General features: G+C 65.6%; 38 protein-coding genes and 1 pseudogene (1 of these 39 only partly in view). 20 read left to right on the forward strand and 19 right to left on the reverse strand.

What is annotated here, in order from left to right:
• The 7 genes from hrcA to dnaJ form a co-directional block, all read left to right on the forward strand.
• Positions 1 to 657, forward strand: the 3' portion of a protein-coding gene (gene hrcA, locus AC6LKG_RS02120; protein ID WP_049071722.1) for a heat-inducible transcriptional repressor HrcA. It extends 348 nt beyond the left edge of the window; 657 of the gene's 1,005 nt are visible here — the last part of the coding sequence; the start codon falls outside the window, past its left edge; it ends in the stop codon at positions 655 to 657.
• 45 nt (positions 658 to 702) lie between these two features.
• Positions 703 to 1,794: a ferrochelatase gene (gene hemH, locus AC6LKG_RS02125; RefSeq protein WP_498162372.1), complete on the forward strand. Its 1,092-nt coding sequence runs from the start codon at positions 703 to 705 to the stop codon at positions 1,792 to 1,794.
• A 12-nt stretch (positions 1,795 to 1,806) separates the two neighbouring features.
• A complete protein-coding gene (locus AC6LKG_RS02130) occupies positions 1,807 to 2,040 on the forward strand; it encodes a hypothetical protein (protein ID WP_498162374.1) in 234 nt (77 codons plus the stop codon).
• Positions 2,041 to 2,257: 217 nt separating this feature from the next.
• Positions 2,258 to 2,815, forward strand: coding sequence for a nucleotide exchange factor GrpE (grpE, locus tag AC6LKG_RS02135; RefSeq protein ID WP_498162376.1), 558 nt, complete (start codon positions 2,258 to 2,260; stop codon positions 2,813 to 2,815).
• A 14-nt stretch (positions 2,816 to 2,829) separates the two neighbouring features.
• Positions 2,830 to 3,234 carry a thioredoxin family protein gene (locus AC6LKG_RS02140; RefSeq protein WP_498162377.1) on the forward strand — a complete coding sequence of 135 codons (405 nt, stop codon included), beginning with the start codon at positions 2,830 to 2,832 and terminating at the stop codon, positions 3,232 to 3,234.
• A gap of 81 nt (positions 3,235 to 3,315) precedes the next feature.
• Positions 3,316 to 5,241 carry a molecular chaperone DnaK gene (dnaK, locus tag AC6LKG_RS02145; protein ID WP_498162379.1) on the forward strand — a complete coding sequence of 642 codons (1,926 nt, stop codon included), beginning with the start codon at positions 3,316 to 3,318 and terminating at the stop codon, positions 5,239 to 5,241.
• A gap of 109 nt (positions 5,242 to 5,350) precedes the next feature.
• On the forward strand, positions 5,351 to 6,481 hold the full coding sequence (gene dnaJ, locus AC6LKG_RS02150; protein WP_006389047.1) for a molecular chaperone DnaJ: 1,131 nt from the start codon (positions 5,351 to 5,353) through the stop codon (positions 6,479 to 6,481).
• A gap of 302 nt (positions 6,482 to 6,783) precedes the next feature.
• Here the strand turns inward: dnaJ and AC6LKG_RS02155 are convergent, their stop codons facing one another.
• Positions 6,784 to 7,173, reverse strand: coding sequence for a DUF4148 domain-containing protein (locus AC6LKG_RS02155; protein ID WP_498162380.1), 390 nt, complete (start codon positions 7,171 to 7,173; stop codon positions 6,784 to 6,786).
• A gap of 284 nt (positions 7,174 to 7,457) precedes the next feature.
• Positions 7,458 to 10,211: a M16 family metallopeptidase gene (locus tag AC6LKG_RS02160; protein WP_498162382.1), complete on the reverse strand. Its 2,754-nt coding sequence runs from the start codon at positions 10,209 to 10,211 to the stop codon at positions 7,458 to 7,460.
• A 111-nt stretch (positions 10,212 to 10,322) separates the two neighbouring features.
• Here AC6LKG_RS02160 and AC6LKG_RS02165 point away from each other — a divergent pair, with 111 nt between their 5' ends.
• The 3 genes from AC6LKG_RS02165 (at position 10,323) to AC6LKG_RS02175 (ending at position 12,246) form a co-directional block, all read left to right on the forward strand.
• Positions 10,323 to 10,922, forward strand: a complete 600-nt coding sequence (locus tag AC6LKG_RS02165) for a GNAT family N-acetyltransferase (RefSeq protein WP_498162383.1) — start codon at positions 10,323 to 10,325, stop codon at positions 10,920 to 10,922.
• A 293-nt stretch (positions 10,923 to 11,215) separates the two neighbouring features.
• A complete protein-coding gene (locus AC6LKG_RS02170) occupies positions 11,216 to 11,596 on the forward strand; it encodes a hypothetical protein (protein WP_498162385.1) in 381 nt (126 codons plus the stop codon).
• A gap of 92 nt (positions 11,597 to 11,688) precedes the next feature.
• Positions 11,689 to 12,246 (forward strand): GNAT family N-acetyltransferase, encoded by a 558-nt coding sequence (locus AC6LKG_RS02175; protein WP_498162387.1) that lies wholly within the window; start codon positions 11,689 to 11,691, stop codon positions 12,244 to 12,246.
• Positions 12,247 to 12,265: 19 nt separating this feature from the next.
• On the opposite strand, the gene AC6LKG_RS02180 is transcribed toward AC6LKG_RS02175, so the two are convergent.
• Together AC6LKG_RS02180 and AC6LKG_RS02185 are read right to left on the reverse strand one after the other, a co-directional pair.
• A complete protein-coding gene (locus AC6LKG_RS02180; protein WP_006393227.1) occupies positions 12,266 to 13,438 on the reverse strand; it encodes a vWA domain-containing protein in 1,173 nt (390 codons plus the stop codon).
• A 19-nt stretch (positions 13,439 to 13,457) separates the two neighbouring features.
• Positions 13,458 to 14,339, reverse strand: a complete 882-nt coding sequence (locus AC6LKG_RS02185) for an AAA family ATPase (protein ID WP_498162389.1) — start codon at positions 14,337 to 14,339, stop codon at positions 13,458 to 13,460.
• Positions 14,340 to 14,517: 178 nt separating this feature from the next.
• On the opposite strand from AC6LKG_RS02185, the gene AC6LKG_RS02190 reads away from it, so the two are divergent.
• Positions 14,518 to 14,868, forward strand: a complete 351-nt coding sequence (locus tag AC6LKG_RS02190) for a c-type cytochrome (RefSeq protein WP_498162391.1) — start codon at positions 14,518 to 14,520, stop codon at positions 14,866 to 14,868.
• A 14-nt stretch (positions 14,869 to 14,882) separates the two neighbouring features.
• Positions 14,883 to 15,245 carry a c-type cytochrome gene (locus AC6LKG_RS02195; protein WP_498162393.1) on the forward strand — a complete coding sequence of 121 codons (363 nt, stop codon included), beginning with the start codon at positions 14,883 to 14,885 and terminating at the stop codon, positions 15,243 to 15,245.
• A 71-nt stretch (positions 15,246 to 15,316) separates the two neighbouring features.
• Here AC6LKG_RS02195 and AC6LKG_RS02200 read toward each other — a convergent pair whose 3' ends face one another.
• Positions 15,317 to 15,742, reverse strand: a complete 426-nt coding sequence (locus AC6LKG_RS02200) for a DUF1841 family protein (protein WP_498162395.1) — start codon at positions 15,740 to 15,742, stop codon at positions 15,317 to 15,319.
• A 205-nt stretch (positions 15,743 to 15,947) separates the two neighbouring features.
• On the opposite strand from AC6LKG_RS02200, the gene icd reads away from it, so the two are divergent.
• The 4 genes from icd to AC6LKG_RS02220 all read left to right on the forward strand — a co-directional run bounded on the left by icd (position 15,948) and on the right by AC6LKG_RS02220 (position 21,583).
• Entirely contained in the window at positions 15,948 to 17,204 is a 1,257-nt protein-coding gene (gene icd, locus AC6LKG_RS02205) for an NADP-dependent isocitrate dehydrogenase (protein ID WP_049071757.1), read from the forward strand.
• A gap of 209 nt (positions 17,205 to 17,413) precedes the next feature.
• The gene (locus tag AC6LKG_RS02210) at positions 17,414 to 18,391 is read left to right on the forward strand and encodes a glycosyltransferase family 9 protein (RefSeq protein WP_498162396.1); all 978 of its coding nucleotides are present in this window, start codon (positions 17,414 to 17,416) and stop codon (positions 18,389 to 18,391) included.
• Positions 18,392 to 18,523: 132 nt separating this feature from the next.
• A complete protein-coding gene (locus AC6LKG_RS02215) occupies positions 18,524 to 19,795 on the forward strand; it encodes an O-antigen ligase family protein (protein ID WP_498162398.1) in 1,272 nt (423 codons plus the stop codon).
• Positions 19,796 to 20,038: 243 nt separating this feature from the next.
• Positions 20,039 to 21,583, forward strand: coding sequence for a methyl-accepting chemotaxis protein (locus AC6LKG_RS02220; protein WP_498162400.1), 1,545 nt, complete (start codon positions 20,039 to 20,041; stop codon positions 21,581 to 21,583).
• On the opposite strand, the gene AC6LKG_RS02225 is transcribed toward AC6LKG_RS02220, so the two are convergent.
• From AC6LKG_RS02225 to kdpF, 9 genes and pseudogenes are all read right to left on the reverse strand, one after another.
• On the reverse strand, positions 21,561 to 22,460 hold the full coding sequence (locus tag AC6LKG_RS02225; protein WP_498162401.1) for a 4-hydroxy-tetrahydrodipicolinate synthase family protein: 900 nt from the start codon (positions 22,458 to 22,460) through the stop codon (positions 21,561 to 21,563). The genes AC6LKG_RS02220 and AC6LKG_RS02225 overlap by 23 nt on opposite strands.
• 3 nt (positions 22,461 to 22,463) lie before the next feature.
• A complete protein-coding gene (locus AC6LKG_RS02230; RefSeq protein WP_498162402.1) occupies positions 22,464 to 22,709 on the reverse strand; it encodes a hypothetical protein in 246 nt (81 codons plus the stop codon).
• A 222-nt stretch (positions 22,710 to 22,931) separates the two neighbouring features.
• A pseudogene (locus tag AC6LKG_RS02235) lies at positions 22,932 to 23,213 on the reverse strand (TorF family putative porin); the annotation flags it as partial.
• Positions 23,214 to 23,288: 75 nt separating this feature from the next.
• Positions 23,289 to 23,981 carry a two-component system response regulator KdpE gene (gene kdpE, locus AC6LKG_RS02240; RefSeq protein WP_498162404.1) on the reverse strand — a complete coding sequence of 231 codons (693 nt, stop codon included), beginning with the start codon at positions 23,979 to 23,981 and terminating at the stop codon, positions 23,289 to 23,291.
• 3 nt (positions 23,982 to 23,984) lie between these two features.
• Positions 23,985 to 26,771 (reverse strand): DUF4118 domain-containing protein, encoded by a 2,787-nt coding sequence (locus AC6LKG_RS02245; RefSeq protein ID WP_498162406.1) that lies wholly within the window; start codon positions 26,769 to 26,771, stop codon positions 23,985 to 23,987.
• A 51-nt stretch (positions 26,772 to 26,822) separates the two neighbouring features.
• Complete coding sequence (gene kdpC / locus AC6LKG_RS02250; protein WP_049071772.1) at positions 26,823 to 27,431, reverse strand: potassium-transporting ATPase subunit KdpC; 609 nt, start codon at positions 27,429 to 27,431, stop codon at positions 26,823 to 26,825.
• Positions 27,432 to 27,461: 30 nt separating this feature from the next.
• Positions 27,462 to 29,621, reverse strand: coding sequence for a potassium-transporting ATPase subunit KdpB (kdpB, locus tag AC6LKG_RS02255; protein ID WP_498162408.1), 2,160 nt, complete (start codon positions 29,619 to 29,621; stop codon positions 27,462 to 27,464).
• Between the two features lie 22 nt (positions 29,622 to 29,643).
• Positions 29,644 to 31,440, reverse strand: coding sequence for a potassium-transporting ATPase subunit KdpA (gene kdpA / locus AC6LKG_RS02260; RefSeq protein WP_498162409.1), 1,797 nt, complete (start codon positions 31,438 to 31,440; stop codon positions 29,644 to 29,646).
• Positions 31,440 to 31,529 carry a K(+)-transporting ATPase subunit F gene (gene kdpF / locus AC6LKG_RS02265; protein ID WP_498162411.1) on the reverse strand — a complete coding sequence of 30 codons (90 nt, stop codon included), beginning with the start codon at positions 31,527 to 31,529 and terminating at the stop codon, positions 31,440 to 31,442. Before kdpF ends, kdpA begins: the two co-directional genes overlap by 1 nt.
• A 774-nt stretch (positions 31,530 to 32,303) precedes the next feature.
• On the opposite strand from kdpF, the gene AC6LKG_RS02270 reads away from it, so the two are divergent.
• Together AC6LKG_RS02270 and AC6LKG_RS02275 are read left to right on the forward strand one after the other, a co-directional pair.
• Positions 32,304 to 32,582 (forward strand): DUF4212 domain-containing protein, encoded by a 279-nt coding sequence (locus AC6LKG_RS02270; protein WP_498162412.1) that lies wholly within the window; start codon positions 32,304 to 32,306, stop codon positions 32,580 to 32,582.
• Positions 32,582 to 34,669 (forward strand): sodium:solute symporter family protein, encoded by a 2,088-nt coding sequence (locus AC6LKG_RS02275; RefSeq protein ID WP_498162414.1) that lies wholly within the window; start codon positions 32,582 to 32,584, stop codon positions 34,667 to 34,669. Before AC6LKG_RS02270 ends, AC6LKG_RS02275 begins: the two co-directional genes overlap by 1 nt.
• Here AC6LKG_RS02275 and AC6LKG_RS02280 read toward each other — a convergent pair.
• From AC6LKG_RS02280 to trxB, 5 genes are read right to left on the reverse strand one after another with little or no spacing between them, the layout of a single operon-like run.
• A complete protein-coding gene (locus AC6LKG_RS02280) occupies positions 34,666 to 35,748 on the reverse strand; it encodes a hypothetical protein (protein ID WP_498162416.1) in 1,083 nt (360 codons plus the stop codon). The genes AC6LKG_RS02275 and AC6LKG_RS02280 overlap by 4 nt on opposite strands.
• A gap of 40 nt (positions 35,749 to 35,788) precedes the next feature.
• Entirely contained in the window at positions 35,789 to 36,418 is a 630-nt protein-coding gene (locus tag AC6LKG_RS02285) for a hypothetical protein (protein WP_498162418.1), read from the reverse strand.
• 11 nt (positions 36,419 to 36,429) lie between these two features.
• A complete protein-coding gene (locus AC6LKG_RS02290) occupies positions 36,430 to 36,759 on the reverse strand; it encodes a DMT family transporter (protein WP_498162420.1) in 330 nt (109 codons plus the stop codon).
• Positions 36,756 to 37,442: a Smr/MutS family protein gene (locus tag AC6LKG_RS02295; RefSeq protein WP_498162421.1), complete on the reverse strand. Its 687-nt coding sequence runs from the start codon at positions 37,440 to 37,442 to the stop codon at positions 36,756 to 36,758. The genes AC6LKG_RS02290 and AC6LKG_RS02295 overlap by 4 nt, the downstream gene beginning before the upstream one ends.
• Positions 37,429 to 38,388 carry a thioredoxin-disulfide reductase gene (trxB, locus tag AC6LKG_RS02300; protein WP_054501713.1) on the reverse strand — a complete coding sequence of 320 codons (960 nt, stop codon included), beginning with the start codon at positions 38,386 to 38,388 and terminating at the stop codon, positions 37,429 to 37,431. The genes AC6LKG_RS02295 and trxB overlap by 14 nt, the downstream gene beginning before the upstream one ends.
• 42 nt (positions 38,389 to 38,430) lie before the next feature.
• On the opposite strand from trxB, the gene AC6LKG_RS02305 reads away from it, so the two are divergent.
• Positions 38,431 to 40,809 carry a DNA translocase FtsK gene (locus AC6LKG_RS02305; protein WP_498162423.1) on the forward strand — a complete coding sequence of 793 codons (2,379 nt, stop codon included), beginning with the start codon at positions 38,431 to 38,433 and terminating at the stop codon, positions 40,807 to 40,809.
• A complete protein-coding gene (lolA, locus tag AC6LKG_RS02310) occupies positions 40,809 to 41,444 on the forward strand; it encodes an outer membrane lipoprotein chaperone LolA (RefSeq protein ID WP_498162432.1) in 636 nt (211 codons plus the stop codon). Before AC6LKG_RS02305 ends, lolA begins: the two co-directional genes overlap by 1 nt.
• Positions 41,445 to 41,670 lie beyond the last annotated feature (226 nt).

Raw genomic sequence — 41,670 nt, forward strand, 5'->3', positions numbered from 1 at the left:
GTGGTGCTGACTCCCAAGCGCGCCCAGGTGTTCCGCCAGATCGAATTCATCCGCCTGTCGGACAAGCGGGTGCTGCTGATCATCGTCACCCCCGACGGCGACGTGCAGAACCGCATCCTGTTCGTGCAGCGCGACTACGCCGAGGCCGAACTGCTGGAGGCCGGCAACTTCTTCAACGTCCACTTCGCCGGCAAGTCGTTCGACGCGGTGCGGCGTACGCTGTCCACGGAACTGGCGCAGTTGCGCGAAGATATCTCGCGCCTGATGCAGGCGGCGGTCGAGGCCAGTGCCGAGGCGGCCGAGGACGGCGATGCCGTGGTCATTTCGGGCGAACGCAAGCTGCTCGACGTCACCGACATCGCGTCCGACATGGACCGGCTGCGCAAGATGTTCTCGTTGTTCGAGAAGAAGACCGACCTGCTGCAACTGCTCGATGTTTCCAGCCGCGCGCAGGGCGTGCAGATCTACATCGGCGGCGATTCGCAACTTGTGCCGATGGAAGAGGTCTCGGTCATCACCGCGCCCTACGGCGTCGATGGCAAGGTGGTCGGTACGCTCGGCGTAATCGGTCCGACCCGCATGGCCTACGAGCGCGTCATCCCCATCGTGGACATCACGGCGCGCCTGCTGTCGAACGCCCTCAGCCACAACCAGTAGTCCCAACCGAACCGACATCCTCCTGGTGGAGGAAGGGGAGTTTTTGTGTTTCTTCGCCTGTTCAAGTATCTCTGGCCTGAACGCTACCTGCCTGAAGCCGAGCAGGACGACCCCTTCAATGAAGACCCGCCGCCGCGCGCGCCGGGCAAGGTCGGCGTGCTGCTGGTGAACTTGGGCACGCCCGACACGCCGGGCCGCAAGGACATCCGCAAGTACCTGGGCGAATTCCTGTCGGACCCGCGCGTGATCGAGATCCCGCGCTATCTGTGGAAGCCGATCCTGCATGGCCTGGTGCTGACGCTGCGTCCCAAGAAGCTGGAGCCGCGCTACGCCGGCATCTGGCTCAAGGACGGTTCGCCGCTGATGGTCTACAGCCGCCGTCAGGCCGAGGGCGTGCAGGCTGCATTGACCGCGGCCGGGGGCGAGGCGGTGGTGGAGCTGGGCATGCGCTACGGCAACCCGTCGATTCCCGACGCCATCTCGCGGCTGCGGGCGCAGGGCTGCGAACGCATCCTGACCGTGCCGCTGTATCCGCAATACGCCGCCAGTACCACCGCCACGGTGGTCGATGCCGTCACGCGCCATGCGGGCCGGCTGCGCGACCAGCCTGAGATGCGTTTCATCAAGCGGTTCCACGAGGACCCCATCTATCTCGACCCGCTGGCCGCCAGCATCGAGGCGTATTGGCGCGAGCATGGCAAGCCGCAGAAGCTGGTCATGAGCTTTCACGGCCTGCCGCGCTATTCCATCGAGCTGGGCGACCCCTATTATCGCGACTGCATGGAAACCGCGCGGCTGCTGGCGCAGCGCCTGTCGCTGCCGCGCGAGCAGATCGAGGTGACCTTCCAGAGCCGCTTCGGCACCGCCCGCTGGCTCGAGCCCTACACCGAGCCGACCCTCAAGGCGCTGGCTGCCTCGGGCGTCACCGAGGTGGATGTGGTGTGTCCGGGATTTGTGGCAGACTGTCTGGAAACCCTGGAAGAGATCAGCCTGGAGTGCCGCGACGCCTTTCTCGGCGCGGGCGGCAAGCAGTTCCGTTACATCCCGGCGCTGAATGACGATCCTGCCTGGATCGCGGGGTTGGCCAGCCTGGTGGAACGGCACTTGCAGGGGTGGCCCACACATCCACGGACTTGAAGGAGAGGGCGCATGCACCATGATCCCAAGACGGACAAGATTGTGAAAAAGGGGAACGTCAGTACCCCGGTGGACGAGGACCAGGTCGAGCACGAACTGGACGAGGCGTTGGCCGAGACCTTTCCCGCCAGCGATCCCATCGCCATCAACCCCGAGCCCGACGATGATCCCGAAGTCGATCGGGCCTTGAAAGAGAGCTTTCCCGCCAGCGACGCCGCCGCCCCGGCGCAGCCGCACAAGAAATGACCCGTCCCTGGCATCGTCGGGAGTGCCGAAAATGCCAGTTTTCGGATTTTTCGCGGTTGAAGCCGGTTTTTAGGCAGGATTTTCCGGATTCTCATGGGTGGCTGCCGGTTGCCCCGGCGGCGGTGCGCGACGGGGAATATTTGCTTTCCCGGGCTTGAAATAGGGGTATTGGCCCCCATTCATGGTTGCGAAAGCCATTCTTTTTGGAGGATTCCCCATGACGGCACCCAACGAGCCTGTAGATCAGACGCCCGGATTCGGCGATGACGCCGATGCGGCCCCCGCCGCCCAGGACGCCGCGCAGGCCGAGCTGAACGAGTTGCGCGCCCAGTTGGACGCGGCCCAGGCTACCGTCAACGAGCAGCAGGACCAGCTTCTGCGCATCCGCGCCGAGGCCGAGAACGTGCGCCGCCGCGCCCAGGAAGAAGTCTCCAAGGCGCGCAAGTTCGGCATCGAGTCGTTCGCGGAAAGCTTGGTGCCGGTCAAGGACAGCCTCGAGGCCGCCCTGGCCCAGGCCGACCAGACCGTCGAAACGCTGCGCGAAGGGGTCGAGGTCACGCTCAAGCAATTGGCGGCCGCCTTCGAGCGCAACCTGCTCAAGGAAATCGCGCCGGTCCAGGGCGACAAGTTCGATCCGCACCTGCATCAGGCGATTTCCTCGATTCCGTCGGATCAGCCCGCCAACACGGTGATCCAGTTGCTGCAGAAGGGCTATGCCATCGCTGACCGCACTCTGCGTCCGGCCCTTGTGGTGGTGTCCGCCGGCCAAGGCTGAGCGGACGGCGCGCCATGACCGACCCCAGGTTCGACCCGGTCCAGGTTTTCTCGGTGTTCGGCATGCAACATGTCGACACTGCGGGATTCGACGCCGCCGTGGTCGAGGCGCCGGGATCGGACCTGCGCTGCGTGTTCCTGTGGGGCCAGGATTGCTATAACTGCAATCTTTTCAAGCAGGCGGCGCTGCTGCACCAGGAAGCCCTGCTGGGCCTGGGCTTGCGCTGGTTCGAGGCCGACGTCTACGCCGACGAGCCCCTGGGCCGCCGTTTTTCCCTGCATGGTGTCCCCACTTTTGTGTTTTACCGGGCCGGAAAACGGCTCGGCCGCATCACAGGTTGGCCCGGATTGCCCCAGTTCACGGCGGCTATCCGGCGCCTGCAGGAAGCGCCGGCGGAAATTTCCACCCAGGCGTCTTGAAAAACCCTGCGGGCAGCCCCAGTTAGGTGGGGACAGGAAATTTCTCTCCAATTTCATCGATTTATCCAAGGTAACCCGACCATGAGCAAAATTATTGGCATCGACCTGGGCACGACCAACAGCTGCGTGGCTGTCATGGACGGCGGTCAGGTCAAGATCATCGAAAACGCCGAAGGCGCCCGTACCACTCCCTCGATCGTCGCCTACATGGACGACGGCGAAACGTTGGTGGGCGCGCCCGCCAAGCGCCAGGCGGTGACCAACCCCAAGAACACCCTGTACGCGGTGAAGCGCCTGATCGGCCGCAAGTTCGAGGAAAAGGCGGTGCAGAAGGACATCAACCTGATGCCCTATGCCATCGTCAAGGCCGACAACGGCGACGCCTGGGTGGAAGTGCGCGGCAAGAAGATGGCGCCTCCCCAAGTGTCGGCCGACGTGCTGCGCAAAATGAAGAAGACCGCCGAGGACTACCTGGGCGAAGAAGTCACCGAAGCCGTCATCACGGTGCCGGCGTACTTCAACGACAGCCAGCGCCAGGCCACCAAGGACGCCGGCCGCATCGCCGGCCTGGAAGTCAAGCGCATCATCAACGAGCCGACCGCGGCCGCGCTGGCCTTCGGCCTGGACAAGACCGAAAAGGGCGATCGCAAGATCGCCGTCTATGACCTGGGCGGCGGCACCTTCGACGTGTCGATCATCGAAATCGCCGACGTCGATGGCGAAAAGCAGTTCGAAGTGCTGTCGACCAACGGCGATACCTTCCTGGGCGGCGAAGACTTCGACCAGCGCATCATCGACTACATCATCGGCGAGTTCAAGAAGGAACAGGGCGTTGACCTCTCCAAGGACGTGCTGGCCCTGCAGCGCCTGAAGGAAGCCGCCGAAAAGGCCAAGATCGAGCTGTCGTCCAGCCAGCAGACCGAGATCAACCTGCCGTACATCACGGCCGACGCCTCGGGTCCGAAGCACCTGAACCTGAAGATCACGCGCGCCAAGCTGGAAGCGCTGGTCGAGGAACTGATCGAACGCACCATCGAGCCCTGCCGCGTGGCCATCAAGGACGCCGGCGTGAAGGTTTCCGACATCGACGACGTGATCCTGGTCGGCGGCATGACCCGCATGCCCAAGGTCCAGGAAAAGGTGAAGGAATTCTTCGGCAAGGAGCCGCGCAAGGACGTGAACCCGGACGAAGCCGTCGCCGCTGGCGCCGCCATCCAGGGTTCCGTGCTGTCGGGCGATCGCAAGGACGTGTTGCTGCTGGACGTCACCCCCCTGTCCCTGGGTATTGAAACCCTGGGCGGCGTGATGACCAAGATGATCCAGAAGAACACGACCATCCCGACCCGGTTCTCGCAGACCTTCTCGACCGCTGACGACAACCAGCCGGCCGTGACGATCAAGGTGTTCCAGGGCGAGCGCGAAATCGCCGCGGGCAACAAGGCCCTGGGCGAGTTCAACCTCGAAGGGATTCCGCCGTCGCCGCGCGGCATGCCGCAGATCGAAGTCACGTTCGACATCGACGCCAACGGCATCCTGCACGTGTCGGCCAAGGACAAGGGCACCGGCAAGGAAAACAAGATCACCATCAAGGCCAACTCGGGTCTGTCGGAAGACGAGATCCAGCGCATGGTCAAGGATGCCGAGGCCAACGCCGAGGAAGATCACCGCGTCGCCGAGCTGGCCCAGGCCCGCAACCAGGCCGATGCGCTGGTGCACGCCACCCGCAAGTCGCTGACCGAATACGGCGACAAGCTCGAGGCGGCCGAGAAGGAAGGCATCGAAGCGGCCATCAAGGAGCTGGAAGACACGCTGAAGGATGGCGACAAGGCCGCCATCGACGCCAAGGTCGAAGCCCTGTCGACCGCCTCGCAGAAGCTCGGCGAGAAGATGTACGCCGACATGCAGGCGCAGCAAGCCGCCGGCCAGCAGCAGGCCGCCGACAACGCGAAGCCGGTTGACGACAATGTCGTCGACGCCGACTTCAAGGAAGTCAAGCGCGACCAATAATGGCCGGGCGCTGACCTGCCTTTGCCGCCCGGTAGCCGGAGAAATCCGCCTACCGGGCGTACTCATTCTGTAGCACTGAAAAGAAGGCTCTTCCCCGAGCCCACCGATCATGGCAAAACGCGACTATTACGACGTCCTGGGCGTGGCGAAAAACGCTTCGGACGACGAACTCAAGAAGGCCTATCGAAAGCTGGCCATGAAGTACCATCCGGACCGCAATCCGGACAGCAAGGAAGCCGAAGAGAAGTTCAAGGAAGCCAAGGAAGCCTACGAGGTCCTGGGCGATGAACAGAAGCGCGCCGCGTACGACCGCTACGGCCACGCCGGCGTTGATCCCAATGCCGCCGGCATGGGCGGCGGTGGCATGGGCGGCGGGTTCGCCGACGCCTTCGGCGACATCTTCGGCGAGATCTTCGGCGGTGGCGGCGGTGGCCGGCGCGGCGGCGGTCCCCAGGTGTATCGCGGCGCCGACTTGAAGTACGCGCTGGAGATCACGCTTGAGCAGGCCGCGGCCGGCTTCGACACCGAGATCCGCGTGCCCAGTTGGGAAAACTGCGACACCTGCCACGGTTCCGGCGCCAAGCCCGGCACCTCGCCGAAGACCTGCCGCACTTGCGGCGGCTCCGGCGCGGTGCGCATGCAGCAGGGCTTCTTCAGCGTGCAGCAGACCTGCCCGACCTGCCATGGCAATGGCAAGGAAATCACCGATCCGTGCGTGGCCTGCGATGGCGTTGGCCGCATCCGCCGCAACAAGACCTTGCAGGTCAAGATCCCGGCCGGTATCGACGACGGCATGCGCATCCGCTCCAGCGGCAATGGCGAGCCGGGCATCAATGGCGGCCCTCCGGGCGACCTGTATGTGGAAATCCACATCAAGCAGCACAAGATCTTCCAGCGCGATGGCGACGACCTGCACTGCGAGCTGACCATCCCGTTCACCACGGCGGCGCTGGGCGGCGAACTGCAGGTGCCGACGCTGGGCGGCAAGGCCGAGATCTCGATCCCCGAGGGCACGCAGTCCGGCAAGACCTTCCGCCTGCGCGGCAAGGGCATCCGCGGCGTGCGCGGCAGCTATCCGGGCGACTTGTACTGCCATGTGGTGGTCGAGACGCCGGTGCGCCTGAGCGATGACCAGAAGAACATCCTGCGCCAGTTCGAGGCCTCGCTGAACGACGGCGGCGACCGCCACTCGCCGCAAAGCAAGTCCTGGACCGATCGCGTCAAGGAATTTTTCAGCTGAATCGCCTGACCTGACTCCCGCCATTGCGGCGGACCACGGCCCAGGGTCTGGAGGTATCCGGACCCTGGGCCGCTTTCATTGTGGCAGGCGGCACGACGTCGGGGCGAAAAAAAACCGCGGCTTGCGCCGCGGTTTCACTACGGGTACTGCTACTTCTTGCTTCAGACTTCGTACTGCTGACTACGGGTGCTGCTAACTACGGGTGCTGCTACTTCCACTGCTACAGTTCTGCCGCCGTTGCCGGAAAATACCGACCCCGAACCATGATGCCGTCCGAGGCCGGTCGGGCTACAGCAAGCAGCTCACCGGGTGATCGGCGGGTATTCGAGTTCGCCGAACGTGTATTGGCCGCTGGCCTTGGCCTGGGCGAGTTCCTGCTGGACTTCGGCGCGGCTCTTGCCGGCGGCGGGCGCTGCCACGACCGGCGGGTATTCGAGTTCGCCGAAGGAGTATTCGCCGCTGGTCTTGGCTTGTTGCAGCTGGGCTTGCACTTCCTGCGAGCTCAGGCTGGTGGCCTGGGGCAAGGCGGGCGGGTAGTCCAGCTCGCCGAAGGTGTATTGGCCGTTGACCTTGGCTTGTTGCAGTTCCGTCGCGACCTGGGCGCTCGACTTGGCTTGCTCGACACCGGCGGCTTGCGCGCCGGCGCCGACCAAGGCCAGGGAAATCAGAAGGGTAGTCGTCAGGGTTTTCATAATGACCTCCAATGTTGTAGACGGGGCCGAATCCGGCGGCCCTCCGTCGTGGTTCGTTGTTTGTTCCCGATGACTGAATTGTGCGCGTCATCCCACCTGGGATAAACCCGTATATCTTGAAAACATCTTTCCAAATAGATGTGTAATAAATGTTTGGATAGGAAATTTCCCCGTTTATGGCATGGTCATGCGTCCAGCCCGTCCCCCGCGGTAGGAGCGGGGTGGCGGATGGGCAAAAAAAACCCCTGCCGGAGCAGGGGCGTGGGATGCTGGAAGGTGTTGCGTCAGGGCGCCTTTTTCTTGAAGTCGCCGGCAACGGCGGTGCTGAAGCCCTCCGGGCGCAGGTACTTGCGCAACGCCGCGTTGACCACGTCAGGGGTGAGGGCGGTGATCTTCCTGTCCATTTCGGCCGACCATTCGAAGGTGCGGCCACGTTGCAGGTAGTCGAGCCAGGTGCCGGCCAGCACATCGTCCTGGGCGCGGGCCAGGTTGCGGTAGTTCAGCAGGGCGGTGATGCCTTCGGAGATTTCCTTGTCGGTGAAGCCGTCCTTGAGCACGCGCGCCAATTCCTCGCCGATGGCCTTTTCCAGGCGCTCGCGGTTCTGCGGCGCGTAGATGGCGTACATGGTCCAGCTGGCGCTGGGCTCGAACGACGACACCGACAGCGAGCTGCGCACGTTGTAGGACAGGCCTTCGGTTTCACGTACGCGGTTCCACAGGCGCGAGGTTTCCGAGGCGCCAAACAGGTAGTTGGCCAGGTACAGCGCCGGATAGTCGGCATCCGTGTCCTGCAGTTTCAGCGGCATGCGCGAGATGTAGAACGCATTGGCTTTGTCGGGCGTCTCGATGTCGAACTGTTTGGCCGGGATGTCGCGGTATGGGTTGCCGACACGGGTATAGGCGGGAGCCCGCTTCCAGCCGGCCAGGCTATCCGTGATGGCCTTTTCCACCGCATCGGGCTCGAAATCACCCACCGCCGTGTATTCGATCTTGCCGGCGCCGTAGAACCTGGCGTGGAACTTGGTCAGCGCATCGCGGTTCAAGGCGCGGATGCCGGCCAGTGATTCCTCGAACGTCGGCACATAGCGCAGATCGTCGGCCGGCCACGGATTGTCCTGGCGCGCCAGGGCACGCGCGGCCAGGGCCTGCGGCTCGGTCATGGCGTTCTGGATCGAGGTTTCGAGCTGGCGCTGGTATTCCTCGAGCTGTTCCTTGGGGAAGTTGGCGTTGCGCACGATGTCCAGCGCCAGGCGGGTCAGCTCTGGCAGGTTTTCGCGCTTGGTGGACATGGCGATCTTGAGCGTGGTGCCGCCGCCGCTGAAGCCCAGCTCGGCCTGGAGCTTGTCGAGGCGATCCTGGATGTCCTGGCGCGACAGCTTGGTGGTGCCGCGCGTCAGCAGATCGGCCACGGCATTGGAATTCACCCGCTGGCCCAGCAGGTCTTTCTCATTGCCGAACTGGATCAGCATCTGCGCCTGCACGCGGTTGCCGCGGGTGGCTTTCGGCAGCAGCGCCAATTGCACTGGGCCGTTGGGCAGGTTGAGCGTCTTGCGCAGGGTCAGGCGGTCGATGTTTTGCGGCGCGGGGTCGAAGGCGGCCGCGGCCTTGAAGTCGGGATCGCCCTTGTAGTCCTTGAATACCGCGCTGAGGTCGACGCGCTGCATCTGCGGCGTGCGCACCGGCTTGTCGGTCGGGATGTAGCGGCCTTCGATGCGGTTGCTCTGGATCAGGTAGGTGGTGGCGGCCCGCTGCACTTCGGCCAGCGTGGCCTTGCGGGCGCGGTCGCGCTGCAGGAAGAACAGGCGCCAGTCGCCGGCGGCAATGGCCTCGGACAGCGCCACGCCCACTTGTTCGGGATCGCTGTAGGTCTGCTCCCACGAGGTCAGCCACTTGCTGCGCGCGCGGTCGAGTTCCTGTTGGGTGAAGGGCTTCTTGGCCAGGGTTTCCAGCGTGCCGGTCAGCGCCTTCATGGCGGCGTCCTGATTCTTGCCCGGCGGCAATTGGGCGGCGAACATCGCCAGGCCCGGGTCCAGGTTTTCCATGGTGAAGCCGAACACGCCGGAGGCCAGCTTGGTCGGGACCAGCGCGTGATAGAGGCGGCCTGACGGGGTATCGGCCAGGATGGTGGTGGCCAGGTCGAACGGTACGAAGTCCGGGCTGCCCGCAGCCGGGATGTGGTACATCGCGGCGACCAGTGGCGTGCCGCCGGCGCGGCGCAGCGTGACCGCGCGTTCGCCGTCCTGGGCCGGTTCGACGGTGTATTCCGGCGGCAGCTTGCGATCGGGCCGGGGCAGTTTGCCCAGGGTGGCGTCGATGTCGGCCAGCGTGGTCTGCGGGTCGAACTTGCCGGCCACGATCAGCACGGCGTTGTCGGGCTGGTAATACTCGTGATAGAAGGCGCGCAACTGGCCGATGTCGACGTTTTCGACGTCGGAACGGGCGCCGATGGTGTTTTTGCCGTAGCTGTGCCATTGGTAGGCGGCCGCCTGCATCTTCTGCATGAGGATGCGGAAGGGGCTGTTTTCGCCGCTTTCCATCTCATTGCGCACCACGGTCATTTCGGAATCGAGGTCTTCCTTGGCGATCAGGGAATTGACCATGGCGTCGGCTTGCCAGCCCAGGTACCACTTGAGGGTGTCGGGGTTGGCGGCGAAGCTGGCGAAGTAGTTGGTGCGGTCGCTCGACGTGGACCCGTTGGCTTGCAGGCCGCGACGCGAGAATTCGCCCATGGCGTTGCGGGTGATGGCGGTGCCTTTGAACAGCATGTGTTCGAGCAGGTGCGCCATGCCGGTCTGGCCGTAGTTCTCATTGCGCGAGCCCACCAGGTAGGTCATGTTGACCGTGGTCGACGGCTTGGATTCATCGGGCACCAGCAGGACCCGCAGGCCGTTGCTGAGGCGGTACTCGGTGATTCCTTCGATCGAGGCGGCCTCCGTGATGCCATCCGGCAGGCCGGCGGCTCCGGCCTGGAAAGCCAGGAAGGAGGTGAACAGCAGCGCGCCCAGCGGGCGCGGCAGCTTCGATATGGACAGGCGCATGGCGGACTATTCCTTTGGCATGGCAGAATCCGTTGGAGTGTATACGGTGTGAATGGTTCAGGGGCCCGCCCCTGGCGCGCCGGTCTGTCGTTCCGTCTGGAAAAAACGCGCATGTCGCTATCCCTTGAAATCGAGACTCCCCGCCTGGTGCTGCGGCAGTGGCTGGCGGCCGACCGCAAGCCGTTCGCGGCCATGAATGCCGATGCGCGCGTTACGCGCTACCTGCTGCCGCTGACCGCGCCGGAAAGCGACGCGCTGGCCGATCGGCTGGCCGCCGGCATCGATGAATACGGCTGGGGCTTCTGGGCCGTCGAAGTGCCGGGCGTCGCGCCGTTCATCGGGTTCGTCGGCATCAAGGCGCTGGCGCCGACGCTGCCGTTTGCGCCCGGCGTGGAAATCGGTTGGCGCCTGGCGGCGCCCTACTGGGGAAGAGGCTATGCCAGCGAGGCCGCGCAGGCGGCGCTGCGGGTGGGGTTCGAGCAGATTGGCGTGCCCGAGATCGTGGCGTTCACGGTGCCGGAAAACGAGCCGTCGCGCGCGGTGATGCGACGCCTGGGCATGCGCGAAGACGCACAGCGCTTCGAGCATCCGGCGGTGCCGGATGGGCATCCGTTGAAGACGCACGTGCTGTACCGGCTGGCGCGCGAGGCCTGGCATGCGCAGAAAAATAGTGACACAGGCCCAGGCTCGGAGCCGTTTGCGGCGGCATAAGTACCGGCAGCCCCTGTCATGCCGGCGTATTGCGGCGCAACATCCTGGCGTGGCGCGGCCGATTTGAGATCGGAGCGAGCGCGGGTGTAAGCTTTGCAGAACGTAGTTGCTGTTGTCGACGGGATGCGCGACAGCCGTCTATAGGTTTCCCGTCCAACGCCAGCCGCCGCCCCGCCGGGCCGCATCGGCAGCATGCCGGAACGCGCGCCCCCGCCCCGTGGGCGACGACGGTGCTTGTTGTTCGCGCCTTCGCCGCCGGCATCCTGCCGGCGCATCTTTCGGAGGAACGACCCATGCTGACCGAGATCGTCACGCGTGCCTTGTCCCAATTGACCGGCAGCCCCATGAGCGGCGACCGCATCAAAGGACAATTCCAGTACGCCTATGCCAGTGATGACGGCCAATTCGTGGCCATTTTGACCCATGACATGACCACCTACGTGGTGGACCTGAGCACGCAGCGCTATTTCGCCGAGTGCGGAGGGTCGCCGCGAGGCTTTGCCGGGCACGTGCTCGAGATGGAGGGCGCCGAGGCGCGCCAGCATCCGTGGCCCGCGGCCAATGACCTGTTCGACCTGGACATGGATGCGGACGAGTTGTCCTGGCGCGAGTGTCCCGGCGTGCGCGCCATGGCCGCGATCCCCCACCGATCAGTCGAGAGCCGCGCCGCCTGAGAGTGGCCAGAAGCGGCAGTCCCTTCACTGAACCGGCGATTCCGCCGGTTTTTTTTGTCACGCCATTGCCGCGGCTCGCTACAATCCGCGGCATGACTACGCTCGCTGACACCGGCGCCCCGGAGGGCGCCATTCTGGTCGATTGCATCCATGAACGCCATGCGGACCAGATCCTGGCCATTTTCAATGAGGCCATCGTCACCTCGACCGCGTTGTACGACTACAAGCCGCGTCCACGCGAGGCGATGGCCGGTTGGTTCCAGGCCAAGGCCGCTGGCGGTTTCCCGGTGGTGGGCGTCGAGAACGCGGCGGGAGAACTGATGGCGTTCGCCAGCTATGGCACGTTCCGCGCCTGGCCGGCCTACAAGTATTCGGTAGAGCATTCGGTGTATGTCGATGGCCGTTTCCGCGGGCAGGGGCTGGGCGCGGCACTCATGCGCGTGCTGATCGAGCGCGCCCGCGCCAACCAGGTGCACGTGATGATCGGGGGCATCGATGCGGCTAACCAGGGCAGCATCCGGCTGCATGAGAAGCTGGGCTTCACGCACGCCGGCACCATCCGCGAGGCCGGCTTCAAGTTCGGGCGCTGGCTCGACCTGGCGTTCTACCAGTTGACGCTGGATACGCCGGCGCGGCCGGTCGACGGCTGACGCACGGCGCCGCGGCGCGCTACTTCGACAGCACCCGCATCGCCTGTTCCAGCCCCGCGACCGTAACCGGGTACATGCGGTCCTGCATGATGTCGCGCATCAGCGCGATCGATTGGCGGTACTGCCACGACGCGGTGGGCTCTGGGTTGAGCCACACCGACTTGGGCCAGGCGTCCAGCAGCCGGCGCATCCACTGCGCGCCGGGTTCCTTGTTGTAGTGCTCGACCGAGCCGCCCGGTTGCAGGATCTCGTAGGGGCTCATGGTGGCGTCACCGACGATGATCAGGCGCCAGTCGGGGTTGTACTTGCGCAGTACGTCCCAGGTGTCGAAGCGTTCGTTCTGGCGCCGGCGGTTGCTCTGCCACAGGCTTTCGTACGGGCAGTTGTGGAAGTAGTAGACCTCGAGGTTGCGGAACTCGCTGCGCGCCGCGGAGAACAGTTCCTCGACGCGGCCGATGTGGTCGTCCATGCTGCCGCCGACGTCCAGCAGCATCAGCACCTTGACCGTATTGTGGCGCTCCGGAACCATGCGCAGGTCCAGGTGGCCGGCGTTGCGCGCGGTGCTGGCGATGGTGTCGTCCAGATCCAGTTCGAGTTCGGCGCCTTCACGCGCGAAGCGCCGCAGCCGGCGCAGCGCGACCTTGAAGTTGCGCGTGCCCAGCTCGACCTGGTCGTCGTAGTCCTTGAACTGGCGCATGTCCCAGACCTTGACGGCGCTACGGTTGCCGGCAGACTGGCCGCCGACGCGGATGCCCTCGGGATGGTAGCCGCCGTTGCCGAAGGGCGAGGTGCCGCCGGTGCCGATCCATTTGCTGCCGCCGGCGTGGCGCTCCTTCTGCTCTTCCATGCGTTCCTTGAAGAGCTCCATCAGCTTGTCCCAGCCGTGCTTCTCGATGGCGGCTTTCTCTTCCGGTGTCAGGCTCTTCTCGAACTGCTTGATGAGCCAGTCCAGCGGGATGTCCTTGCCGGCCGGCAGCGCGGCCTCGATACCCTTGTAGTAGGCGCCGAAAGCCTTGTCGTAGCGGTCGTAGAGCGATTCGTCCTTGACCAGCGCGGTGCGCGCCAGGAAGTAGAAGTCGTCCAGCGTCGGGGTCATGACGTCCTGGCGCAGTGCGTCCACCAGCGTCAGGTATTCCTGCACCGAGACCGGCAGCTTGTGTGCCCGCAGGTGGTAGAAGAAGTCGATCAGCATGATGGCCGCGTGGAGGGCGTCAGCGGCGCTGGGTGCCGCGGGTCATGGCGGCGAGCCGTTCCAGCAGGTGCACGTCCTGTTCGTTCTTGAGCAGGGCGCCTGCCATCAGCGGCACCGCGGTAGCTGCGTGCGCGTCGATCTGCGCCGCGCTGACGTCTTCGGCCAGCAGCAGGCGCAGCCAGTCCAGCAGTTCCGAGGTGGACGGCTTTTTCTTCAGGCCGGGGGCGTCGCGCAGGGCGAAGAAGGTGTCGAGCGCCGCGCGCAGCACGTCCTGCTTGAGTTCGGGAAAGTGCACCGCGACGATGTCGCGCATGGTGTCGCGGTCGGGGAAGCGGATGTAGTGGAAGAAGCAGCGGCGCAGGAAGGCGTCGGGCAGGTCCTTCTCATTGTTGGAGGTGATGATGACCAGCGGGCGGTGGCGCGCGGCGATGGTCTGGCGCGTTTCGTACACGTGGAATTCCATGCGGTCGAGCTCGCGCAGCAGGTCGTTGGGGAATTCGATGTCGGCCTTGTCGATCTCGTCGATCAGTACCACCACCGGCTGCTCGGCTTCGAACGCCTGCCACAACGTGCCCTGCACGATGTAGTTGCGGATATCGCGCACTTTTTCGTCGCCGAGCTGCGAGTCGCGCAGGCGCGACACGGCATCGTATTCGTACAGGCCCTGATGGGCCTTGGTGGTGGACTTGATGTGCCATTGCAGCAGGGGACGGCCCAGCGCGCGCGCCACTTCCTCGGCCAGCATGGTCTTGCCGGTGCCGGGCTCGCCCTTGATAAGCAGCGGGCGCTGCAGCGTCAGGGCGGCGTTGACGGCGAGCTTCAGGTCGTCGGTGGCGACGTAGCGATCGGTGCCATCGAAGCGTGCGGGCGGTGCGGAAGGAGCGGTCTGGGCAGCGGACATGGATCGGCGGGCTTGTTGGGGTTGATGGGGATCAAAGCCATATTCAGGTATTAATCCTGGACAATTATCGTACAATCAGGCGGTTTTGCAGTTGGGTTCGACCCGCAACGTGTTTGCCGGGGGCCTTTCCGTGTGAGCAGGCCCTAGTCCTCAAGCCATACCAAGAAGAGCCATCCCAATGAAGTTGCGATTCTCTCTGAAGTACACGGTTTCTCTGCTGACCCTGGCATCCTGTGCGATCGCCGGCCAGGCAGTAGCTGCGGATGCAGCGCCGGTCGGTAATATCCAGAACGCCCGCGACAAGGTCTCGATGTGCATCGGTTGCCACGGCATCGAAGGCTACAAGGCGACCTTTCCCGAGCTGTATCACGTCCCGATGATTGCCGGGCAGAACGCCAAATACATCGAGACCGCCCTCAACGAGTACAAAAAAGGCGCGCGCAGCCATCCCACGATGGACGCCATTGCCGGCAGCCTGTCCGACCAGGACATTGCCGATCTGGCCGCGTACTACTCGAATCTGAAATGACAGGGGGCAACCACATGAACCGCATCATGCTTGCCCTCGCGGGCGCGACGTTGGCCATTTCGGGCGCGACTGCCCAGGCCCAGGACCTGGCGGCCGGCAAGGCCGTGTTCGACAAATTCAATTGCGCCTCGTGCCACGGCGCCGACGCCAAGACGGCGGTGGATCCGGCCTATCCGACCTTGGCCGGCCAGCATGCCGACTATCTGGTGCATGCGCTCAAGGCCTATCGCCGCGGCGCTTCGGGCAGCGCGGCCACGGCCAATGTGCGCAAGAATCCCATCATGGGGGCTTTCGCCACGCAGTTGTCCGACCAGGACATCAGCAATGTGGCTGCCTGGCTGTCGTCGCTACCGAGCGACCTGGGCGTGCGCAAGTAAGGTCGGGCCGCCCGGCGTCATGAAAAAACCCTCGGGCGACCGAGGGTTTTTTCATAGCGCGTGGGGAGGGCCTAGCGTTCGGCGCGCTGGCGGATCAGGTCGATGTAAGTGTCGCTGTCCAGCGGCGTGCCCAGGCGTTGCGCTTCCCAGACCACCCGGCCCAGGCATTCCATGATCTCGTGCGCCGCCTGGTGTGCATCGCTGCGCGCCACCAGCCGCTGGTAAGCATTGCGGATGCCCGGCGGATGGTCGATGGAGAGCTGCTCGGCGATGGCCAGGTGCATCGACAGGTGCAGGAACGGGTTGGTGCGGCCTTTTTCCACCGCGTACTCGGCGCTCATGGCCTCGGGGCTTTCGAGGTCGGTGTGGTATTCCTGGTGCTCGATGATCCAGTCCAGCGCCATGGCCTCCAGCGGGGTCAGGACCTCGTTGGCGCGATGCTTGCGCCAGGTTTCGATGAAGAATTCGCGGACTTGGTCGCGGGAAGGGTTGAACATTGTCGGACGGTTGCCATGCTGGCCAGAGAGGGCTTTATTTTACCGCCCGCCGCCGCGCCACCCGCCCGGCGGCCCCAATGCGATATAGAATTGGTTGCTATCCGCTATCCAGTGGGCGTCCGGCCGGGGCCACGCGGCCCGCGGCGCTCACGCCAGCCGATGCGGCGCGCGTGCAGAAAAACCACCCGGAGCAAATGGAGCATTCATGTCCTATCAACATATCAAGGTGCCCGCTGGGGGCCAGAAGATCACGGTCAACGCTGATTTCTCGCTGAATGTGCCTGATCAGCCCATCGTGCCCTATATCGAGGGCGATGGCACGGGCGCGGACATCACCCCGGTGATGATCAAGGTCGTCGATGCCGCGGTGCAAAAAGCGTACGGCGGCAAGCGCAAGATCCACTGGATGGAAGTCTACGCGGGCGAGAAGGCCACCAAGGTCTACGGCCCGGACGTGTGGCTGCCGGACGAGACCCTGGAAGTCGTCAAGGACTACGTGGTGTCGATCAAGGGCCCGCTGACCACGCCGGTCGGTGGCGGCATCCGATCTCTGAACGTGGCGTTGCGCCAGCAACTGGACCTGTATGTCTGCCTGCGCCCGGTGGCGTACTTCAAGGGCGTGCCCTCGCCGGTGCGCGAGCCCGAGAAGACCAACATGGTGATCTTCCGCGAGAACTCGGAAGACATCTACGCCGGCATCGAATACATGGCCGAGAGCGAGCAGGCCAAGGAACTTATCCAGTTCCTGCAGACCAAGCTCGGCGTCAAGAAGATCCGTTTCCCCAATACCTCGTCGATCGGCATCAAGCCGGTGTCGCGCGAAGGCACCGAGCGACTGGTGCGCAAGGCGGCGCAGTACGTCATCGACAACGACCGTACCTCGCTGACCCTGGTGCACAAGGGCAACATCATGAAGTTCACGGAAGGCGGCTTCCGCGACTGGGGCTATGCGCTGCTGCAGAAGGAATTCGGCGCGCAGTTGATCGACGGCGGCCCGTGGTGCAAGTTCAAGAACCCCAAGACCGGCCGGGAGATCATCGTCAAGGACGTCATCGCCGATGCGTTCCTGCAGCAGATCCTGCTGCGTCCGGCCGAATACGACGTGATCGCCACGCTCAACCTGAACGGGGACTACATTTCCGACGCGCTGGCCGCGCAAGTGGGCGGCATCGGCATCGCCCCGGGCGCCAACCTGTCGGATTCCGTGGCCATGTTCGAGGCCACCCATGGCACGGCGCCGAAGTACGCGGGCAAGGACTACGTGAATCCGGGTTCGGAGATCCTGTCGGCCGAGATGATGCTGCGCCACATGGGCTGGACCGAGGCGGCCGACCTGATCATCTCCAGCATGGAGAAATCGATTCTGTCCAAGAAGGTGACGTACGACTTCGCCCGCCTGCTCGAAGGCGCGACGCAGGTGTCATGCTCGGGCTTCGGCCAGGTCATGATTGAAAATATGTGACTGGATCTTTTTTATTGGCGCTCCACAAAAACCCGCAAGCCCCCGAAGGCTGCGGGTTTTTTTAGAACATGCACGTTTTTTGGGGCGGGGCTGCGGGCGATGTGTGCGTCGAAATACGACAAAACGAAATAATTTGTGATTATTACGACAGTATAATTACGGCGCTTGTAATACGGTAATCCCTTCAGCCCGCGTATTTTTCCTTGGATATGGCACAACCCGCTCCCGATATGCCACCTTACGATGCCTCGGCCTCTGTCCGTGGCTTGCGCGAAGCCAGCCGGATCGCGCTACTGATGGCGCCCAGGCTGGGTGACACGCTGTTGATGATGACCATGGCGCACAACCTGGCTGCGCATGGACGCGAGGTGACCGTTTTCGGCGATTTTGCCTACGGCCTGAAGACCTGGTTCCCGGGTATGGACATCCGGCCGTCGTTGACGCATGAGCAGGCCGGGGAGGTCCTGGTCGACTATGATTGCGCAGCGCAGATGCATGTGGGCTGGCCTTATGCCCTGCACGACGTTGCCGCATCCTATTTCTATTACGACGCGCACGTGGTCATCACCGGCAAGGGCTTCGTCAAGCTCAACCAGATCAGTGATTACTGCCGCGATGCATTGGAATTGCCCCTGTCCGGCACCGATATCGGCCTGCGGCCTCCGGTGGCGGGGCGTCATCGTGTGTTCGAAACCCGGGTGGCGGTGCATCCGTCGTCCACGGGGGCCCAGCGCTGCTGGGCGCCCCGGCATTTTGTCGAGCTGGGCCTGCGCCTGCAGCGGCAAGGGTATGAACCGGTTTTCATCCTGGCGCCGCACGAGCGGGCTGAATGGACCTGCCTGACCGATGCCGGCCTGGCGATCCAGCAGTCACCGTCGTTAGCTGACGTGGCCGCGTTTATCCATGAATGTGGCTGGTTCATCGGCAACGAGTCCGGCATCGGCCATTTGGCTTCCAGCGTCGGGGTGCCTACCTTGACGCTGACGGGCCGTCCGACCCGGACCAAGGCCTGGCGGCCGGGCTGGTCGATGTCGCGCATCGCCTATCCCGCCTATATTCCGGGCGGCCGTTGGCGCGATCGCCTGTGGCGCGAATGGCTGCGTCCCGGCAGTGTCATGGCCGCGTTCGAAAGCCTGACGCGAGACTATAAAAAATCCATGGCGGCCTCCAAGGCCGTCCGTTCTTGATTCCGGACAGCGGTGCCGCGGTGAATGGATGCTCGATTCCGCGCATTCCGTCGCTGCCTGTGCGCTGGCCAATCCCCGCCCCTACCTCTGGATGTACCGACTGGTCGTCGCAACGGCTGAGCTGAACCTATCATGTCTATCAATTGCCTGCGCAGTGTCGCGTTCCTGACGCTGCTGATTCCCGCCCTGGCCCTGACCAGTGCCGTGGGAGGACCCGCCATCCTCTATCTGACCGCCGTGATCGCGTTGACGGCGATGGCGATCAACCTTGTGCGGCCGCGCGAGCCTTTTGCATTGCGAGAGCTGCTGCCGATGGCCGTGGCACTAATGGCGCCGCTGCTGGCGATGCTGATCAGCAGCAGCTACCTGGGGGTGTGGAGTTCTTCCGAAATCGAGAAGCTGCTGCGTTTCGCCCTGGCGGTGCCGGTCTGCTGGCTGCTGCTGCGCGCGCCGCGCAACTGGCTGCAGCATGTGCAATGGAGCTTTCTGTTCGGCGCCTTCGCAGGTTCGCTGATGCTGATTTACATCGTGCACTCCCCGAGCCTGGGTCGTGGCGCGGTTTCCGATTTCGGTGGTCGCTATAACGCAGTGGCCTTTGCCGACCTGACGATTTTCTTCGGCCTGGCAGCACTGCTGACGCTACCCTGGCGGCTGTCGCCCTGGCCGCGCCTCGAGGCAGGGCTGAAAGTCGCAGCCGTTCCCCTCAGCATCTATGGTGTCTGGGTGTCGCACACCCGCAGCAGTTGGGCCTTGCTGTTGGTGTTCGGCCTGGTCTATCTGCTGACCGAGCGGCAGTGGCGGCGCCGCAGCAAACTGTTGTTCCTGGGCGGTCTGATCGTGGTGATGGCGGTCCTGGCCGCCGTATCCTGGCATTCGAAGGAAAGTCGTTGGAAAGGGGTGGTATCCGACTTGAATCGCTACGAGCAGCATGATCGGGATACCTCGGTGGGAATCCGCATCCAGCTATGGGAAGCCTCGTGGCTGATGTTCAAACAGAGTCCCCTGGTCGGCGTGGGCGTGCCCAACTTCCGGCCTGAACTGGCGAAGTTGCAGCAGCGGGGCATCGTGACGGAAGAGGTCGCAATCGGCTACGGCGAACCGCACAACGACATGCTCGGCGCGCTGGCGGGCTATGGCCTGCTGGGCCTGCTCAGCATCCTGGCGCTGTATCTGATTCCCGCGGCGATCTTCTGGCGCCGTTCGGCCAGCAACGATCCCGTGGTGCATGTAGGTTCGCAGGTCGGCATGTTGTTCTGCCTGGGCTATTTCGTCTTCAGCCTGTCGGAAATGATGTTCCGCAATATGCGCAGCGTGCCGATCTACGCACTGACGGTTGTGGTGCTGTATGCCTTGACATCGGCCCGCTCCGGACTGGCGCAGCAGCGTCTCCAGACCGGACGCTAGCGATCGCGGGGCCGCCTCGCGGCTGGCTTGTCCGCATAAAAAGCAAGGCTTGTATGGCCTTGCTTTTTTTTCGCGCGCGCGTTGCGCAGCAAATGCCGAATGCGCTTGACGTAGATCAAGCCGGCCCTCTCTCGTCGGTGAAAACCCTGCTGCGCCCTCGTATTCTGATCGGACGCAACATATAAATAGTCACATTCCGCAGTTTTTGGTTGCGAGCGCGGAAAGACATGACAAAGAGGGTCTATGAAGAATTCAAGCTTGCGCAGGGAGTTGCTGTGGTTCGTTTTCGCCACCGGTTTTGCCGTGCTCGCTTTGGGCGGCTGGGAAGCCTGGGAGCGGCGGGCCGAAATGTTGGCCGAGCGCAAGACGGAACTGCGCCATGTGCTGGACCTGGCGGCCGGCATCTTGCGCAACGGCAAGCAACGCGCCGTCGACGAAGGACTGTCGGTCGAGCAGGCCAAGCGCAATGTGGCGCAGCGCCTGGCACAACTGCGCTATGGCGTGGATGGCTATGTCGGGGCATTTGACGACGGCTATGCGCTGCTGGTGCATCCCGATGGCCAGCTCGCGGGGACCAATGTGCGGGCGGTCAAGGACAGCGAGGGCCTGCCGATCTTCGAGGAGCTGTACGCCCGTGGCAAGCAGGGCGGCGGTTTCGTCGAATACCATTTTCCGCGGCCGGGGACGGAAGCTGCCCTGCCCAAGATCAGCTATGCGGTCTACGACGCGGAATGGGGCTGGTTGCTGTTCACCGGCTTGTATGTGGACGACGTCGATGCTGCATTCAGCGCCACGCTGTGGCGTCAGGGGGGCGTGACGGTGGTCTTGCTGGGGCTGTTGCTGGCGGCGGCGTTGCGCTTTTTCCGTTCGCACATCATCCGCCCGCTTGACGAGGCGGTCGAGGTCTGCGAGCGGGTGGCGCGGGGAGATCTGTCGAGCATCATTTCGCGCCACCACCGCGGCGAGATCGGACGGCTGTTTGGCGCCATGGCGCTGATGCAGGAACGGCTGGACGTGGCGGTGCGCAGCATCGTTCATGCCACCGGCTCGATTGCGGCGGCATCGCGCCAGATCGCGGCGGGCAGCATGGATCTGCATGACCGGACCGAGAAGCAGGCGGCGGCGCTGGAGCAGACCGCGGCCAGCGTCGAGCAGATCACCGCTACCGCCAGGCAGAGCGCAGACCATGTGCGCGAAGTCAGTTCGCTGGCGGGGCAGTCGGCGCAGCTGGCTCGCCAGGGCAGTGAGGAAACCCAGCAGGCGATCGACGCGATGCGCGAGATATCGCAAAGCTCGCAGCGGATCGACGAGATCATCCGGCTGATAGACGAGATCGCGTTCCAGACCAACATCCTGGCGCTCAATGCCGCTGTGGAGGCCGCGCGCGCTGGCGAGCAGGGCCGCGGGTTCGCGGTAGTGGCGGGTGAAGTGCGGGCGCTGGCGCAGCGCTCGGCCACCGCCGCCAAGGAAATCAAGACGCTGATCGAGGCGTCCTCGGATTCCGTCGCGCGTGGCAGCCAGCGGGTCGAGCAGGCCAGCGCCACGATGGACAGCGTGTTGCAGTCGGCCGCCACCAGTGCGCCATTGATGGGGGAGATCGCCACGGCCTCGGCCGAGCAGAGCGTGGGCATCGAGCAGATCAACCAGGCGGTGACGCACCTGGATGGCGTGACGCAGCAGAATGCGGCGTTGGTCGAGGAGTTCGCCGCTTCGGCTGCCACCCTCCACGACCAGGCCGACGACCTGGCGCGCGCGGTGGCGGTGTTCAAGCTGTCTGCAGCCTATTGAAGGAACCCCGTACCGCGCTCATGGCGCGTTGCAGACGCGGGGTCAACTCGCGGCTGGCGCGGGTCAGCGGCGGGCGCAGTTCATCCCTTATCAGGCCTTGCAACGCCAGCGCGCGTTTGATCGGTGCGGGGTTGGGCTCGGTGAATAGCAAGCGGATGAGGCTACGCAGGGGTTCGAACAGTTCGCGTGCGGCGTGGGCCTGGCCATCGCGCGCAAGTTGCATGGCCTCGACGAAACGTTCCGGGAACAGGTGCGCTGCCGCGGGGATCGCACCGCGCCCGCCGGCCAGGAAATGATTCAGCAGCGCGGTGTCTTCACCGCACAGTGCATCGAGATGGCCTCGCGCGTTCAACGCCATCAGCACCGGTGGGTTGCATTCCTTGACCGCACCAAAGTTAGGCAGAAGTGCCAGCGCCTCCATGGTTTCGACCGTCATGGTGACGCCTGCGCGCTTGGGGATGTTGTAGAGGATGATGGGACGTTCGGTGGCCCAGGCGATCTGGCGGTAGTGCCACAGAATGCCCTGTTGCGATGGCCCCAGATAATAGGGAGGCGGCACCAGGTAGCCGGCGGGCGCGTACTTGTCCAGCCGGCGGATGGCGGCGGCCACGCCGCGCGTATCCACCCCGCCCGCGCCGAATACCAGCGGCAGGGCGTGCGGATCGCGGCGGATAGCCTCGATCATCTCGATCTTTTCTGGGATGGACAGCAGGTTGCCTTCGCCGGTGGAGCCGAACAGCACCAGGCCGGTGACGCCGGCATTGCGGTAGTAGCGTGCCAGCGCCTGGGCGGCTTCGCAATCGACGTAGCCGCCGCGCATCGGCGTGACCATCGGCAGCCAGAGACCTTCGAAAGTGGGCGGGAGCGGAGTATTCATGGCTTACTGCACCGCGATGGCGCCTGCGGGGCGCAGCGGGCCGAATTCGGCCCGGGGCAGGCCGCACATCACCGCGTGCATCAAGGCGTCGACCTGGTCGCGGTCGCAGTGCAACTGCAGAATGCTCTGGCCATGGGCGTGATCCACCGACAGCACGTAGACGCCGATACGTTCGCCCAATTCACGGTGCAGGGCCAGCCGGACCTTCAGGGCGTCGAGCGTGTCGATCCTGACGGTCAGGGAGAGCATCTCGGCAGCGTGCGGTGCGTGGGCCGGAGTGGGACGGTAAAGCGAGGCGTGCGTGGTGCGTTCTGGGCGGGGAAGCATGGCGGTCGGGGAGCGCAGCCGCGAGGGTGGGCTCGCGCGTATCCGGTTGGTTGATGACGATTCCACTATAGAAAGCGAGCCGTAAAACCTGCCGATAAATGCGGACGCGGCGCGTAAAAAGCGCGTCAACGTCCGTCCGTTTCCTCAGAAGGTCTTGGTCAGCGACAGCAGGCCGGTGGCGCGGCCCATGTAGCGGCCGCGGCTGTTGGTGTATACGGCGCGGTCGGCGTTGGTGTCGAGGTAGGCGAGCGAGATCGCCAGGCCCTGGCCGAATTCCTTGGTCAGTCCCAGCTTCCAGTCGGTGTAGGCGCCATCGGTGATGTTACGCACCATCTGGCGGCCGACGTGGGCGTTGACCGTGACGCCCCAGAAGCCGGTGTCGAAGTTGCCGCTCAGGTCGAAGTATTGGCTGTACTTGCTGTCGGCGAGACAAGAGAGGCGCGGCCCGCATAAAAGGCGCATCAATGGCGTCGCATGCAGCGCCTGCCTGCGCGGCGGGCTTCACCCCGCGAAGCGGTAACCCACGCCGATCTCGGTCAGCAGGTAGACCGGCTGCGCCGGATCCGCTTCGAGCTTCTGCCGCAGGTGGCCCATGTAGATCCGCAGGTAATGGCTGCTTTCCACATGCGACGGACCCCAGACCTCGCGCAGCAGTTCGCGGTGCGTCATGACCTTGCCTCGATGGGCCAGCAGTGCGGCAAGCAGACGGTACTCCATGGCGGTCAGGTGCACATGCTGGCCGCCGCGCTCGACCACGCGCTTGGCGAAATCCACGCGCACATCGCCGAAGCCGATCTCGGCGGCGCTGCCCGCGCCGCCCCGGGCATGGCGCCGCAGCAGCACGCGTAGCCGCGCCAACAATTCGCTGACACCGAACGGCTTGGTCAGGTAATCATCGGCGCCTGCATCCAGCGCCGCCACTTTGTCGGCCTCGGCCGCACGCGCCGACAGCACCAGCACCGGCACTTCGGTCCAGCCGCGCAGTTCTCGGATCAGGGTCATGCCGTCCTCGTCCGGCAGGCCCAGGTCCAGCACCACGGCGTCGGGTTGGCGCGTGCCGGCCTCGATCAGGCCGCGTTTGACGGTATCGGCTTCGAACACGGCGCAGCCTTCGTCTTCCAGGGCCTGGCGCACGAAGCGGCGTATATTGGCGTCGTCCTCGATGATGAGAACGGTGGGCTGAAATTCGAACATGGCTCAAGCGATTTCGGGTTGAATCGGGGGCGGGCTGCCCAAGGGCAGGGTGAAGACGAACTGCGCGCCGTGAGGTTCCCCCGGCGCATGTTCGACCCAGATGCGGCCGTGGTGGGCACTGATTATGGCTTCGCACACCGCCAGGCCGAGGCCGACGCCGGGCGTGGCGGACTCGCGTTCGCCCCGGGTGAATTTTTCGAAGATGCGGCGCTCTGCGCCGGGCGCCACGCCGGGGCCGTTGTCGCAGACCGCCACGCGCAGCTCGCCGTCCCGCGCCACGGCGTGCACGCGTATGGCGCTGCCGGCGGGAGTGTACTTGGTGGCGTTCTCCAGCAGATTGCACAGCACCCGCTCGATCAGAACGCCGTCGCATTCGACCAGCGGTAGGCCGGACAGGCTGTCGACCGAAACGCGATACGCCGCGAGCGGTTCGCGCATGGCGGCCAGCGAGGCGCCGACCAGTTCCTCGATCGACTGCCACTCCAGCCGCAGCGGCGTGTCGCGGCTCTGCAGCCGCGCCATGTCGAGCAGGTTGGCGACCAGCGCGTGTATGCGCTGCGCCTGGTCGCGCATGGCGCGGATGGTGTCCTGGATGTCGGCTGGCAGCGCCTCCTGGCGCCGCGTCAGTGTGTCGGTCATGCCGACCAGGCTTGTGAGCGGCGTGCGCAGGTCATGCGAGACCGCCGCCAGTAGCGAGTTGCGCAGCTTCTCGGATTCCATGCTGACGAGCGCCTGCTGCGCCACTTCCACATAGTGCAGGCGTTCCAGGGCGATGGCGATGAGCGTGGCGTAAGCCTCGATCTGGCGGCGCGAGTCGGGCTGGGAGAAGAGGCTACGGCGCGGCGCGGCCAGCGCCAGCACGCCGCGGGTGCGCATCGGTGCTTTAAGCGGCAAGTAGAGCAGTTCGCTGTTGGACAGCGTGGCGGTGCCGGCGCCGGCCGCCTGGCCGTGGTCGTAGACCCACTGAGTCAGCGCCGATTCCAGCGGCGGCATGTCGTCGGCAGCGGGCGAGGCTAGCTTGAGGCGGTCGTCCTGGCCCAGGATATAGAGCGCGCAGCGCGAACCGAAGGTAGCATGCACGAAGGCGCTGGCGGACGCGACGATCTGTTCGGGCAGCAGTGCGGATGACAGTTCGCGCGCGAATTCGTACAGACTGCGCGCGTCGGCCTCGCGCTTGACGGAGGCCTGGGCCTGCAATCGCAGGCCAGCGGTGAGCTGGCCGATCAGTAGACCCACGGCCAGCAGCACGCCGAAGGTCAGCAGGTACTGCACGTCCGATACCGCGAACGAGGCCAGCGGCTGCACAAAGAAGAAGTCGAACAGCCCCACGCTGACGACCGAGGCGAGCGCGGCCGGGCCGCGGCCATGGCGCAGCGACACCGCGACCACCGCCAGCAGGAACAGCATGACGATATTGGTCTGGTGCAGCGCGGGGAAAGCCAGCGCCGACAGCGCGGTGGCTGCCCCGCAATAGCACAGCGCCCAGGCGTAGCCGGCCAGTGTCAATGGGCCACGTTCGTCGGCCGCCTGGCGGCCTCGGCGGCCCAGCGTGAGCGGATCGCGGCCGGCACCGCTGGCGGCGGGAAGCGGTGGCGCCCCCAGGCGGATGACGTCGATTTCGGGGCAACCGGCCGCCAGCATGTCAGCGAAGCTGTGGCGGCGCCACAGCCAGCCAGGGCTGATGGCCGCCGTCAGCAGTGCCGACAGCGACAGGCGCAGTCGTTGCAGTCCGCTGGCGCGGGTGCGGCCGACGATGGCCTTGGTGATGTTGTGGCGACGTACGTAGCGCACCACTGCGTCGACCATGTCGCCGCCGGCCAGGGTTTCACAGCGCGCGCCGAGCGAGTCTGCCAGCGCCAGACTGCGTTGCAGTCGTTCCCGCTCGGTTTGCGGCGGCGGCGCGGCGCGCGGCGCGTCGATGGTGACCACGTGCAGGTCGCATTCGAGCTGCTGGCTGAGACGGTGGGCGCTGCGGATCACGTATTCGGCGTCGGCATCGGGGCCGATGCAGGCCACCACCGCTTCGCGGGTGCGCCAGACCGGTTCGATGGCGCGGTCGCGACGGTAGGCCTGGACGTCGTCGTCGACGTGGTCGGCGGTGCGGCGCAGCGCCAGCTCGCGCAGCGCGATCAGGTTGCCCTTGCGGAAGAAGTTGCGGGTGGCGTGGCGCGCCTGTTCGGGCAGGTATACCTTGCCTTCCTTCAGGCGGCGCAGCAGTTCGTCGGCCGACAGATCGACCAGGATGACTTCGTCGGCCGCGTCGAAGACCTCGTCGGGCACGGTCTCCCAGACCCGCACGCCGGTGATGCTGCCGACGGCCTCGTTCAGGCTGTCGAGGTGCTGCACGTTGAGCGTGGTCCAGACGTCGATGCCGGCCGCCAGCAGCTCCTGGATGTCCTGCCAACGCTTGGCGTGGCGCGAACCGGGCGCATTGGAGTGGGCCAGTTCGTCGACCAGCACCAGATCGGGATGCGCCTGCAGCGCGCCATCCAGGTCGAACTCCTTGAGCGCATGGCCGCGGTAGGCGACCTCTTTGAGCGGCAGGACCGCCAGGCCTTCGAGCAGGGCGGCGGTTTCGCGGCGGCCGTGTGTTTCGACGATGCCGGCCAGCACGCGGGCGCCCTGCGCGGCATGGGCTCGGGCGGCCACCAGCATGGCGTAGGTCTTGCCGACGCCGGCGGAGGAGCCGAAGTAGACCCGCAACTTGCCGCGCACCGCCTGGCGCGCGGCATCGTCGAGGTCTTTCAAGAGCGCGTCCGGATCGGGACGCTCGCCAGCATTGTCAGCCATGAACGCGCAGGTGAAGTGGGGGAACGGCTGGCAATACTATACGCCGGCGTGTCATTTCACCGGCGCCAGCTGGTCCAGCGCCAGATTGAGCTTGAGCACGTTGACCACGGGGTCGCCCAGCACGCCCAGCCAGGGCTTGCTGGTGTTGGCCGCGATCAGCGCGTCGACCTTGTCGCGCGGCAGCTGGCGGGCGCGGGCCACGCGCGCGGCCTGGTAGGCCGCGGCGGCGGGACTGATGTGCGGATCCAGGCCGCTTCCCGAGGCAGTGATGAGGTCCACCGGCACCGGGGTGGGATTGTCGGGGTCGGCCGCCTTGAGGGCGGCGATGCGCGCCTGCACGGCCTCGGCCAGCGCCGGATTGCGCGGGCCCAGGTTCGAGCCGCCGGAGTTGGCGGCGTTGTACGGCATCGGCGAGGTGGCCGACGGCCGGCCCCAGAAGTACTGCGGCGCGCTGAACGACTGGCCGATCCATTCCGAGCCGACCACCTTGTCGCCCTGGCGGATCAGCGAACCCGACGCTTCATGCGGGAACACGGCGGCGGCGATGCCGGTGGTCAGGAAGGGGTAGGCCAGGCCGGTCACCAGCGACAGGGCGGCGAAGACGACCAGCGCGGGGCGCAGGATGCCGCCTTGGCGCGGCAGGGGAAGAGCTTGTTTCATGATGAGTTCCTTTCCAGTGACGGGCGCGGGTCAGACCCAGCCCAGGGCGGCCAGCACCATGTCTATCAGCTTGATGCCGGCGAACGGCACCAGCAGGCCGCCCAGACCGTAGATCAGCAGATTGCGGCGCAGCAGTACCGACGCGCCCAGCGGTCGGTAGCGCACGCCCTTGAGCGCCAGCGGGATCAGCACGATGATGATGAGCGCGTTGAAGATCACGGCCGACAGGATGGCCGAGGCCGGCGTGGCCAGGCCCATGATGTTCAGCACGTTCAACTGCGGATACACCGTGGCGAACGCCGCCGGGATGATGGCGAAGTACTTGGCCACGTCGTTGGCGATGCTGAAGGTGGTGAGCGCGCCGCGCGTCATCAGCATCTGCTTGCCGATCTCGACGATCTCGATGAGCTTGGTGGGGTTGGAGTCCAGGTCCACCATGTTGCCGGCCTCCTTGGCGGCCTGGGTGCCCGAGTTCATCGCCACCGCGACGTCGGCCTGCGCCAGCGCCGGCGCGTCGTTGGTGCCGTCGCCGGTCATCGCCACCAGGCGGCCTTCGCCCTGGTAGGCGCGGATCAGCTTGAGCTTGGCTTCCGGGGTGGCTTCGGCCAGGAAGTCGTCGACCCCGGCTTCGGCGGCGATGGAGGCGGCGGTGAGTTTGTTGTCGCCGGTGATCATCACCGTCTTGATACCCATGCGGCGCAGTTCGGCGAAACGCGACTGGATGCCGGGCTTGACGATGTCCTTGAGTTCGATCACGCCCAGGGCGCGGTTGCCGTCGCTGACCATCAGCGGCGTGCTGCCGCGGCGGGCCACGTCCTCGGCCAGGCGCAGCACCGTTTCCGGTACCGTTGCGTCCTGTCCGGCCAACCAGGTGCGCACCGCGTCGATGGCGCCTTTGCGGATGGTGCGGCCCTTGAGGTTGACGCCGCTCATGCGGGTTTGCGCGGTGAAGGGCACGTACTCCGCGTCCGCCGCATGCACCGCCGGTGCATGGATGGTCTTGTCGGCCAGCGCCACGATGCTGCGGCCCTCGGGCGTCTCGTCGGCCAGCGAGGCCAGGCGCGCGGCGTCCGCCAGTTCACTCGGCGACACGCCGGGCGCGGGCAGGAAGGCCGAGGCCTGGCGATTGCCGAAGGTGATGGTGCCCGTCTTGTCCAGCAGCAGCACGTCGACGTCGCCGGCGGCTTCGACTGCGCGGCCGGAGGTGGCGATGACGTTGGCGCCCATCATGCGGCTCATGCCCGCCACGCCGATGGCCGACAGCAGGCCGCCGATGGTGGTGGGGATCAGGCAAACCAGCAGCGCCACCAGCACGGTGATGGTGATGACGGCGCCGCCGCCGGCGGCAGTGACCGAGTAGATCGAGAACGGCATCAGGGTCGCAACCACCAGCAGGAACACCACCGTCAGGCCGACCAGCAGGATGGTCAGCGCCAGCTCGTTGGGCGTCTTCTGCCGCTTGGCGCCTTCGACCATGGCGATCATGCGGTCCAGGAAACTCTCGCCCGGGTCGGCGGCGATGCGTACGAAGATCCAGTCGGACAGCACCCGGGTGCCGCCGGTGACCGACGAGAAGTCGCCGCCGGACTCGCGGATGACCGGGGCGGATTCGCCGGTGATGGCGCTTTCGTCCACCGAGGCGACGCCCGCGATGACCTGGCCATCGCCCGGTACCGTGTCGCCGGCCTCGACCAGCACCACGTCATGGCGGCGCAGCAGGCCGGAAGGCTGGCTGACGGCCCGGCCGCGCCATTGCGCCGGTTCGGCATGGGCTGCGTCCTCGTCGCGAAAGCCCTTGAGCAGGCGGGCGTCTATGGTGGTGCGCAGGCCCCGCAGCGTTGCGGCCTGCTGCTTGCCGCGACCCTCGGCCAGCGCCTCGGCGAAATTGGCGAACAGAACGGTGAACCAGAGCCAGATCGCGATCGCGAGGGTGAAACCGGCGGGGGCCTCGGCGCGGCCACTGAGCGCCATGAGCCACAGGATCGTGGTCAGGATGCTGCCCACATAGACCACGAACATCACCGGGTTCTTGAGCTGGGCGGCGGGCGAGAGCTTGCGAAGGCTGTCCAGCAGGGCGGGACCGACCAGGGCGCCGGACCACATGCTGAATTTTCGTTCCAGCGGCGCGGCCACAGGCATGCGGGCGGCGGCGCCGCCAGCGGCTTGGGTAGGCATATCAATCTTGGCCATTTTTTTTCCTAGCCTGTTGTGTTCAGGGTTGCAGGTGTTCCGCGACCGGGCCCAGGGCCAGTGCGGGCACGTAGGTCAGGGCGCCCACCAGCAGCACCGCGCCGATCAGCAGCACTACGAAGAGAGGGCCGGTCGTCGGCATGGCGCCGGGGCCGGCGGGCAGGCGGCGCTTGGGGGCCAACGAGCCGGCCAGCGCCAGTACCGCGACGATCACGGCGAAGCGGCCGAACCACATGGCAGTGCCGAGCAGGACGTTGTAGAAGGGCGTATTGGCCGACAACCCCGCGAAAGCGCTGCCATTGTTGTTTGCCGCCGAAGACAATCCGTACAGGATCTCGGAGAAACCGTGGGCGCCGGGATTGAGCACGCCAGCCTGGCCGGCCACCGCCGACACCGCCAGCGCGGCGCCGCCCAGCACCAGCAGCGGGGTTGCCAGAATCACGATCGACACCATCTTCATGTCGTGCGCCTCGATCTTCTTGCCCAGGTACTCGGGGGTGCGTCCGACCATGAGCCCGGCGATGAACACGGCCAGGATGGCGAACGCCAGCATGCCGTACAGCCCGGAACCGACCCCGCCGTAGACCACTTCGCCCAGTTGCATCAGCAGCATCGGCGACAGGCCTCCCATCGGGTTCAATGAGTCATGCATGCCGTTGACCGCGCCGCACGAGGCCGCCGTGGTGACGGTGGCGAACAGGGAGGTGGCGGCGATACCGAAGCGGGTCTCCTTGCCTTCCATATTGCCGCCGGGCGAGAGCGCGCTGGTCGCGTTGTCGACGCCGGCTTGGACGGCCATCGGATTGGGCTGCTGCTCGAAATAGGCGGCGCTGAGAGCGAAGGCCGCGAACAGCAGCGTCATGGCGGCGAGGATGGCGATGCCCTGACGCCGGTTGCCCACCATTTCGCCGAAAGCGAAGCAGAGCGAAGCGGGGATCACGAGGATCGCCAGCATTTCCAGGAAGTTCGACAGGGCAGTCGGGTTTTCGAACGGGTGGGCCGAGTTGGCGTTGAAGAAGCCGCCGCCGTTGGTGCCCAGCATCTTGATGGCTTCCTGCGAGGCCACGGGTCCCATCGCCAGCGTCTGCGTCCGGGTCGTGGCCGGGTCGGCGGCGGCCAGCCCTTTGGCGTCCAGTACCGGCAGCCCCTGCGCGTCGGTGCGCGGCTGGTCGTAGTGCAGGGCTTCGACGGTCTGTACTTCCTGATAGGGGGAGAAGTTCTGGATCACGCCCTGGCTGACCAGCGCCAGTGCCAATACCAGCGACAGCGGCAGCAGCAGGTACAGCGTGCAGCGCACCAGGTCGGCCCAGAAATTGCCCAGCGTGGCCGAGCAGTGGCGTGCCAGCCCGCGGATCAGCGCGAACAGGACCGAAATGCCGGTGGCGGCCGAGACGAAGTTCTGCACCGTCATGGCCAGCATCTGCGTCAGGTAGCTCATGGTCGATTCGCCGCCGTAGCCTTGCCAATTGGTATTGGTGACGAAGCTGATGGCGGTGTTGAGCGAGGAGTCCGGCGAAACCGCGCCCAGGCCCGCCGGGTTCAGCGGTAGCAGGCCCTGCAGGCGTTGCAGGGCGTAGACCGCGGCCACGCCCAGGACACTCACGGCCAGCACGGCCAGCGCGTAGCGCTTCCAGCCCATTTCGGCCCGGGGGTCGATGCCCGCCAACCGGTAGATGCCGCGTTCGAGCGGGCGGCCCCAGGCGGTCAGCCGGGATTGCCCGTTTTCCATGACGATGCGGATGTAGCGCCCGAGAATAGGCGCGATCGCGAGCAGGACCGCCAGATACACGGCCAGCAGTCCGATGAATTCGGCGGTCATCAGAACTTCTCCGGTTTGAACAGGGCGACCAGCAGATACACGAACAGCAGCGCGGCCGTGACGCCGCTAAGCCAATAGAGCGCGCTCATGATTGCGCTCCCGCAGACAAGGCTTCGCAGAACCTGACCAGGGCGCAGGTCAGCCCGGCCATGGCGGCGAATATTGCGATATAGATGACATCCACGTTTTTCCTCCCGGGAGCCAGGCTCCCTGCGAACGATGGGCCGGCGCGGCAAAAGCGGATGCGGACCGCGCGGGCGTAGTGACCAATAAGGACACCGGCAGGTTACGGAGCGGGGGGTAAAAACGGGGTATAGCTTTGGCTTGGCGATGTAAACGGAACGTAAAGACGCGCCGCTATCATCGCGGGCAACCGCTACGCCGCCATGGCGCGGCCTGGCTGCCCGGAAAGCGGGCGCCGCGCATGCCCGGAAGCGGGCGGGGCGGCGGCCGGTTTTTGAGGCGGGCTCAAAATCGGGCGCGCGGTCAGGCGCCCAGGGCGGCTGGAATGCGCGGTTTGATGGGGTAAATCCCAATATTTAGAATGGAAACACAAAAATGCACTGATGTGGTGCATGCAATAAGTAAATGAATGCGCCGAATTAGGGCATTCCCCTAGTGTGGCATTCCCGCATCTGGTGCAGAATCTCTTCCCATGCAGGTGAGGAGACAAAGCCCTGCATGGGCAATTACCGGCGGCACCGGTACATAAAAAAAGTAGCAGTACTCAAGAAAAGCAAAACGCACAACGGCTGGCACCAGGCAGTGCCAGCCGTTGTCGCATAAAAAGCCCGAATTTCATTGCGCCAGGCTTTTCAAGCGCCGCGTTTCGCGATATTCCCCAGGTTTCGCTCACGCCAGCTATGCCGGAATCCCGCGTTTCCTCCGAGTCGTCCCCCCCGTCCCGCTATTGGCGCCGCAATATGCGGCTGATCGCCGTGCTGGTGGTCGTGTGGGCGGCGCTGACATTCATTCCATCCTATTTCGCTCGCGACCTGTCGTTCGACTTCATCGGCTGGCCGTTCTCGTTCTGGATGGCGGCCTACGGCGCGCCGCTGGCCTATCTGATCATCATCTGCATCTACGCCCGGGTCATGAACCGCGCCGACCGGCGCGCCGAAGAGACCAAGGGGAATCGCTGATGCCTTTCGGCGGAGATACCCCGCAGGAATTCCGCATCCGGCTGCGTCGAATCTACGTTCTGTATACGGCCGGTTTCGCGTTGATGATCCTGCTGATGGCGCTGGCCGAGATCCTGGGCCTGCCGCGCAACTGGATCGGCTATGTGTTCCTGCTGGTGACGGTCAGCCTGTATGCGGGGATCGGCATTGTCTGCCGCACGTCGGATCAGGTCGAGTACTACGTCGCCGGCCGGCGCGTGCCGGCCATCTACAACGGCATGGCGACCGCCGCCGACTGGATGTCGGTGGCGTCCTTCATCGGGGTTGCCGGCACGCTCTACCTGACGGGTTACGGTGGGCTGGCATACATCATGGGCTGGACCGGCGGTTATGTGCTGGTATCGATGCTGCTGGCGCCGTACCTGCGCCGTTTCGGCCAGTACACCATTCCCGATTTCATGGGCGCGCGCTATGGCGGCAACCTGCCGCGGCTGGCGGGTGTGGCCTGCGCCATCCTCTGCTCGTTCACCTACCTGGTCGCGCAGATCTACGGCGTGGGCATCATCACCACGCGCATGACCGGCATTTCATTCGAACTGGGCATCTTCGTGGCCCTGGGCGGCATGCTGGTCTGTTCGTTCCTGGGCGGCATGCGCGCCGTTACCTGGACCCAGGTGGGGCAGTACATCATCCTGGTCATTGCCTATCTGGTGCCGGTGGTGTGGTTGTCGATCAAGCATACCGACATGCCGGTGCCGCAACTGTCGGCCGGGGCCGTGCTGCAACAGGTGACGGAAAAAGAGGTCTACCTGCGGAACGATCCGGCCGAGATCGAGGTGCGCCGGTTATGGCAGGAGCGCGCCGACGAGATGGCGCAGCGGGTGCGCGACCTGCCGGAATCCTGGGCGCTGGAAAAGGACAAGCTGCGCAGCCGACTTGCCCAGCTCAATGCCAGCGACGCGCCGATGGTCGAGATCCGTTCGGTCGAGCGCGAGCTGGCGGCGTTCCCGCCGACGGTGGAGGATGCCCGCATCGCCTGGTCGCAGGCCAAGGCCACCTTCGAGGCGCGCGCGGCGCCGCTGACGCCGCATGCGGAACCCTTTCCGTCGGGCGACGCCGAGGAACGGCGCAACATGCGCATCAACTTCCTGGCGCTGGTGCTGTGCCTGATGCTGGGCACTGCGGGCATGCCGCACATCCTGATGCGTTCATACACAACTTCGTCGGTGGTCGAGGCGCGCCGGTCGGTGTGCTGGTCGTTGCTGTTCATACTGCTGCTGTACTTCATGGCGCCGGCGCTGGCGCTGCTGGTGAAGTACGAGGTCTATACCCAGGTGGTGGGGTCGAATTTCCTCAGCCTGCCTAATTGGATACATGCCTGGAGCGCGGTCGACAGCAACCTGCTGGACGTGACCGACATCAACCGCGATGGCGTGGTGCAGCTCAGCGAGATCAGCATCGGCGCCGATGTGGTGGTGCTGGCCATGCCCGAGATCGGCGGCCTGCCCTACGTGATTTCCGGCCTGGTGGCGGCCGGCGGCCTGGCGGCGGCGCTGTCGACCGCAGATGGCCTGTTGCTGACATTGTCCAACTCGCTGTCGCACGACATGTGGTATCGGATGGTGTCTCCACGCATGTCGGCGGCGCGGCGCGTGATGGTGTCCAAGATCCTGCTGCTGGTGGTGGCTTTTGGCGCGGCCTGGGTGGCTGCGCGCAAGCCGGCCGACATTCTGTTCATGGTGTCGGCGGCGTTCTCGTTCGCGGCGTCGTCGTTCTTCCCTGCGCTGGTGATGGGCGTGTTCTGGCGCCGGGCCAACAAATGGGGGGCCACGCTCGGCATGGCGGCGGGGCTGCTGGCGACGTTTGCATACATGACGCATACGCATCCCTGGCTGCGAGAATGGGTGCTGGGGATTTCGCGGACCCAGCCGGTGGACCTGTGGTGGGGCATACAGCCGATCGCCGCCGGTGTGTTCGGCGCGCCGGTGGCGTTCCTGACCATCATCGTGGTGTCGCTGCTGACACCGCGGCCGGACCGGGCCACACTGGCGCTGGTGGACTACCTGCGCCAACCGGGGACGTCGAAGCCGCCGGCGGAGAACGCCTAGCGCGCCTCGCAGGCATCGGGTTGCCGGTTGCGTGGATCGATGCAGGCGCTCCAGGTTTTCGCAGACATGGCCGGCAGCAAAGTATGGATCTGGCCGGGGGCCCACAGCCATTGCACCCCGCCGGGCGTTTTGCCGGCGGCGTCCCAGACGCGCTTGCGTTGCGCGGTCGTGAGGGTGAAACGGGCGTTGCTTCCGCTGTTGCCTTGGGCGAGCACCCGGGCCGGGTCGCGCCTTGCCGCATAGACATCCCGCACGCCATCGGCCAGGGGCGTCTGCACGATGGCCCAGTCATAGTGATACGACTCCAGCGCGGGGGGACGCCACGCGGGCCCGGGCAGCACCATGATGGCGTGCTCGCCGGGGCGGTCCCGATAAGGCGGGCCCAGCACGGGAACGCTGTCCGCCTGTACCGAGACTTCCCGCCGATAGCGGACTGCCACGCGGCCGTACGGATCGAACGAGGTCACTTCGATGGCGTCGCCGGATCGGGGCTGGTAGGAGATGACGCGCAGCAGCCGGCCACCGGCGGCGTGGACGTAACGCTGCATCGGGCGGGCGGCTGCGCAGCCGTTGGCGCTCAGTTCCGCCAATTCGCCCTGTTCGTCGTAGCGCAGGCAGTAGCGCGCGCCTCGGCCCGCGCCGCCGTCCCGCCGGCGCACCTGTTCCTGGTAGCCTGCCAGGCGGCCGTGATGGTCGTAGTAGAAGCGCGTTTCCGCCTCGGGGCGAGGCAGGCTGGCGCGGTCCGACGACCGCACCCGGCTTACCGTGTCGGCGCCGTAGCGGGCGATGCCGCACAGGCGCGGGCGGCCATCGGCGCGGGTCTCCCAGCGCAGCATGGTCACGGCGATGCGCGCGTCGGGGGCGGCCGCATATACCGACCAGTCCACCCGCTCGGCCCAGATGACGGGCCGGGCGCGCGTACCGGTTTCGACCGTCACGCTGGGCAGCCATGAGCGGATGCGCGAGCCGTCCAGCGCCAGCAGGGTGTTCTGTTCATCCAGGGCGATATCGATGGCCTGGGTGTGGCGCTGGGCGGACGCGGCCAGCGGCTCGCAGGCTGCGCCGGCGAGTCCGGGCATGAGGATGAGCAACGCCGGTGCCAGGCGCCGCGGGAAGGGATCAATGCGCGGCATTGTGCAGGTAGGTGATCAGGCCCCAGAGTTCGGCGCTGATACCGCCCAGGCGCGGGGTGGCGCCCTGCAGATCCATCAGCACGAACGGGTAGGCGTTGCGCGCCAGCGTACCGGGGGCTGGCAGCCGGTAAGGCGTGAAGTGCTTTTCCGACAGCAGGTAGGTGTTGGTCATGTCGCCGACGTCCACATGCAGGTACCAGACCGTCAGCGGGGTGGCATCCAGGGCAGGGTCGTCTTCCGGGTAGCGACCGCCTTGCCCGGCAGGGATGGCGCTGTCCAGCACGGCCATGAAGACCGGGCGCGGCCCGGGGCGCGGAACATACGCGGCGCCGTTGGCGCGTTGCGTGAATGTCTGGCGGATGAATGCGGCGCCGCGCGACCCCGGCACCACCGAACCGGCGAACATGGCGTCCAGTTCGTCTTCCGACAAGGGGCGGCGGGTGCTCGCCAGCCGGCCCATGTCCTGCTTGAACACCGCCAGCCAGGCCCGATAGCGCTGCTGCTGCGCGGCCCGGTCGAAATCCTGCGTCCAGGCGTTGCCAGCCAGCAGCAAATTCAGCAAACCCAGGCACAGCCAGGCGGTCAGTCGGCGGCGCCAGGTCGCTGTCGAGGGCACGGCCAGCCGGATCAATGCGAGACGGACTTCGAGAAGACGTTCATGACCACCACGCCGGCGATGATCAGGCCGATGCCGATCAGCGCCGGGGTGTCCAGGTGCTGCTTGAAGAACAGCGCGCCGACCAGCGAGATCAACACGATGCCCACGCCCGACCAGATGGCGTAGGCGATGCCGACCGGCACCTCGCGCAGCGTGAGCGACAGGAAATAGAACGAAATCATGTAGCCGAATACCGTCACGATGGACGGCGCCAGCCGCGAAAAGCCGTCGGAGCCTTTCAGCGCGCTGGTGGCGAAGATCTCGGCGATGATGGCGATGCTCAGGTAGAGCCACTTCATTTGCGCGGCCCTTCCGATTGGCGCAGCAGCACCAGCAGGGCGCCGGCGCCGCCTTCGCGCTCAGGCGCCTCGGAGAATGCCAGCACCTCATTTTTTTGCACCAGCCAGGTGCGGGCCTTGTCCTTGAGCACCGGCTCCAGTCCCTGCGAACCGTAACCCTTGCCATGCACGATGCGCACGCAGCGGATGCCGTGTTCCTGGCATTCGTCCAGGAAGGACAGCAGGGCGTGGCGCGCCTGTTCCACGCGCAGTCCGTGCAGATCGAGTTCGGCGCCGGCGCGCCATTGGCCACGGCGCAGGTTGCGGGCGGTGTCCGGCGCGGCGTCGCTGCGCACGAAGGCGGTGCCGCCCTCGGACAGCAGGTGGGTGATTTCGCCGCCGTCGGAGACGCCTGTGTCGGCGCGCGTGGCGGTCTCGCCCAGCGCATTGGCGCGGCGCAGGGCCGGCGCGGGCTGGGGCGCCGGCTTGTGCTCGACGCGCGCGACGTGGCGGATCGGCGTGACCGATTGCATGGAGCGCCGGAACGCGGCCATGTCGTCGGCCGGGTCCGTTTGCGCCGCGGCCGACGGCGCGGCTTGCCTGAACGCCGCCACCCGCCGGGCCAGGGCGGCGCGCTCCTGCTCGGCCTGCAGGTCTTTCTTGAGGCGTTTCAGGTCGGCCGCGCCGACCTTACTGCCCCGCATTCTCCAACCACCGTTGTGCGTCCAGGGCGGCCATGCAGCCCGTGCCGGCACTGGTGATGGCCTGGCGGTAGACGTGGTCCTGCACGTCGCCGGCGGCGAACACGCCCGGTACCGAGGTCATGGTGGCCATGCCGGACAGGCCGCTCTTGGTGACGATGTAGCCGTCCTTCATTTCGAGCTGGCCCTGGAAGATCTCGGTGTTGGGCTGGTGGCCGATGGCGATGAAGGCGCCGGTGGCCTTCAGGTCTTCGGTGGCGCCGGTGTCGACGTGGCGCACGCGCACGCCGGTGACGCCGCTGTCGTCGCCCAGCACTTCTTCCAGCGTGTGGAACAGCTTCAGTTCCATGTTGCCGTTTTCGACCTTGCTCATCAGCTTGTCGACCAGGATCGGCTCGGCGCGGAACTTGTCGCGGCGGTGGATCAGGGTGACCTTGCGGCAGATGTTGGACAGGTACAGGGCTTCCTCGACGGCGGTGTTGCCGCCGCCGACCACGACCACGTCCTGGTTGCGGTAGAAGAAGCCGTCGCAGGTGGCGCAGCCGGACACGCCGCGGCCCATGAAGGCCTCTTCGGACGGCAGGCCCAGGTACTTGGCGGAGGCGCCGGTGGCGATGATCAGGGCGTCGCAGGTGTAGACCTTGCCGGTGTCGCCGGTCAGGGTGAACGGCCGCTTGGACAGGTCGACCTTGGCGATGTGGTCGAACAGCATTTCGGTGTTGAAGCGCTCGGCATGCTTCTGGAAGCGCTGCATCAGGTCCGGGCCCTGCACACCGTCGGCGTCGGCCGGCCAGTTGTCGACGTCCGTGGTGGTCATCAGCTGGCCGCCTTGGGCCAGACCTGTAACAAGGACGGGGCTCAGATTGGCGCGTGCCGCATAGACGGCCGCCGTGTAACCGGCAGGGCCGGATCCGAGTATCAAAACTTTAGCGTGCGTAGGCGTGGACATGGGCGGGTATCTTTAGGTTAACGCCCAATTATAATGAGCCGCATGCCGCGTATCTCGACTGCTTCTCCGCGCGCCTCGCGCAATACCCGCAACGGGCCCTCGCCGCTGCAGACGCGTATTTCCGCGTTGCTGCGCGAGGCCCGCTGGATCCTCTTCGCCGCCCTGGCGGCCTGGCTCACCCTGGTGCTGGCCACCTGGAGCGCGGCCGACCCGGGCTGGTCGCATTCCGTCCCCGCCGGCGTCATCCACAACAAGGGCGGGACCCTCGGCGCCTACCTGGCGGACATCCTGCTGTACCTGTTCGGTTTTTCCGCCTGGTGGTGGGTGGTCCTGCTGCTGCACCGGGTGCGCGCGGGTTATCGCCGCCTCGCCAGCCATCTTCGCGTTACAAATGGTAAGCAACCGGAAGTGCTGCCGCGTGTCCATTGGGAAGAGGGCATCGGGTTCCTGCTGTTGCTGGTCGGCTCGCTGGGCATGGAAGCCCTGCGCCTGGCCAGCCGAGGCACCCATCTGCCGGGCGCCTCGGAAAGCGCCAGCGGCGCGGGGGGCGTCATTGGCCACACCCTGGCCGACCTGATGAGCCGCAGCATCGGTTTCACCGGCAGCACACTGGCCTTCCTGGTGATGCTGGCGATCGGCCTGAGCCTGTTCTTCTCGTTCTCGTGGCTGACCGTGTCCGAGCGGGTCGGCGCCTGGCTCGAGGGGCTGGTGCGCCGCATGCGCAATTCCTATGCCGCGCGCGAAGACCGCAAGGTCGGCGAGGTGGCCAAGGCCGTGCGCACCGAGCAGGTGGTGGCCAAGCAGGAAAAACTGGTGCACGAGCAGCCGGTGCGCATCGAGCCGGCGATCACCGTTGTGCCCAAGTCCGAGCGCGTCGAGAAGGAAAAGCAGCAATCGCTGTTCTTCGCGCCGCCGCCGGGCGGCGAGGGCGATCTGCCGGCGATCAGCCTGCTCGATCCCCCCCTGGCCAACCAGGAAACCGTGTCGGCCGAGACCATCGAATTCACTTCGCGCCTGATCGAAAAGAAGCTGGCCGATTTCGGCGTGTCCGTCACCGTGGTGGCGGCGCAGGCCGGCCCGGTCATCACGCGTTATGAAATCGAGCCGGCCACCGGCGTCAAGGGCAGCCAGATCGTCAACCTGGCCAAGGATCTGGCGCGCGCGCTCAGCCTGGTCAGCATCCGGGTGGTGGAGACCATTCCCGGCAAGAACCTGATGGGCCTGGAACTGCCCAACCCGCGCCGCCAGATGGTGAAGCTGTCCGAGATCCTGGGCTCGCAGACCTATCACGCCAGCCATTCGGTCGTGACCATGGCGCTGGGCAAGGACATCGCCGGCAACCCGGTGGTGGCCGACCTGGCCAAGATGCCGCACCTGCTGGTGGCGGGCACCACCGGGTCGGGCAAGTCGGTCGGGATCAACGCCATGATCCTGTCGCTGCTGTACAAGGCCGACGCTTCGCATACGCGCCTGATCCTGATCGATCCGAAGATGCTCGAAATGAGCGTCTACGAAGGCATTCCGCACTTGCTGGCGCCGGTGGTAACGGATATGCGCCAGGCCGCCAACGCGCTTAACTGGTGCGTGGGCGAAATGGAAAAGCGCTACCGCCTGATGAGCAAGATGGGGGTGCGCAACCTGGCCGGCTACAACACCAAGATCCGCGATGCCATCAAGCGCGAGGAGCCGATCCCGAACCCGTTTTCGCTGACGCCCGACCAGCCCGAGCCGCTGGCGCCGTTGCCCACCATCGTGGTGGTGATCGACGAACTGGCCGACCTGATGATGGTGGTTGGCAAGAAGATCGAAGAACTGATCGCCCGCCTGGCGCAGAAGGCGCGCGCCGCCGGTATCCACCTGATCCTGGCGACGCAGCGCCCCAGCGTCGACGTCATCACAGGCCTGATCAAGGCCAACATCCCGACCCGCATTGCGTTCCAGGTGTCGTCCAAGATCGACTCGCGCACCATTCTCGACCAGATGGGCGCGGAGACGCTGCTGGGCCAGGGCGACATGCTGTACATGCCGCCGGGCACCGGCCTGCCGGTGCGCGTGCACGGCGCTTTCGTCGGCGACGATGAGGTGCATCGGGTGGTTGAAAGCCTGAAGGCCCAGGGCGAGCCGAACTATGTCGAGGGCCTGCTGGAAGGCGGGCTGGACGGCGATGGCGGCGAAGGCGCCAGCAGCGTCACCGGCATCGGCGGCGATGCCGAGTCGGATCCGATGTACGACCAGGCCTGCGAGGTGGTGCTCAAGCATCGCCGCGCCTCGATCTCGCTGGTGCAGCGGCATCTGCGCATTGGTTACAACCGTGCGGCACGGTTACTGGAGCAGATGGAGCAATCGGGTATCGTGTCGGCGATGCAGTCCAATGGCAACCGGGAGATCCTGGTGCCCGCCGCCGCTCGAGAGGAAGCATGATGAAGACGTTTCGTGGCCTGGCCGCCGGCCTGGCCCTGTGCATGGCCCCGGTGTTGGTGCCGACCGCGGCCGTGGCCGCCACGGCGCAGGAACAGTTGCGCGCGTTCGTGAGCACGGTGACGGCGGCGACTGGTTCTTTTTCGCAGTACACCGTCAGCACACAGGGGCGCACGCAGCCTGCGCAGACGGGCGTGTTCTCGTTCCAGCGGCCGGGCAAGTTCAAGTGGGCGGTGCAGAAGCCCTACGAGCAGTTGGTGATCTCGGACGGCAAGCAGGTGTTCCAGTTCGATCCGGACCTGGCGCAGGTGACCGAGCGCAAGGTGGATGCCGCCATCGGGACGTCGCCGGCGGCGATCCTGTTCGGGTCGGGGTCGCTGGAGCAATCGTTCGATGTGTCGGCGTTGCCGTCCAAGGATGGCATCGATTGGCTGCGGGCGAAGCCGCGCACGGCGGATGCGGGGTTCTCCCGGGTGGATATCGGCATGAAGGACAATCTGCCGGTGCGGGTGGAGCTGCTGGATTCGTTCGGGCAGACGACGCGGGTGGATCTTTCCGGGATCGTTCCCAATCCCAAGCTTGGCGACGGGGAGTTTCGGTTTGTGGCGCCTAAGGGTGTGGATGTCGTCAAGATGTAGGGAGTCCAGCGGCGTCTGTGCTGACTTGCCTTTGAGTTCTTGAGTATTTCTTTCTTGGTTGGTGCAGTGGTTGCTTCGTAGGCCGCCCGTCACGGGGTGCGCAGGCGGTGAGCGCGCCAACGATTGCGGTCCGGAGCGTTCGCTCCGGACTTGCCTAGGCGGCCCCCCCCTTCCTCATCTCGGTCCCGTCCTTTGGTCGTCCCCGTGCTCTTTCACACATCTGCCG

The sequence above is a fragment of the Achromobacter sp. 46006 genome, assembly GCF_059761975.1.

Excerpts from the sequence above, each read along its gene's own strand:
- AC6LKG_RS02130 (WP_498162374.1), top strand. The coding sequence starts at position 1,807 with ATGCACCATGATCCCAAGACGGACAAGATTGTGAAAAAGGGGAACGTC.
- grpE (WP_498162376.1), top strand. The coding sequence starts at position 2,258 with ATGACGGCACCCAACGAGCCTGTAGATCAGACGCCCGGATTCGGCGAT.
- AC6LKG_RS02140 (WP_498162377.1), top strand. The coding sequence starts at position 2,830 with ATGACCGACCCCAGGTTCGACCCGGTCCAGGTTTTCTCGGTGTTCGGC.
- dnaK (WP_498162379.1), top strand. The coding sequence starts at position 3,316 with ATGAGCAAAATTATTGGCATCGACCTGGGCACGACCAACAGCTGCGTG.
- dnaJ (WP_006389047.1), top strand. The coding sequence starts at position 5,351 with ATGGCAAAACGCGACTATTACGACGTCCTGGGCGTGGCGAAAAACGCT.
- AC6LKG_RS02155 (WP_498162380.1), bottom strand. The coding sequence starts at position 7,173 with ATGAAAACCCTGACGACTACCCTTCTGATTTCCCTGGCCTTGGTCGGC.
- AC6LKG_RS02160 (WP_498162382.1), bottom strand. The coding sequence starts at position 10,211 with ATGCGCCTGTCCATATCGAAGCTGCCGCGCCCGCTGGGCGCGCTGCTG.
- AC6LKG_RS02165 (WP_498162383.1), top strand. The coding sequence starts at position 10,323 with ATGTCGCTATCCCTTGAAATCGAGACTCCCCGCCTGGTGCTGCGGCAG.
- AC6LKG_RS02170 (WP_498162385.1), top strand. The coding sequence starts at position 11,216 with ATGCTGACCGAGATCGTCACGCGTGCCTTGTCCCAATTGACCGGCAGC.
- AC6LKG_RS02175 (WP_498162387.1), top strand. The coding sequence starts at position 11,689 with ATGACTACGCTCGCTGACACCGGCGCCCCGGAGGGCGCCATTCTGGTC.
- AC6LKG_RS02180 (WP_006393227.1), bottom strand. The coding sequence starts at position 13,438 with ATGCTGATCGACTTCTTCTACCACCTGCGGGCACACAAGCTGCCGGTC.
- AC6LKG_RS02185 (WP_498162389.1), bottom strand. The coding sequence starts at position 14,339 with ATGTCCGCTGCCCAGACCGCTCCTTCCGCACCGCCCGCACGCTTCGAT.
- AC6LKG_RS02190 (WP_498162391.1), top strand. The coding sequence starts at position 14,518 with ATGAAGTTGCGATTCTCTCTGAAGTACACGGTTTCTCTGCTGACCCTG.
- AC6LKG_RS02195 (WP_498162393.1), top strand. The coding sequence starts at position 14,883 with ATGAACCGCATCATGCTTGCCCTCGCGGGCGCGACGTTGGCCATTTCG.
- AC6LKG_RS02200 (WP_498162395.1), bottom strand. The coding sequence starts at position 15,742 with ATGTTCAACCCTTCCCGCGACCAAGTCCGCGAATTCTTCATCGAAACC.
- icd (WP_049071757.1), top strand. The coding sequence starts at position 15,948 with ATGTCCTATCAACATATCAAGGTGCCCGCTGGGGGCCAGAAGATCACG.
- AC6LKG_RS02210 (WP_498162396.1), top strand. The coding sequence starts at position 17,414 with ATGGCACAACCCGCTCCCGATATGCCACCTTACGATGCCTCGGCCTCT.
- AC6LKG_RS02215 (WP_498162398.1), top strand. The coding sequence starts at position 18,524 with ATGTCTATCAATTGCCTGCGCAGTGTCGCGTTCCTGACGCTGCTGATT.
- AC6LKG_RS02220 (WP_498162400.1), top strand. The coding sequence starts at position 20,039 with ATGAAGAATTCAAGCTTGCGCAGGGAGTTGCTGTGGTTCGTTTTCGCC.
- AC6LKG_RS02225 (WP_498162401.1), bottom strand. The coding sequence starts at position 22,460 with ATGAATACTCCGCTCCCGCCCACTTTCGAAGGTCTCTGGCTGCCGATG.
- AC6LKG_RS02230 (WP_498162402.1), bottom strand. The coding sequence starts at position 22,709 with ATGCTCTCCCTGACCGTCAGGATCGACACGCTCGACGCCCTGAAGGTC.
- kdpE (WP_498162404.1), bottom strand. The coding sequence starts at position 23,981 with ATGTTCGAATTTCAGCCCACCGTTCTCATCATCGAGGACGACGCCAAT.
- AC6LKG_RS02245 (WP_498162406.1), bottom strand. The coding sequence starts at position 26,771 with ATGGCTGACAATGCTGGCGAGCGTCCCGATCCGGACGCGCTCTTGAAA.
- kdpC (WP_049071772.1), bottom strand. The coding sequence starts at position 27,431 with ATGAAACAAGCTCTTCCCCTGCCGCGCCAAGGCGGCATCCTGCGCCCC.
- kdpB (WP_498162408.1), bottom strand. The coding sequence starts at position 29,621 with ATGGCCAAGATTGATATGCCTACCCAAGCCGCTGGCGGCGCCGCCGCC.
- kdpA (WP_498162409.1), bottom strand. The coding sequence starts at position 31,440 with ATGACCGCCGAATTCATCGGACTGCTGGCCGTGTATCTGGCGGTCCTG.
- kdpF (WP_498162411.1), bottom strand. The coding sequence starts at position 31,529 with ATGAGCGCGCTCTATTGGCTTAGCGGCGTCACGGCCGCGCTGCTGTTC.
- AC6LKG_RS02270 (WP_498162412.1), top strand. The coding sequence starts at position 32,304 with ATGCCGGAATCCCGCGTTTCCTCCGAGTCGTCCCCCCCGTCCCGCTAT.
- AC6LKG_RS02275 (WP_498162414.1), top strand. The coding sequence starts at position 32,582 with ATGCCTTTCGGCGGAGATACCCCGCAGGAATTCCGCATCCGGCTGCGT.
- AC6LKG_RS02280 (WP_498162416.1), bottom strand. The coding sequence starts at position 35,748 with ATGCCCGGACTCGCCGGCGCAGCCTGCGAGCCGCTGGCCGCGTCCGCC.
- AC6LKG_RS02290 (WP_498162420.1), bottom strand. The coding sequence starts at position 36,759 with ATGAAGTGGCTCTACCTGAGCATCGCCATCATCGCCGAGATCTTCGCC.
- AC6LKG_RS02295 (WP_498162421.1), bottom strand. The coding sequence starts at position 37,442 with ATGCGGGGCAGTAAGGTCGGCGCGGCCGACCTGAAACGCCTCAAGAAA.
- trxB (WP_054501713.1), bottom strand. The coding sequence starts at position 38,388 with ATGTCCACGCCTACGCACGCTAAAGTTTTGATACTCGGATCCGGCCCT.
- AC6LKG_RS02305 (WP_498162423.1), top strand. The coding sequence starts at position 38,431 with ATGCCGCGTATCTCGACTGCTTCTCCGCGCGCCTCGCGCAATACCCGC.
- lolA (WP_498162432.1), top strand. The coding sequence starts at position 40,809 with ATGAAGACGTTTCGTGGCCTGGCCGCCGGCCTGGCCCTGTGCATGGCC.